The sequence below is a fragment of the Bacillus sp. V33-4 genome (assembly GCF_002860225.1).
GTDB lineage: Bacteria > Bacillota > Bacilli > Bacillales > Cytobacillaceae > Bacillus_BJ > Bacillus_BJ canaveralius.
Map to the genome: position 1 here is coordinate 1 of NZ_PGVC01000038.1, position 57,671 is coordinate 57,671.

At 42.0% G+C, this 57,671-nt stretch carries 58 protein-coding genes, 2 pseudogenes and 3 other annotated features (1 of these 63 running past the window's edge); of the genes and pseudogenes, 14 read left to right on the top strand and 46 right to left on the bottom strand.

Going from position 1 to position 57,671, the window contains the following annotated elements:
- Nucleotides 1-197: 197 nt before the first annotated feature.
- The gene (locus CVD23_RS14250) at nt 198-869 is read right to left on the bottom strand and encodes an HAD family hydrolase (protein ID WP_374702644.1); all 672 of its coding nucleotides are present in this window, start codon (nt 867-869) and stop codon (nt 198-200) included.
- 137 nt (nt 870-1,006) lie between these two features.
- Nucleotides 1,007-1,285 (bottom strand): hypothetical protein, encoded by a 279-nt coding sequence (locus CVD23_RS14255; RefSeq protein ID WP_101578525.1) that lies wholly within the window; start codon nt 1,283-1,285, stop codon nt 1,007-1,009.
- Between the two features lie 190 nt (nt 1,286-1,475).
- Between CVD23_RS14255 and CVD23_RS22005 the strand changes: the two genes are divergently transcribed.
- Nucleotides 1,476-1,613 carry a hypothetical protein gene (locus CVD23_RS22005; RefSeq protein ID WP_180955668.1) on the top strand — a complete coding sequence of 46 codons (138 nt, stop codon included), beginning with the start codon at nt 1,476-1,478 and terminating at the stop codon, nt 1,611-1,613.
- A 21-nt stretch (nt 1,614-1,634) separates the two neighbouring features.
- Here CVD23_RS22005 and tyrS read toward each other — a convergent pair whose 3' ends face one another.
- From tyrS to CVD23_RS14310, 12 genes are all read right to left on the bottom strand, one after another.
- The gene (gene tyrS / locus CVD23_RS14260; RefSeq protein ID WP_101666391.1) at nt 1,635-2,897 is read right to left on the bottom strand and encodes a tyrosine--tRNA ligase; all 1,263 of its coding nucleotides are present in this window, start codon (nt 2,895-2,897) and stop codon (nt 1,635-1,637) included.
- 43 nt (nt 2,898-2,940) lie between these two features.
- Nucleotides 2,941-3,153 (bottom strand) — a binding site (T-box leader).
- A gap of 78 nt (nt 3,154-3,231) precedes the next feature.
- The gene (locus CVD23_RS14265; protein ID WP_101666392.1) at nt 3,232-3,903 is read right to left on the bottom strand and encodes a GNAT family acetyltransferase; all 672 of its coding nucleotides are present in this window, start codon (nt 3,901-3,903) and stop codon (nt 3,232-3,234) included.
- A 21-nt stretch (nt 3,904-3,924) separates the two neighbouring features.
- Entirely contained in the window at nt 3,925-4,590 is a 666-nt protein-coding gene (locus CVD23_RS14270) for a GNAT family N-acetyltransferase (RefSeq protein WP_101578523.1), read from the bottom strand.
- 12 nt (nt 4,591-4,602) lie between these two features.
- Nucleotides 4,603-5,472, bottom strand: a complete 870-nt coding sequence (locus CVD23_RS14275; RefSeq protein WP_101666393.1) for a carbon-nitrogen hydrolase family protein — start codon at nt 5,470-5,472, stop codon at nt 4,603-4,605.
- 134 nt (nt 5,473-5,606) lie between these two features.
- Nucleotides 5,607-5,975 carry a winged helix-turn-helix transcriptional regulator gene (locus CVD23_RS14280; RefSeq protein ID WP_101578521.1) on the bottom strand — a complete coding sequence of 123 codons (369 nt, stop codon included), beginning with the start codon at nt 5,973-5,975 and terminating at the stop codon, nt 5,607-5,609.
- A gap of 103 nt (nt 5,976-6,078) precedes the next feature.
- Nucleotides 6,079-7,293, bottom strand: coding sequence for an MFS transporter (locus CVD23_RS14285; protein WP_101666394.1), 1,215 nt, complete (start codon nt 7,291-7,293; stop codon nt 6,079-6,081).
- Nucleotides 7,287-8,069 (bottom strand): winged helix-turn-helix domain-containing protein, encoded by a 783-nt coding sequence (locus tag CVD23_RS14290; protein WP_101666395.1) that lies wholly within the window; start codon nt 8,067-8,069, stop codon nt 7,287-7,289. Before CVD23_RS14290 ends, CVD23_RS14285 begins: the two co-directional genes overlap by 7 nt.
- Nucleotides 8,070-8,126: 57 nt before the next feature.
- Nucleotides 8,127-8,327, bottom strand: coding sequence for a hypothetical protein (locus CVD23_RS21670; RefSeq protein WP_142382904.1), 201 nt, complete (start codon nt 8,325-8,327; stop codon nt 8,127-8,129).
- A 184-nt stretch (nt 8,328-8,511) separates the two neighbouring features.
- Nucleotides 8,512-8,778 (bottom strand): phage holin, encoded by a 267-nt coding sequence (locus CVD23_RS14295; protein WP_101578519.1) that lies wholly within the window; start codon nt 8,776-8,778, stop codon nt 8,512-8,514.
- A 176-nt stretch (nt 8,779-8,954) separates the two neighbouring features.
- A complete protein-coding gene (locus CVD23_RS14300; RefSeq protein WP_101666396.1) occupies nt 8,955-9,575 on the bottom strand; it encodes an NUDIX hydrolase in 621 nt (206 codons plus the stop codon).
- 87 nt (nt 9,576-9,662) lie between these two features.
- Nucleotides 9,663-10,115 (bottom strand): threonine/serine exporter family protein, encoded by a 453-nt coding sequence (locus CVD23_RS14305; RefSeq protein WP_101666397.1) that lies wholly within the window; start codon nt 10,113-10,115, stop codon nt 9,663-9,665.
- A gap of 20 nt (nt 10,116-10,135) precedes the next feature.
- Nucleotides 10,136-10,891, bottom strand: coding sequence for a threonine/serine exporter family protein (locus CVD23_RS14310; RefSeq protein ID WP_101666398.1), 756 nt, complete (start codon nt 10,889-10,891; stop codon nt 10,136-10,138).
- A gap of 234 nt (nt 10,892-11,125) precedes the next feature.
- Here CVD23_RS14310 and CVD23_RS14315 point away from each other — a divergent pair, with 234 nt between their 5' ends.
- A complete protein-coding gene (locus tag CVD23_RS14315; protein WP_101666399.1) occupies nt 11,126-11,548 on the top strand; it encodes a DUF4395 domain-containing protein in 423 nt (140 codons plus the stop codon).
- 39 nt (nt 11,549-11,587) lie between these two features.
- On the opposite strand, the gene nagE is transcribed toward CVD23_RS14315, so the two are convergent.
- The 7 genes from nagE to CVD23_RS14350 form a co-directional block, all read right to left on the bottom strand.
- A complete protein-coding gene (gene nagE / locus CVD23_RS14320; RefSeq protein ID WP_101666400.1) occupies nt 11,588-12,964 on the bottom strand; it encodes an N-acetylglucosamine-specific PTS transporter subunit IIBC in 1,377 nt (458 codons plus the stop codon).
- A 202-nt stretch (nt 12,965-13,166) separates the two neighbouring features.
- A complete protein-coding gene (locus CVD23_RS14325; RefSeq protein WP_101666401.1) occupies nt 13,167-14,435 on the bottom strand; it encodes an exo-beta-N-acetylmuramidase NamZ family protein in 1,269 nt (422 codons plus the stop codon).
- 86 nt (nt 14,436-14,521) lie between these two features.
- Nucleotides 14,522-16,591: a glycoside hydrolase family 3 protein gene (locus CVD23_RS14330; RefSeq protein WP_101666432.1), complete on the bottom strand. Its 2,070-nt coding sequence runs from the start codon at nt 16,589-16,591 to the stop codon at nt 14,522-14,524.
- A gap of 116 nt (nt 16,592-16,707) precedes the next feature.
- Nucleotides 16,708-18,423: a serine hydrolase gene (locus CVD23_RS14335; protein WP_257988506.1), complete on the bottom strand. Its 1,716-nt coding sequence runs from the start codon at nt 18,421-18,423 to the stop codon at nt 16,708-16,710.
- 297 nt (nt 18,424-18,720) lie between these two features.
- Entirely contained in the window at nt 18,721-20,448 is a 1,728-nt protein-coding gene (locus CVD23_RS14340; protein WP_101666402.1) for an ABC transporter ATP-binding protein, read from the bottom strand.
- A 183-nt stretch (nt 20,449-20,631) separates the two neighbouring features.
- On the bottom strand, nt 20,632-20,817 hold the full coding sequence (locus CVD23_RS14345) for a hypothetical protein (RefSeq protein WP_257988507.1): 186 nt from the start codon (nt 20,815-20,817) through the stop codon (nt 20,632-20,634).
- A gap of 176 nt (nt 20,818-20,993) precedes the next feature.
- Nucleotides 20,994-21,314 (bottom strand): MerR family transcriptional regulator, encoded by a 321-nt coding sequence (locus tag CVD23_RS14350; RefSeq protein ID WP_101578511.1) that lies wholly within the window; start codon nt 21,312-21,314, stop codon nt 20,994-20,996.
- A 187-nt stretch (nt 21,315-21,501) separates the two neighbouring features.
- Here CVD23_RS14350 and CVD23_RS14355 point away from each other — a divergent pair, with 187 nt between their 5' ends.
- Nucleotides 21,502-21,669 carry a Fur-regulated basic protein FbpA gene (locus CVD23_RS14355; protein ID WP_101666403.1) on the top strand — a complete coding sequence of 56 codons (168 nt, stop codon included), beginning with the start codon at nt 21,502-21,504 and terminating at the stop codon, nt 21,667-21,669.
- A gap of 39 nt (nt 21,670-21,708) precedes the next feature.
- Nucleotides 21,709-21,846, top strand: coding sequence for a hypothetical protein (locus CVD23_RS22010; protein WP_180955669.1), 138 nt, complete (start codon nt 21,709-21,711; stop codon nt 21,844-21,846).
- A gap of 615 nt (nt 21,847-22,461) precedes the next feature.
- Here the strand turns inward: CVD23_RS22010 and cdaS are convergent.
- Entirely contained in the window at nt 22,462-23,058 is a 597-nt protein-coding gene (gene cdaS / locus CVD23_RS14360; RefSeq protein ID WP_101578509.1) for a sporulation-specific diadenylate cyclase CdaS, read from the bottom strand.
- A 304-nt stretch (nt 23,059-23,362) separates the two neighbouring features.
- Here cdaS and CVD23_RS14365 point away from each other — a divergent pair, with 304 nt between their 5' ends.
- Entirely contained in the window at nt 23,363-24,331 is a 969-nt protein-coding gene (locus tag CVD23_RS14365; protein ID WP_101666404.1) for a nuclease-related domain-containing protein, read from the top strand.
- 9 nt (nt 24,332-24,340) lie between these two features.
- Here CVD23_RS14365 and CVD23_RS14370 read toward each other — a convergent pair whose 3' ends face one another.
- Nucleotides 24,341-24,967: a LysE family transporter gene (locus CVD23_RS14370; RefSeq protein ID WP_101666405.1), complete on the bottom strand. Its 627-nt coding sequence runs from the start codon at nt 24,965-24,967 to the stop codon at nt 24,341-24,343.
- A gap of 164 nt (nt 24,968-25,131) precedes the next feature.
- On the opposite strand from CVD23_RS14370, the gene CVD23_RS14375 reads away from it, so the two are divergent.
- Nucleotides 25,132-25,734: a class I SAM-dependent methyltransferase gene (locus tag CVD23_RS14375; protein ID WP_101666406.1), complete on the top strand. Its 603-nt coding sequence runs from the start codon at nt 25,132-25,134 to the stop codon at nt 25,732-25,734.
- On the opposite strand, the gene trpA is transcribed toward CVD23_RS14375, so the two are convergent.
- The 8 genes from trpA to CVD23_RS14415 all read right to left on the bottom strand — a co-directional run bounded on the left by trpA (nt 25,735) and on the right by CVD23_RS14415 (nt 33,522).
- The gene (trpA, locus tag CVD23_RS14380) at nt 25,735-26,520 is read right to left on the bottom strand and encodes a tryptophan synthase subunit alpha (protein ID WP_101666407.1); all 786 of its coding nucleotides are present in this window, start codon (nt 26,518-26,520) and stop codon (nt 25,735-25,737) included.
- Complete coding sequence (gene trpB, locus CVD23_RS14385) at nt 26,517-27,716, bottom strand: tryptophan synthase subunit beta (RefSeq protein WP_101666434.1); 1,200 nt, start codon at nt 27,714-27,716, stop codon at nt 26,517-26,519. The genes trpA and trpB overlap by 4 nt, the downstream gene beginning before the upstream one ends.
- A 5-nt stretch (nt 27,717-27,721) precedes the next feature.
- Nucleotides 27,722-28,336 carry a phosphoribosylanthranilate isomerase gene (locus tag CVD23_RS14390; RefSeq protein WP_101578503.1) on the bottom strand — a complete coding sequence of 205 codons (615 nt, stop codon included), beginning with the start codon at nt 28,334-28,336 and terminating at the stop codon, nt 27,722-27,724.
- Nucleotides 28,333-29,127 (bottom strand): indole-3-glycerol phosphate synthase TrpC, encoded by a 795-nt coding sequence (trpC, locus tag CVD23_RS14395; RefSeq protein ID WP_101666408.1) that lies wholly within the window; start codon nt 29,125-29,127, stop codon nt 28,333-28,335. The genes CVD23_RS14390 and trpC overlap by 4 nt, the downstream gene beginning before the upstream one ends.
- A 1-nt stretch (nt 29,128) precedes the next feature.
- On the bottom strand, nt 29,129-30,154 hold the full coding sequence (gene trpD / locus CVD23_RS14400) for an anthranilate phosphoribosyltransferase (RefSeq protein WP_101578501.1): 1,026 nt from the start codon (nt 30,152-30,154) through the stop codon (nt 29,129-29,131).
- Nucleotides 30,126-30,737 (bottom strand): anthranilate synthase component II, encoded by a 612-nt coding sequence (locus CVD23_RS14405; RefSeq protein ID WP_101578500.1) that lies wholly within the window; start codon nt 30,735-30,737, stop codon nt 30,126-30,128. The genes trpD and CVD23_RS14405 overlap by 29 nt, the downstream gene beginning before the upstream one ends.
- Nucleotides 30,721-32,121 carry an anthranilate synthase component I gene (trpE, locus tag CVD23_RS14410; RefSeq protein ID WP_101578499.1) on the bottom strand — a complete coding sequence of 467 codons (1,401 nt, stop codon included), beginning with the start codon at nt 32,119-32,121 and terminating at the stop codon, nt 30,721-30,723. Before trpE ends, CVD23_RS14405 begins: the two co-directional genes overlap by 17 nt.
- Before the next feature lie 71 nt (nt 32,122-32,192).
- Nucleotides 32,193-32,490 (bottom strand) — a binding site (T-box leader).
- A 35-nt stretch (nt 32,491-32,525) separates the two neighbouring features.
- Nucleotides 32,526-32,773, bottom strand: a binding site (T-box leader).
- A gap of 95 nt (nt 32,774-32,868) precedes the next feature.
- On the bottom strand, nt 32,869-33,522 hold the full coding sequence (locus CVD23_RS14415) for an MOSC domain-containing protein (protein WP_180955670.1): 654 nt from the start codon (nt 33,520-33,522) through the stop codon (nt 32,869-32,871).
- Between the two features lie 302 nt (nt 33,523-33,824).
- On the opposite strand from CVD23_RS14415, the pseudogene CVD23_RS14420 reads away from it, so the two are divergent.
- A pseudogene (locus CVD23_RS14420) lies at nt 33,825-35,066 on the top strand (MFS transporter).
- A 274-nt stretch (nt 35,067-35,340) separates the two neighbouring features.
- Here the strand turns inward: CVD23_RS14420 and CVD23_RS22910 are convergent.
- Both CVD23_RS22910 and CVD23_RS14425 read right to left on the bottom strand, forming a co-directional pair.
- Nucleotides 35,341-35,424: a putative holin-like toxin gene (locus CVD23_RS22910; protein WP_219619929.1), complete on the bottom strand. Its 84-nt coding sequence runs from the start codon at nt 35,422-35,424 to the stop codon at nt 35,341-35,343.
- A gap of 232 nt (nt 35,425-35,656) precedes the next feature.
- Nucleotides 35,657-36,457: a DUF2935 domain-containing protein gene (locus CVD23_RS14425; protein ID WP_101666409.1), complete on the bottom strand. Its 801-nt coding sequence runs from the start codon at nt 36,455-36,457 to the stop codon at nt 35,657-35,659.
- Between the two features lie 234 nt (nt 36,458-36,691).
- Between CVD23_RS14425 and cls the strand changes: the two genes are divergently transcribed.
- Complete coding sequence (gene cls, locus CVD23_RS14430; protein ID WP_101578496.1) at nt 36,692-38,170, top strand: cardiolipin synthase; 1,479 nt, start codon at nt 36,692-36,694, stop codon at nt 38,168-38,170.
- 93 nt (nt 38,171-38,263) lie between these two features.
- On the opposite strand, the gene CVD23_RS14435 is transcribed toward cls, so the two are convergent.
- From CVD23_RS14435 to CVD23_RS14465, 7 genes are all read right to left on the bottom strand, one after another.
- Nucleotides 38,264-38,887 carry a flavodoxin family protein gene (locus CVD23_RS14435; protein ID WP_101666410.1) on the bottom strand — a complete coding sequence of 208 codons (624 nt, stop codon included), beginning with the start codon at nt 38,885-38,887 and terminating at the stop codon, nt 38,264-38,266.
- A gap of 166 nt (nt 38,888-39,053) precedes the next feature.
- Nucleotides 39,054-40,313 carry a translocation protein TolB gene (locus CVD23_RS14440; protein WP_101666411.1) on the bottom strand — a complete coding sequence of 420 codons (1,260 nt, stop codon included), beginning with the start codon at nt 40,311-40,313 and terminating at the stop codon, nt 39,054-39,056.
- 168 nt (nt 40,314-40,481) lie between these two features.
- A complete protein-coding gene (locus CVD23_RS14445) occupies nt 40,482-42,350 on the bottom strand; it encodes a PTS fructose transporter subunit IIABC (protein WP_101578493.1) in 1,869 nt (622 codons plus the stop codon).
- A 2-nt stretch (nt 42,351-42,352) separates the two neighbouring features.
- A complete protein-coding gene (pfkB, locus tag CVD23_RS14450) occupies nt 42,353-43,276 on the bottom strand; it encodes a 1-phosphofructokinase (RefSeq protein ID WP_101578492.1) in 924 nt (307 codons plus the stop codon).
- Nucleotides 43,273-44,022 carry a DeoR/GlpR family DNA-binding transcription regulator gene (locus CVD23_RS14455; RefSeq protein WP_101578491.1) on the bottom strand — a complete coding sequence of 250 codons (750 nt, stop codon included), beginning with the start codon at nt 44,020-44,022 and terminating at the stop codon, nt 43,273-43,275. Before CVD23_RS14455 ends, pfkB begins: the two co-directional genes overlap by 4 nt.
- Before the next feature lie 219 nt (nt 44,023-44,241).
- The gene (locus CVD23_RS14460; protein ID WP_101578490.1) at nt 44,242-46,308 is read right to left on the bottom strand and encodes a thioredoxin domain-containing protein; all 2,067 of its coding nucleotides are present in this window, start codon (nt 46,306-46,308) and stop codon (nt 44,242-44,244) included.
- Between the two features lie 599 nt (nt 46,309-46,907).
- A complete protein-coding gene (locus CVD23_RS14465) occupies nt 46,908-47,156 on the bottom strand; it encodes a hypothetical protein (RefSeq protein WP_101666412.1) in 249 nt (82 codons plus the stop codon).
- A gap of 299 nt (nt 47,157-47,455) precedes the next feature.
- Here CVD23_RS14465 and CVD23_RS14470 point away from each other — a divergent pair, with 299 nt between their 5' ends.
- Both CVD23_RS14470 and bioB read left to right on the top strand, forming a co-directional pair.
- Nucleotides 47,456-48,055 carry a biotin transporter BioY gene (locus CVD23_RS14470; protein WP_101578488.1) on the top strand — a complete coding sequence of 200 codons (600 nt, stop codon included), beginning with the start codon at nt 47,456-47,458 and terminating at the stop codon, nt 48,053-48,055.
- A gap of 18 nt (nt 48,056-48,073) precedes the next feature.
- The gene (gene bioB / locus CVD23_RS14475) at nt 48,074-49,075 is read left to right on the top strand and encodes a biotin synthase BioB (RefSeq protein WP_101578487.1); all 1,002 of its coding nucleotides are present in this window, start codon (nt 48,074-48,076) and stop codon (nt 49,073-49,075) included.
- Between the two features lie 487 nt (nt 49,076-49,562).
- On the opposite strand, the pseudogene CVD23_RS14480 reads toward bioB, so the two are convergent.
- Nucleotides 49,563-51,176, bottom strand: a pseudogene (locus tag CVD23_RS14480) (bifunctional metallophosphatase/5'-nucleotidase); the annotation flags it as partial.
- 358 nt (nt 51,177-51,534) lie between these two features.
- Between CVD23_RS14480 and CVD23_RS14485 the strand changes: the two are divergent.
- Nucleotides 51,535-52,467, top strand: coding sequence for an HNH endonuclease signature motif containing protein (locus tag CVD23_RS14485; protein WP_101578485.1), 933 nt, complete (start codon nt 51,535-51,537; stop codon nt 52,465-52,467).
- Between the two features lie 106 nt (nt 52,468-52,573).
- Nucleotides 52,574-52,777: a hypothetical protein gene (locus CVD23_RS14490; protein WP_101578363.1), complete on the top strand. Its 204-nt coding sequence runs from the start codon at nt 52,574-52,576 to the stop codon at nt 52,775-52,777.
- Between the two features lie 153 nt (nt 52,778-52,930).
- Here CVD23_RS14490 and CVD23_RS14495 read toward each other — a convergent pair whose 3' ends face one another.
- Together CVD23_RS14495 and CVD23_RS14500 are read right to left on the bottom strand one after the other, a co-directional pair.
- Nucleotides 52,931-53,374 (bottom strand): DUF6376 family protein, encoded by a 444-nt coding sequence (locus tag CVD23_RS14495; protein ID WP_101666414.1) that lies wholly within the window; start codon nt 53,372-53,374, stop codon nt 52,931-52,933.
- 154 nt (nt 53,375-53,528) lie between these two features.
- A complete protein-coding gene (locus tag CVD23_RS14500) occupies nt 53,529-54,422 on the bottom strand; it encodes a YitT family protein (protein ID WP_101578365.1) in 894 nt (297 codons plus the stop codon).
- Nucleotides 54,423-54,726: 304 nt separating this feature from the next.
- Here CVD23_RS14500 and CVD23_RS14505 point away from each other — a divergent pair, with 304 nt between their 5' ends.
- Nucleotides 54,727-55,791, top strand: a complete 1,065-nt coding sequence (locus CVD23_RS14505; protein WP_101666415.1) for a DUF3900 domain-containing protein — start codon at nt 54,727-54,729, stop codon at nt 55,789-55,791.
- A 41-nt stretch (nt 55,792-55,832) separates the two neighbouring features.
- Nucleotides 55,833-56,123 carry a DUF6509 family protein gene (locus CVD23_RS14510; RefSeq protein ID WP_101666416.1) on the top strand — a complete coding sequence of 97 codons (291 nt, stop codon included), beginning with the start codon at nt 55,833-55,835 and terminating at the stop codon, nt 56,121-56,123.
- 119 nt (nt 56,124-56,242) lie between these two features.
- Here the strand turns inward: CVD23_RS14510 and CVD23_RS14515 are convergent, their stop codons facing one another.
- The 3 genes from CVD23_RS14515 to CVD23_RS14525 form a co-directional block, all read right to left on the bottom strand.
- Complete coding sequence (locus CVD23_RS14515; protein ID WP_101666417.1) at nt 56,243-56,452, bottom strand: cold-shock protein; 210 nt, start codon at nt 56,450-56,452, stop codon at nt 56,243-56,245.
- 340 nt (nt 56,453-56,792) lie between these two features.
- Complete coding sequence (locus tag CVD23_RS14520; protein ID WP_101578369.1) at nt 56,793-56,993, bottom strand: cold-shock protein; 201 nt, start codon at nt 56,991-56,993, stop codon at nt 56,793-56,795.
- A gap of 99 nt (nt 56,994-57,092) precedes the next feature.
- Nucleotides 57,093-57,671: the final stretch of a DEAD/DEAH box helicase gene (locus CVD23_RS14525; protein ID WP_425427544.1), read on the bottom strand. 852 nt of this gene lie beyond the right edge of the window; the window shows 579 of its 1,431 coding nt (coding positions 853-1,431); its start codon lies beyond the right edge, outside the window; the stop codon is at nt 57,093-57,095.

Consider the following 57,671-nt stretch of genomic DNA (forward strand, 5'->3'; position numbering starts at 1 on the left):
CATCTGTTTTGTGGCAGAACGGAACCCTCAAAGCCGAGTTTTCATAGAACTTTTTACACTACCGTTTCTTCCTCTATAATATTCTGATGCATTCGGGTAATGCCGATTAATTTAAATTTACCAGTTGCATAAATACTTCATCCGATAATTTTTCATTTGACACCTTTATTTCCATATTTATATGCAGTCTTTTTCTCTCACTTAGCATCCATTTCTTCATAAATCGAACAAAGCTCAAGCAAGTCATCTATGATAAAATCGGCTTTCGTTTCGTCCATGCTCCAACCTTCATCTTTTTTCCAAATCGCAGTCATTCCCGCGCTTTTCGCCGCAGCTATATCGTTTTCAGGATGATCGCCGACAAAAATGCTCTCCTCTGTGGAAACTCCAAGCTGGTCGATAGCCCTTTTGAATATTTCCGGGTTCGGTTTTTTAATCCCTTCTGTTTCGGAAACCAGGATAACGTCAAAATAATGTTTAATTTCCAATGCCTTAATATTTTTTAATTGAAAATCATGATATCCATTGGTAATGACTCCAAGTATCAGCGAGTTTCTTTTTAAATTTTCGAGCATCCTGATTAGATTAGGAAAAGGGACACAATGAACATGAAAATTTGTAAAATAATCATCGTATAAACTTTCCCAATTGCACCCTGGAATGTTGAACTCTTTTACCAGCTTTGAATAAACCATGTCTTTTCCTGTATAACCACGACAATCAAGTTCGACAAAACGGGTTAAGTAAGTATCTACAGGAATATGGTCGAGGTAATTGGAAAAGCGATCATATTGGGAAACTATGAACCTATGTACAGATTGATCGCGATCAAGCAATGTACCATCCAAATCAAATAATACAGCTTTCATCAGCTGCTCCCTTCTTTATATTTTGTGTTTAAAACGCTTTCAGACTCCTTTATTTTACCACATTCCAAATTTTTGGTTATCATACCTAATTAAAAAAACATCACCGTTAACCAGTGATGTATAGTGAAAAAAATTTATCATAATCTGTTCCTAAAATATTTTATCGCTCCAATAATAAACACGAAACCAGTTACCAACCATGTTAAAAGAAAGCCAGTCCTAACTCCCATTCCGGCATCCAAATTACCTCCGATGTAGTCCCCATACACAAGATACATTAACGGAATCGAGCTTAATAGAAACAGCAAGTTGAAGATGGCTTTACCATATGGCTTTCGCTGGCGGGACTGAGCGGATAAAAAACGAAACGCCGCGAATAAAAGCAGAATTGATAAACCGGCCTGAACCATTAGCATGAGAGCGATCATCCTCCTTCTCAAAATATATGAATCTTGTCCAAAAATATTGCTGTAAATTAAAATCTTTTTTTAATACGAAAATTTTACAAATAATTGAAACTTTACAACCTCCTGTCCCTTATAGAAATGATGTCGCATGTTGTCAGAATCATTACGATAACAGCTGAAAATCGGGGACTATACAACAATGGAAGCACTGATCCAGGCTCAACAGGCTGCCATGTATGCAGCGATTGTCGGCGCGTCAGTAGCCATCGATACTGGATCGGCAATCCGAAAAGGTTGCTCCCAGCCGGAGCAACCTTTTGTGGGTGGATGTGTTTAAATTAATCCTTTAAAAAGTGAATCAATTAACCGCCGGATTGCTCCTAAGCAACTTTATAAATTTTCGTTTGCCAACCTGGATGATTGTTTCATCTTGAACCACTACCAGGAAATTATTATCGATAATTTTTTCGCCATTCACTCTAATTCCACCGTTTTGAATCATTTTGCGCGCTTCTCCCTTTGAAGGAAGCAATTTCAGTTTTACAATGGCATCAATGACTGACACAGGCTCAGCAGTATCCCAGACGATCATTGGAATATCATCTGGAATAAGCCCTTTTTGAAATACTTCTTTAAAGTTCTGCTCTGTTTGATTCGCTGCCTCTGTTCCATGAAACATTGAAACAATTGTTCTTGCGAGCAGCATTTTCGCATCTCGGGGATGAACGCGTCTATTTTCGAGATCTGCAACGATTTTTAATTTGTCGTCTATAGGCAGATTGCTAGCAAGATTAAAGTATTTTACCATAAGCTCATCGGGAATCGACATCGTTTTTCCGTACATATCCTGAGGATTTTCGTCTATGCCGATGTAATTGCCTTTCGACTTTGACATCTTTTCAACACCATCAAGTCCTTCCAGGAGTGGCAGCAGCATGACGACCTGCTTCTCTTTATTGTAGTATTCCTGCAAATGCCTGCCCATCAATACATTAAAATGCTGATCATTGCCGCCAAGCTCGATATCGCTTTCAAGCATCACTGAATCGTAGCCTTGCATCAGCGGATAAAAAAATTCATGAAGCGAAATCGGTTTTCCCGCCGCAAGCCGTATGGAAAAATCGTTTCTCTCTAGCAGTCTTGCAACAGTAATACTCCCAGCAAGGTTGATAACTGCTTCAAGATCGAGCTTCGACAGCCACTTTGAATTATAATGCAATTCAACTTTTTCCATATCGAGTATTTTTCCAAACTGCTCAAAGTAAGTTTTTGCATTATGTTTTACTTCTTCAACAGAAAGCTGTTTTCTGCTCGTTGATTTCCCGGTCGGATCACCGATTTTCCCGGTGAAATCACCAATGATCAACTGGATCGTATGGCCGTTTTCTTGAAACTGCTTAAGCTTGTTCAAGACGACAGTATGGCCTAAATGCACATCTGGTGCAGAGGGATCCAGGCCAAGCTTGACTCTTAATGGCTTATTTGTCAGCAAGGATTTCGACAGCTTGTTTTTTAGCTCTTGTTCAGGAATAATCTCCTGAACCCCAGTTGCATATAACGAAAACTGCCTTTCCAGTTCCACTACTTGCTGTTTAGATAATTTCTCTGCGAAGTTATCCATCTCGATTTTCCTCCTTTTTTAGCATAAAAAAACACGTCCCTATAAAAGGGACGTGGTTTATTGCACGCGGTACCACCCTTGTTGAAGAAAAAATTCTTCCACTCAATCGAATAACGGTTCGTCCGTCCTTTGTTACTCGTTTTCACAAAGAAAGTTCGAGGAGGTAATTCACCTTTATCTATGCTCCGATTTTCACCAGCCATCGGCTCTCTGCTCCATGGAGATAAATGCTACTCGTTCCTGTCATCACTTAGGCATATTGTAAAGTTAGCAATATTTTAACTGAATTGATAGTTGATGGCAAGAACAACCACCCTACTAAGAGCGTTACTACTTACAACGGCAGAAGTGGTACAGATTCCTGTCTTTCAAGCTGCTCCACCATGTTCAACCATTCGGATGGCTTGTTTGGCAAAACGGTATAGTAATTTTTCAGGAAATCGACAACGAGTTGTGCGGGAATCTCATTAACATTTTCATCGCCAGGCATAAAGCATAAGTCAAGGCCGGTAACTGCCTCGCCGTCGTTTTTCCATGAAGGATGCACATACGTGAAATCGAGACGCTTATAGCCTAAATGGGACAGAACTTCACGCCGTACGAACGGATTCATTGCTTTTACTCCGCCAAACTCGTGATCTCCCGCCTTGTATGGGTCGTAAATTTCCGCAAACATTCCAAACAGTTTTTTCCCATTGCTTTTAGCCAGTTCGTTCAAGTCATTCTGGCGATTTTGCGCCAGAAAACGGCCAAGGCTTAAGCCGGGCCGGCCAATGATCGTAAAATCGGTCATCGCGATATTCCAGTCGGGATAGTAACGATATTCGGTCGCACCTGCGACATCATCGCCATGAACCGCGACAAATACACGAATACCTGGATCTTCAAGCGGTTCCTTCCATAGTTCATATTCAAGCACTTCTTCAGGCGGAAAAACTTCCTGCATTAAGTTGTGCATTTTCCGAAATAACGGGTCTTCAATGCTGGTAATTCTCAAGTACTTCATCTACGTAAGCGCTCCTTCAGATTATTTAAACGGATTTTTCCATTCCATTAACGTCCCGTAATTGCACGATTCCTCGTCATCCAAATATTGTTCAACAACGGCAACTGGCACCCTGCCGCACCTGAGCAGGAATGAAATGACCGGATCCTTTATGTCACCCGCAGTAACAGCCTCGATATATTGCTCAGCGCTCATTTCAGCTGATTTTTGCTTAAAGCCCGGCATCCTGCCGCCGCCGAGCAGACGTTCCAGGCCAAGTTCGATGACAACATGGTACATTGCCTGCATCATCAGCTTGCCAAGGCCAAGCTTGCGATATTTAGGGCGTACGCTTATATCGACAATATAAAGAGTGCTGCCCTGCGGGTTATGGCTGCGGATATAGCCATTATCCGTTACCTCTTCCCATGTATGAACAGGATGATCCGGGTCAAAATCAACACATAAGCCCGTCAGAGAGCCGGCCAATTCACCATTTACTTCTACACAAAGCGCCCCCTCGGGAAACAGTGTAATATGGTTATTGAGCTGATCTTTATTCCACCACAGCTCAGCTGGAAACGGCGGCGGAAAACATTCGGATTGGATTTGGATAAGCTCATCAAAATCGTTTTTGTTATAGTTGCGAATTACGACTGGAACAGGCTTCTCCTGATCATACACATAAAACTCGCTTCGGTATCGCAATTCAGTCACCCTTCAAATATTTGATTTTTCCCAATCCGGATATAAATCAACACGGCGGTCCCGCCATGTCGTCACGGAACCTTTTTCGCGAACCTCATAAAGAAGGCTTAAATCAAGGTCAGCAGTCACGATCATATCGTTATTCAATTCACCTTCGGAGAGAAGGCCTTGCGGAGGAAATGGAATGTCATTGGGCGTAATCACTGCTGCCTGGCCGAAGTTTGCGCGCATAAAGTCAACAGTCGGTAAAGCTCCGACTGTGCCGGTCAAAACGACATAGACCTGGTTTTCGATCGCTCTAGCATGGCTTGTATAGCGGACGCGGTGAAAGCCATGGCGGTCATCAGTGCATGACGGACAGAAAATCACATCGGCTCCTTTTGCCTTCGCCATTCTGACGATCTCCGGAAACTCAATGTCATAACATGTCAGAATCGCAATTTTCCCTTTTTCGGTATCGAACACAGCCAGTCCATCGCCAGCAGTCATGTTCCATTCATGTACCTCGGTTGGCGTAATGTGGAGCTTTGCCTGCTCTTCAATTCTTCCATCCGGATAAAAAAGATGTGCGACATTGTACAATTTGCCATCCCTGTTTATGACATGGGTTCCCCCGATAATATGCATACCGGTGTCTTTTGCAAAACCTGTAAAAAGCTCACGGTATTGCTCCGTAAATCCGGGCAGTTCATTGATTGTCAGATTCGCTCCATGATCACTGCCGATTGACAGCAGCTGGGTCGTAAAAAATTCTGGAAACAGCACAAATTCGGAACCGTACTCCTGGGCTGTTTTTATATAATGCTCACATTGCTTCGTGAATTGTTCAAATGATTGGATCGTGTGCAAATGGTACTGCACTGCAGAAACACGAATTTTCATCAAACCACTCCTTACAAAACGTTATCTTTCTTGTTTGATTATCATTGATAATCATGAACATGACAAGAACGTACTTTTTTGTAAGTAGGTTACTTTTGGGGTACTATTGGGGTACTATTGGATCGCTGCTAGTTTCAAAGACTTTGTTGAATATCTTCTATCCGCTTTTTTCCCCATTCATACATCATTTCAATAATTGGCATCAGCGTTTGACCGAGTTCCGTTAACGAATACTCAACTCGAGGAGGAACCTCCGGGTAGGCTGTTCTCAGTACGACACCATCCTCAATCAATTCCTTCAGCTGGCTTGACAGCATTTTTTGCGTAATTTTTGGGAAAAGCTTTTGCAGTTCACTAAAACGGTGTGGACCTGCCTTCCCTAAGTACCAGAGAATCACAATCTTCCATTTCCCGCTGATTACAGACAGCGTTAATTCCTTCTCACAATTAAACTGTCCGTTTTCAATTTTCTCTTTAATTTCTTTTCGCAACGTATCCGCCATTCGCGTACCTCTTCTTTGTATTGGTATTTTCATTATACCCGATCTGATAGAGACGTTTAATTGATAACTTTCGAGATATGACTCTGGCAATTTATTTATAATTTTATTGTTTAACACTAAGGACTGTTTTATAGTTCGCTTTCGAAGCACGGTAGATCAGAAAGAATCCCATACCTGTGACCGCGCAGAGGATGATCCCGACAGACAGAAATAAAAATGGCAAGCTGAACACGGTTGCACAAAAGGTTCCGTACAGTATTCCAATTGGCGTTGCCGCTTTCGACAGCAAAAAACGGACAGAAAATACTTGACCCAATATCTCATCAGGTACGAGGCGCTGATAGATTGTCGTGCTATAAACATTCCAGAATGGCATTACGATTCCGGCCACCATCTCGAACAAGAGCGCCAGCCAAAAAGATTCGGTTAATCCTAGAAATATGTGCGTGCTCCCGCCGACAAACAGTGCACTTATCATAACAAGATACAAATACTTTCCGGGCGCCTTTAGCTTTCCTACCAGGTATGAACCGAGTATATAACCGAGTGGAAAAGACGCGGCAAAAAAACCATATTCAAAAGATGTTCCTCCCAATATGTCCGTAACATATGGAATATACATCGCTTGCGTCGCAAAGACACCAAAGCTTGTTGTGGCAATGAACATTCCGAGAATAAGCAGGATTTTATGTTGTGTATATATATCCAGTCCTGCCTTGAATTGTCCCATCCATGATGCTTTACTTAGCGGGCTTTTGTTCTTCTCTTTTAACAAAGGAAGAAGCATGATCGAAAAAAGATAAAACGACAGCACGATCGCGACAGCGATTATTTGTCCGAAATTGGCGACCAAAAATCCGCCGACAGGTAAAGCAATTAGTCTAATCAACTGGGTAAGCCCGGAAATTTTCGCATTCGCTTTTACCAGCTCGTTTTGATGTACCAGTTTTGGAATAATAGCGTCTGCTGCTGCATCGTATATCACAATTGAAGTTAAAAAAGCCGCGATATACAAAATGATCGGGTCCATCGATGCGAGCAACAAACAGATCAATAACATTATAAATGTAACGATTCGGATGATTTCTGACAGCTTCATTACCAACGTGCGCGACCAGCGGTCAATGTACGGACCAACGATAAATTGGACTGCTATTTGTGCCAATACACTGAGTAAAAACAAGCTCCCCATTGCAGTCTTTGATCCTGTTAAATCATATAAAATCCACGAGATAAGAAACGTCCCAAAAGTACTTGCAAAAGTGGAGGACGCTCTTCCAACCAAGTACGCACGAAATACTGATTGACTGCCTACCATTGCAAATATTCTTTCAGAAGCTCTTCTTTCATATTCAGCGGAAACTGGCTCAAAGCGTAGGTCCCATTATTGTTCACTTTTACAATATGCTCAGAACGCAGCAGAACCAAATGATGGTGTATTGTCGTCTTTCCAAGCTCCAGCAATTCGGTTAACTCTTTTAATGTCCGTTCTTTTTCGTATAAAAGTTTTAAGATTCGCATTCGCTTCTCATCTCCAAGCGCCTTATAAAAGTTTACTAACGCTGCTGGAGGTATATTTTTGTGGGTGCCGTCCGACAAACTCTCGTCGCTGACAGGATAATAGAATACTTTTGTATCTACTAGGTTCGCTTCAATTGTCCATGGACGATAAATATAATGTGGGATCAGTAATACCTTCGCTATATTTGGTTCCGCCTCATAGTCCACCCCTGTCGCCCGTTGTACCAGCTGGGAGCTTGATAGTTTTCCCACCATGCGCAACTTGGCTTCTGCATCCCTTTTTAATATTTTAATATTATCCTCATCCTTGACGGCAACTTCAGTATGCCATTTTTCCATGATGGTGATCAGATGTTCCGTTAATGCAGCGGGATTCTCCTTAAACACAAACTCTATTAAACCCGGGAAAAATGCATGGCCCTGGCAGGCAGCTATCATTTCCCTGACTGCCCTTTCATCCCCTTTTGCGGCGAGCTCGCGGTTTTGTTGTTGTGATAAGTCCAAATATGGAAAAGCGATGTATCTTAACTGCTCATCCGGTAGTTCTTTGATATATTGAAGAAATTCTTTCAATGATTGAAAATCTCTTTCATGGAGCAATTGAAGCAGGATTTTCCACGTATTATTTTTTTAGCAGTGAAGGAGCTCTTGCTGAAGTTTTTCCGAAAGTGATTGCTGAAGACTGTCCCAGTGTTTTTTTGGCCTTTCTAAATGGTCGTGAAGCTTTGGATACGTAGCCGCTGCAATTGCTAATGCAGATTCAAACAATAGTGAGTACTTGCATTCAACTTCAAAACGGGCTGGTTTAAAGGACATGTCAATTAGGTTCATATGTATCGCCTCCTTTCTTCATTCTATTACTTTCGGATTTAATGTTCAATATTTTTAGGATTTTTCATTCTATAAAAACCAAATAACAATCACTTGCCCTTCTTTTTTATTTAAAGTTAGCTTTACATACTCTAAAAACAAAAAACCTCCGATACAGCTGAAGGTTTTCCGTTAAGTCTATTTGTTAGTTCGGTTCGATATATTTTTTTGCCCGTTCACTGTCCCTGTAGCCTTTTGTCGTCGGATCCTGGACAATTCCAAGCATCGAGAGAAGGATAAATATTGCATTAGCGAATGTTAATACCCCCTCGGCAATTTCTTCGGTGAGCTGGAAATCAGTCAGCCCCACTGAATTTAAACCAACTAGCAACATTTGCAGGACGATCAGCAGTTGGGATAAAAATGCTGCAACCCAACGCCAGTTCCTGAATCGGACTCTCCAGTTAATCATTATTAAACCCTCCTTATTAACTCCTTTCTTTAAAATATGCTCGTCTATCGGAAGGGTTGTCTTAAAATGTTCGCTATTTCGATAATCATGCACCCAATGTTTTGTTGGAAAAAGACTATTTAAATGTATTAAAAAACCGTCCGGAACTTGGACGGTTTGTACTTGTTTATTTAAAATTATTTTTCACTGATGATCTCCAAAAAGTGTGATAGCACCCTTGCGGTAAGTCCCCAAATGACCTTGCCTTCATAACGGTAAAAATACTCTTCCAGCTGCCTGGTTTGCCAATTATATTTTTCACCGCCCTGGATCGAATCGAATGGAAAATTTTCTTCCGGCTGAATTTGAAAATTGATTTTATACTTTTCCGGGTTTGTCCTTTTAAAAAAGCTTAAAGGTACGGTGAATATTTCTGCCACTTCAGCGGGGTTTGGCTTGATTGCCTGATAATCTTCAATCACACCAACGTATGGATAAATGATCGTCCCAAAAGCGGACACCATATAATCGAGCGGAAATACATTTGCGATGGTGCTTTCCGAAATCCCGAGCTCTTCTGAAGTTTCCCTGATCGCAGAATGCTGTTCATCCCGATCCTCTTGATCTATTTTGCCGCCAGGAAAACAAATCTCGCCTGGCTGTCTCCTTAATGTATGGGCCCGAACCTCGAATAAGACGCGGAGCTCTCCATCATGATGGATCAAGGGTAACAGAATCGAATATTTTATAAATTGATCACTGCCCAAAATGACAGGAGTCCGGTCTTTCAACATTCCTATTAACCTTTCAAGCTCCATTCTTCCACCTCCGCTAATTTAAGGCCGTCTTCTTTCGATAATAAAAAATATCTCTGTCCCAACACGAAGCACTCCAACGACTGCCTCCTATTGCTTCCTTGCTTTAACTGTTGGTTGAGGTGTGCTTTTTCGGATCATCTGGTTGATTACTTCCGAGATGACGAGGCCAATTGCAATCGCTCCTGAAAACAAGAATGCTTTGGCTGCAAGCTGTAATGCGCTGTTGTAGTCATTTTCAACGAAATTGCGCATCGCGTCGTAAGCAAGCCCGCCAGGCACTAACGGAATGATTCCGGCAACACTAAAAACGATAATTGGTGTTTTATATATTCTTGCAAAAATTTGGCTGATAATCCCGATGACAACTGAAGCGATAACCGTTGCGAGGGCAATATCAAAATAGTCTTCGGAAAGCCATATGTAGACAATCCAGCCTAGCATACCAACAAACCCGCATTGCAGTAATGATCTTCCCGGAATATTAAAAATAATCCCAAAAGCGGCCGATGCAATAAAACTCGTTATCAATTGTACAATCATAAACGTTACCTCTTAGCTTTTTAATAAAATGAAAAAACGACCGCAATCCCGGTACCGATCGCAAAAGCAGTCAGGAAAGCTTCAGCGCCTTTCGACAGGCCGGAAACAAGATGGCCGGCCATTAAATCCCTGACTGCATTTGTTATTAATAGCCCCGGCACCAATGGCATAACCGAACCAATAATGATTTTATCCAATTCCTGCCCTGCTCCTGCGTTCACTAACAACAATGCGGTCGAACCGATCACAAGGCTAGCGAGAAACTCGGCAAAGAATTTTATTTCAACCAGCTTATGTACGTATATTAAAGCGATAAAGCCGAGTCCACCCGTAAGCATAGCTGGAATAAAATCGCTTGCGAAACCGCTGAACATCATTAAAAAACAGCCGCTCGAAATCGAGGCAGCGACAATTTGCAGCCATAAAGGGAAAGCAAGATTGGCTAGATCTATTTTTCTTAATTCGCGAAATGCCTCCTCCAGCGTCAACTCGCCACCGCTGATCCTTCGTGAAATCCCATTCACTAGTGTAACTTTTCTTAAATCCGTCGTCCGATCAGAAATCCTGATCAGCTTAGTCGGTACCGTTCCGTCAACTGAAAAAATAATCACAGTTGGTGTCACATAACTGTGGGATCCATGGACAGAGAAAGAGGTGGCAATGCGTGACATCGTATCTTCGACCCGGTATGTTTCAGCACCGGACTGAAGCATAATTTTACCTGCCAGCAGGCATAACTCAATAATTTCAATCGTTCGTTCCTCGTTATTTTTCATGATTTTCTCCAATATTTTATCAGTGCATGTTTATCATAATTTTTTTTATCGCAAAAATGCTGTTATTGCCAGTATAACGCAATTATATTCAGATTCTACTACATTTCATTCTTTTAGAAAAACAACTTGCAACCACTATCAATTGAATTATTGCTTATTTCGGACTTTTTTCTTCACAAATTAACTAAAAAGGGATAAACTTCTTATAATCATATCGGAAAGGTAGGAATAATGATGACACAAGAAGTTCGGACTATTCCCCGTCCGCTCGTCAGAATAAATCAATCATTTATTGCAGGTAGCGTCCTGTTAACCTGGCTAACCGGAGAAATCTGGATACTTGCCGTCCCGCTTATCGCCGGTTTATTCGGCCTTTTATTTGGTGTAAATCCAATTATGAAAATCGGGAGCGCTTTTTTAAAGAAACCATACTCCCAGTACATCCCTGAAGAGTATGATCAGCAGCAATTCAACCAAATCATCGCCGTTGTTTGTCTAACTGGCGCACTTATCGGTTATGCTGCCGGCTGGAACGTGATCGGTCATATTTTTTCCGCGATGGTCGCACTCGCTTCCATTTTTGCACTGCTTGGCTTTTGTATCGGCTGTTTTATCCGCTACCAATGGATTCAATACCGGCACAGAACCGCAAAATAAACATGAAAACACGGAACCTTCACAGGTCCCGTGTTTTCGTTATATTCTCTTCATTTCATTGGCCACAAATTCAACATCTGTCCCGACGACAACCTGGAGATCTGTTTTCCCCATTTTGATAACCCCTTTTGCACCTGCTCGTTTCAGCTGGGCTTCATCGATCAGGCTCATATCCTTGATTTTCAGGCGCAGGCGGGTGACACAATTGTCAATTTCCACAAGGTTTTCTTTTCCGCCAAGAGCTGAAAGATAACCAGCAGCTACTTCAGAATAGTTGCCTGTGGCAATTCCGCTTTCTTCAAATTCACCTTCGACATCATCTTCCCGTCCCGGTGTTTTCAAATCCAGTTTCTTGATCAACAAGTAAAAAACAACAAAATACAGGAGGGCATACACTAATCCTATACCTGCCAGCACGAGTGGTTTCTGGGCGATACCAAAGTTTAAAATAAAATCAATCGCTCCTGCCGAGAACCCAAAACCATGATGGATATCAAGAAGATAGGCAATTGACAGGGATAGGCCAGTCAATATCGCGTGAATAAAATATAGTGCCGGTGATAAAAACATAAATAAAAATTCAATTGGTTCTGTAATTCCCGTTAAGAAAGAAGTAAATGCAAGGCCAAGCAATACCCCCGTCAGAGCTTTTCTCCTTTCCGGCTTTGCTGCTGCAATTATTGCCAGTGCTGCACCCGGAAGTCCGAACATCATGACCGGGAAAAATCCAGCCATAAAGACCCCTGCTGTCGGATCCTTGGCAAGGAAACGGTATAAGTCGCCTTTTACAATCTCTCCGGCGGCATTGGTAAACTCTCCAAATTCAAACCAAACAAGTGTATTCAGGATGTGATGGAGACCGACAGGAATTAACAGTCGATTTAAGAACCCATAAATTCCAACCCCGGTTGCTCCTGCACCAATAATCCATTCCCCGACACTATTGATTACTTCCTGAATCGGTGGCCAAATAAATCCAAAAATAAACGCAAGGATCAGCATTGCCAGTGACGTGATAATCGGTACAAACCTGCGTCCGCCAAAAAAGCCAAGCCAATCAGGCAGTTTTATATCATGATATTTGTTATAAAGCAGCCCGGCCACAATACCTGATATAATCCCTCCCAATACGCCCATATTGATCGTTTTATCCAATGCTTGGGCACCATTCGTCAATACAAAGTAGCCGACCGCGCCGGCCAACGCTGCCGCACCGTTTCCATCCTTCGAGAATCCAATGGCAACCCCGATTGCAAACAATATCGCCAGATTGGCAAATACGGCATCCCCTGCTGCGGAAATAAACTTAATATCCAATAAGTCCGGCTGTCCTAAACGTAAAAGCAATGCAGCAGCAGGCATGACGGCAATCGGAAGCATCAATGATTTTCCAATGCGCTGTAGAAACCCTAACATTTGTAAACACCCCTTTTTTATTTTTTATGATAATACTCCAAAAAGGCAGCTTTACTTATTTAATAGATATGAATGTACTGTCCGACATATTATTTAGACGGCCTGAAAATTTTTCAACATTGCTTTCATAAAAAGTGGCATAGATTAATAGGCTAATCTTATAGCCTTATTCGATGTTTTTAGCTTTCATATTAGAGTAATCTTAATACAACAAGTACTGCTCGCGAACTTCGATAAATTGTTCCAGTCCTTCTTGCCATTGCTTTTTCATGTCCTGGACTGGCCTTCCTTCTTCAATCCCGTCGCGAATCCAGCCGTTTCCGACCAATTGGTCGAAGAAGGAAATGCCAGCGCTGTTCTCGGCCCGGAATTGAAACTTGCCTGGATATAGGTCGTGAATCGTTTTGACAATATGGAGGCCTGTCTCGACCGGTTTAAATTCCTCCCGATCCGTTACATGGATTTGGATGCCGTGCGAAAGGACTCCAGCATGCTTTGAGAAACTCGGGTTGAAGGATGCCGGCCTGAATGTAACTCCATTAAGCTTTAGAGAATTCAGTTCATGTGCCAAAACCTCTGCATTAATAAACGGGGCACCGATTAATTCAAATGGCTTCGTTGTTCCTCTTCCCTCTGATACATTTGTTCCTTCAATTAAAGCACCACCCGGATAGGCAAGCGTTGTCTCAACAGTCGGCATGTTCGGCGATGGAAGAACAAACGGCAAACCAGTATCATCAAAATACGCCGATCGTTTCCAGCCGTTCATTTCAACAACAGTTAAATCAGCCCCGATACCGTACTCTTCATTGAACAATTTTGCCAGTTCCCCCACTGTCATTCCGTGTCGGAGCGGAATCGGGTAATTGCCAACGAAGGATGCATATTTCGGGTCAAGGACCGGTCCTTCAACCTTTAGTCCGCCGAGCGGGTTAGGACGGTCAAGCACGATAAATGGAATATCGTTTTCTTTTGCGGCTTCCATCGCATAAGCCATCGTATAAATATAAGTGTAGAAGCGGGTTCCTACATCTTGAATATCAAATAGCAGCACATCAACGTTTTCGAGCATTGCCGGTGTTGGCTTTCTCGTTTTTCCGTACAGGCTGTATACAGGCAGCCCTGTTTTTTCATCGGTGTAAAATTCTACATATTCACCTGCCTGGGCGCTGCCGCGGACGCCATGCTCCGGTCCATACAGGGCGGTCAGTTCAACATCGGGATCGCTGTGGAGCAAATCGACAACACTGGTCAGATCGGGATCGACTCCGGTTGGATTCGTAATAAGACCGACTCTTTTTCCTTCAATCAAGTCTTTGTCGTCCTCTAACAGCACTTCAATGCCGATTTCCAGCTTCTTGCTCTTTTTGCTTTTACCATATCGTTTCCCTTTACCATCGTCTGCCAATACTCCTGTCAACGACGACAGGACGAGGATTGCCGTCAAAATCGTTACAAGCCATTTTTTCAACTTCGTCACCCCATTTCGATTTATGAAACGATAGTGAGAGGCAGCAGGAAAAAGATTCACTTATCCCTGCCTCACTACCAGGTAAACTAATACGTTAAACCGTGTCCATACCCGTAAAGGACTCCACCATCTACTCCCGGGATCGTAACAGGAAGCTTTCCTGACGGGCTGAATTCTCCAAAAATAGCGCCTGCTGCTGCTTTGAAGCTGGCCGATCGAAAGCCATACTGGGCTAAATAGGCATCTGTGTTTGGATAGGCCATTACATCATAAGGATTGCGGATTCCGAGACCGATGACAGGGCCCGCTGCTGTTTCAATTACTTGATTGACCATCTTCATTTGTGCACTGCCCGGAGATCTTCCAGACACGTTGCTTGTATGGGTTCCGACAATAACGGCTTTTGCATTTTTCACAAGCTCCAGCTGCTCTGGAGTAAGCTTGTAGGCGGAAGATAAGGCAAGTACTGTTGTATTGTCATGATAGGCTTTTATCGCATTGCCAAGGTCGGTGATGTAGGTGCTTCCAACGACGACAATGTGTTCACCGCTATTTGTGTTCAAAGGTAAAATTTGATCATTTTTCAAAAGTGTAATCGAACGTTCAGTTGCTTCTTTTTCGACCTGTTTATGTTCGGCTGATCCAACAACTTCAAGGGCTTCGGCAACCTTTTCTTCGATCGGGACAGGGATCTCTGCCTTAATGATGCCCCGCTTGACTTTTAACGTTAAGATTCGCTCAACCGATTCTTCAATTCTTTTTTCAGATATTTCCCCGTTTCTTACAGCGCCTAACAGGCCGTTTGCAACCTCTGCCAAGCCGACGGGCATCAAGACGATATCCGTCCCGGCTTTGACAGCACGAATGGCCGCATCAACTGGTCCAAAATGGTCTGCGATCGCTTTCATGTTCATCGCATCGGTTGTGATGACACCTTCATAGTCCATTTCTTCCCTCATCAATTCTGTCAGTACCTTATAAGACAGTGTTGCCGGCAAAGCGATCTGTTCTCCCGTCAATTTAGACGTTACTTTTGTATCGTCAATCTTCGGGAACGTCACATGCGCGGTCATGACAGAGTCGATTCCCGCTTCCATTGCCTTTTGGAATGGATAGAGCTCTACCTCCATAAGGCGGGCTTTATCATGCGGGACCTCCGGCAGTCCGAGATGGGAGTCTACAGCGGTGTCGCCATGGCCAGGAAAGTGCTTGGCTGTTGCTGCAACACCTGCTGCCTGAAGTCCTTTCGTATACGCTACCCCCAATTCGGCAACAAGCTCAGGGTGTTCACCAAACGAGCGAACACCAATTACCGGGTTATCCGGATTGTTATTAATGTCCAAAACCGGTGCAAAATTCATGTTAATTCCAAGAGCTGCTAATTCTTCCCCGATTGCCTTGCCGACTTTCCCGGCAATTTCAGGTGATCCCGTCGCGCCGATTGCCATATTGCCAGGCATATCAGTCCCTGATTGAAGCCTTGTTACAATTCCGCCTTCCTGGTCAATCGTCATCAACAGACCGTATTTCTCAGAAGCTTCCGCATATTGGGAAACAAGTTTCGCGGTTTGTTCGGTTGTGACGACATTTTCCCTGAATAAGATCACACCGCCTAAATGATATTGCTTAACGAGCTGCTCAATTTCAGGAAGCATTTCGGTTACATTTGCGCCCTTCCAGGTTCTGAAATCTGGCATAAGCATTTGCCCGACTTTTTCTTCTAGTGTCATTTTCTTAATTGCACGCGAGATCACGTCATACTTCTTCCCTTTTTGTTTTATGAGTAATGGCTGCCAATCGTCTTTTCCACCTTCCCGAGCGCGTCCGTTTCGATTGGTTTTATAGTCGATGGCAATGCTGTCCACTTGTTTTCCGTCACTGGCAATGATAAAGGTCCGCCCCTTTTTGCCTGTTAATGTGACGAGTCCCTTTTCATCGATGGTCGCGACATGTTTGTTCGAAGATCTCCATTTTAATCCTTCTGACACAGTCATGAAATGACCGTCTTCATACACATGAAGTGCCTCGAGCTGAAAACTGTTGCCAACGATTTCAGCATCTGCTTCCGGTACATTTTCAAAAATAATCAGATCCGTTTCTTGCTCCTTTGCTGCCGCTGATTGCGCAGGAATGCCTACCCATAGCTGTGAAAGCATTAACGTTAAAACGATAAAGGTGATGATTCGATTTTTCCGCGTTTGTACCAAGTCAGGTCCCCTCCGTTTTTTTAACTAATCAAGAAACGGCTTTAGATTTACTGTTAAGCCGGGCTTTAATAATCTCTCTCCTGCCATCCTGCACCAGTTAATGCAGGCTTAATTGTTTTACTGCGAGCTTCCTTAATTTTGACGTTATTAATATACCAGCCTCTTCCATTCGTTGACGCGTCTGTTTTGTAACGGAACCTGATAAAATTTGTATTTCCCGGAACATCAAGGTTAACTTTCTGCCAGTCAACACTGCTTCCTGTGGTAGGTTCGCCCAGTTGTGTCCACACTTCCCCGTCTTCAGAAACTTCAACATAACCGAAGTCAAACCCGGTTTCAATCCGGTACCATGTGTTAAAAGACAGAGTTGCAGCTTTTTCAATATTAACCCGTGCTGTTAAAGTCCGATCCAAACGATCCCCATATCCGGAAAACCAAGCTCCATTTCCCCCACGAATATCTACTGGAATTGCATCGGCTACTTGTCTCGCAAACTCTCGTCTAGTGCCATTAGTAGAAACTGTATTTCTTGTCGGATGAACCCGGTTGGTAAGGAGGATCGCAATTGTGTCATTATTCTGGTTAATCACGATTGATGTCCCCGTATAGCCCGTATGTCCAAGCGTAGTTCCTTCCGATAACGCGTCCATAAACCATCCCTGGCCGATCTCCCAGCCAAGCCCATGGTCATTTCCCGGAAATTGCGGGATTTGGTTTTCGGCAAGCAAGCGCACGGTTTCCGCCTTTAAAATTCTTTTATTGCCATAGCTGCCTTCATTCACAAACATATGCGCGAATTTACCAAGGTCACGAGCGGTTGAGAACACTCCGGCATGCCCGGCAACCCCGCCCAATGACCAGGCATTCTCATCATGAACCTCTCCCCAAACAATGCCGCGCGCCGGTGTAGCCTGATATTCAGTTGCAGCAATTCTGTCTTTAAGCGCGGCTGGCGGATTGTACATCGTATCCCTCATTCCAAGCGGTCCGGTAATATGCTCTGCAACGAAAGCATCCAACCGCTGTCCGGATAAACGTTCAATAAGGGCACCAAGTGTGATCATGTTCAAGTCGCTGTATGTATAGGTGCTCCCCGGTGCGTTTTTTAATGGGTGTTTTAAGACGGTTTGAATTCGGTCTTCCCGGCTGTTCCCCTCGGTATAAAGCGGAATCCACGCCGTGAATCCGGAGGTGTGGGTCATCAGCTGTCTGATCGTAACAGATTCCTTCCCATTTTGCGCGAACTCGGGAAGATAGTCTGCAACAGGATCGTCCAATCCGAAAAGGCCTTGTTCATACAGTTTCATAGCGGCGGTTGTCGTAAAAATTTTGCTGATTGAGGCGAGATCAAAAATCGTATCCGTCTTCATTTGAATTGGTTCGTCCACTTCCGTGAATTTATCATCTTCATAACGGAGCGCGTGTCCATATGCCTCATGCTTAACGATATGTCCTCTTCTGGCAACAAAAGCTACGGCACCAGGCATTGCCCGCTCAGAAATCTTTTTGTTGATGATAGCGTCTATTTGGTCAAGAGGTTCCTGGACCATTCCGGCTGCTCTTGGAGAGCCGGGCAACAATACAGGATATGACTTTCCCGGATGATCCCATGCGAACTTTGAATGCTTCTTTTGCTTAAATGGCTTTTTCTCGATTTCATTTTCGTACGTCTTAAAAAAATGACCTGTTATTTCGTCTGCTAAAGCGGGACTGCTGGCAGGAATTAGCATAGCAGTGCACATCACAGCTGCTATCGCAAACATGAAATCTTTGTTTTTCATACTTCCTCCTTTTGAGCTTCAGCTCTTTAATATTGTTAACCAAATTTCCGAAGTGAAAAGGCTTGCAAATCTAATTTCAGATTAATTGTTTTTCTGTATAGATGTCTATACCGCATTAGACCCGGAATGTCTGAAAAATCAGTTTTTTATATATCCAATTACTTAGGATTTTTTACCTGTTTTTGAAAAGTTAGTTTAATAAATTTCACAGAACACTTCTTTAATTGAAAAACGAACAATTAGACAATTGAAAAAGCCGGAAAACTACTCCGGCTTTTTCATCACGTATTTGCATATTTAACTTGTTGAAGTTTTTGCGTACTGGACACGGTGCAAATTCGCAAAAATTCCGTTTTGCTCAATCAGTTGTTGATGGCTCCCCTCTTCGGCAATCCCATCTTCTGTTACGACGACAATTTTGTCGGCATTCTTGATTGTAGCGAGCCGGTGTGCGATCACAAGTGTAGTCCGATTTACGGCAAGCTCTGTTAGAGCCGTTTGGATGATCTGTTCTGTTTCAGTGTCAAGGGCAGAGGTTGCTTCATCCAAAATCAGAATTGGCGGGTTTTTTAAAAACATCCTGGCAATCGCAATCCGCTGCTTTTGTCCGCCGGAAAGCTTCAGGCCGCGTTCGCCAATTTGGGTTTCATAACCATCAGGCAATGATTGAATAAAGCTTTCGAGGTGGGCGCGTTTTGCTGCTTCGATTATCTCCTCTTCGCTGGCATCCAACATCCCATAGGCGATATTCTCTCTTAATGTTCCTGTAAAAAGGAAGACATCCTGCTGGACAATCCCGATTTGTGATCTGAGTGATCGTTTTATCATATCACGAATATCGATTCCATCGATCGAAATATACCCTTCATCAACGTCATAAAATCTCGGAATCAGAGAACAGATCGTTGTTTTTCCCGCGCCTGACGGACCGACAAATGCAATCGTCTCCCCTGCCACGATATGAAGATCAATTTGCTTAAGTACAGGTTTATTTTCATCATAGCTGAAAGATACGTTTTTAAAATCAATATGGCCATGCAAAGAAGAAACTTCAATTGCATCCTCCGTATCTTTAACATCAGGTTCCATGTCGAGCAACTCGGTAAATCGTTTAAAACCAGCCATCCCTTTTGGATATAGCTCCATTAAAGCACTTATTTTATCAATCGGCTTAAGTAACACGTTCACATATAGAACAAACCCGACGAGCTGACCATAAGAAAGATCTCCGCTGAAACTTAACCAGGAACCGTATACGAGAACAACCAGGGTGATGAAACGCGTCATCATATAGATTCCGGAAGAACTGAAAGACATAATTTTATATGCACCAAGCTTTGCCTTGCGGAATTTTTTGTTGTTTTTTGCAAAACGGTTGATTTCAAATTTTTCATTCGTAAACGATTGCACAACCCGGACGCCTGAGACACTGTCCTCCACTCGTGCATTAACGTCCGCAATATCACCGAACATTCGCTTCCATGCTTTGTTCATGCTCAGATTGCTGACAACAATCAGCAAAATCAGGAATGGGACGATGACTATTGTTGCGAGAGCGAGCTTCACATTAATGGTAAGCATGATCCAGAAAGCGCCGAAAAATGTCATCACGGCAATAAACAAATCCTCCGGTCCATGGTGGGCAAGCTCACCGATATCAAATAGGTCGTTTGTAATCCTGCTCATAATATGGCCAGTTTTGGTATTATCGAAAAACTTGAATGATTGGCGCTGGACATGCTGAAACAGCTGCTGCCGCATATCGGTTTCAATATTAATGCCGAGCTTATGGCCCCAATAGTTGACGATAAATTGCAAGCCCGTGCTCACAATATAAAGTGCCAGCAATCCAGCACTGACAGAAACAATCGCTGACCAATTTCCAGTCGGAAGCAGCGAGTCTACAAACCATTGCACAGCAAGTGGAAATGCAAGCTCTAGCACGGCCACGACCACAGCACTGCTAAAATCAATCACGAAAAGTTTTCGGTGCGGGATATAATATGTAAAAAACCGCTTAATCATTTTGGTTATTCTCCTTTTCACAGTTGCAAATATACTAGGATTATAGGGCTGTCAGGAATTTTTTTCAAGGATTCTACCCATATGTTAATCTATTAATTCAGCAAAAAGCAGCCAACACGGATTGGCTGCTTTTAATGATGAGAATCCTAACAATAATAATCATCGATTTTCGCCCACACAGCATTAAAAAGCAAAGTTTTTTCCCTCTTCCAATATGAAGGCGTTTTTCCTGGCGATAACATTGCCGATTGGATCAATGAAAACTTCGTCTGTTTTATCTTTTAAGTAATCTTGTAGAAAATAAGAAACAGAATGTTCATATCCGCAGGGCCCGGATAATGATGTTAATGTTTTTAAAAGCTTAAGCATTCAATCTTCCCCCAAAGAAAATTATTTCTATACTCGAAATGTTGTTACGTAAAGTATTATAGGTTATGAATTTTCAGAAATCAACTCAAAAAGACTGGAATTGTTGTAATGCTTCTTTGGGTAATTCGCTATTGAATTTTTTTCTTGGTTCAAGATTATTTTTGATATGATTGTCATTAATCCTTTTGAACTCCGAATCTCGCATTGATTTGGCCGCGGAGCATTTGCTTTCTAATTTTTCGATCCTCTTTTCTGCTTTTGCTTTCCATTTCCTGCTTGATCTCCTTCGTGGTAACTCCATCTTCTCGTTTATTGGCGATATCAATTAATCGTTCCACGTCAGCGAATGAATATTTTCGGTTCCCGCGCGCCGATCTTTCTGGAAAGATGAGCTTGCGGTCTTCATAATAGCGGATTTGTCGTTCAGTAAGTCCCGTCAGCTCACTGACAACACCAATCGTGATCACTTTTCTTTCTTTATAAGATTCATCCTCCATTCGCTTTTCACATCCTCTTCTATAACATTTATAATAATTTTACATTTTTCCTATAAGAAAATTTACCTTTATGTAAGATAATCTAACATAGATTTAAAATTAGTGTTAGATTATCTTACGCAAATGATGTTGAACAAAACATTTTTTATTAAAATAAGAAAAACGTAAGTAAAGGGGGTATGGTCAAATGCCATTTTTACGTGAGGCGGTTGAAAAGAAACGGAGAGAATTTATTAGCATCCTAATGAACGCGGGTGTGTTGAGGAACTCCGATAAGGAATATCAAAAATGGACATTTACTGAGCTGAAAACGGAATGCAAAAGGCTCCAAATAAACAATAAAAAAAATGACTAATCGGGGCAGCATCATAAATAAAGAAGAGGATGATCGGAGATGAACCAGAAGGAAACGCTCGAGATTGTGAAGAAAATTATTGAACTTGACTTGCTTCGGGATGAATATTGGGAAAGCTTATCGGAAAAAGCCGGGGAACATGCATTTGAGCTTTTACGAATAGCACAAAATAGCTGATAATTTTATAATGAATGGCTTACTAAAGAACGGACAGTGCGTCCGTTCTTTTTTCTCATTATTAAAATTTTGACATTAATGCGAATACCGTGCTGATCGCACGGTCCTATCTTTCTATTTTTTGTTAACCAATTTAACAAATTCTTTTTGAATAGGGTATGGCAAATGTCACTGCATCAAGAAACGATTTATGGCATTCTATTTTTGCCAGTCCCTTTAAGAGAGGTTGATCGTGATGGACGCTCATAAACAGCGGTTGTTTCGCAAACTATTTAAACTCAGGGTTAGACAAACCCGAATGATGGAAATAGAAGGTCCGGTCAGTCCAAAATTTATTCAGCTTTCGAAACAGATTGATCATCTACTTGATAAATATTTAAAAAACTACAGGTGAATGAATGAATTTCATAAAGCAATTTTTAAATTGAAAGTAGAACAATTATTTAAAATTAAGACAGCATGATTCGTTTTCCACGGGATACTCTTGTTTATTGCAGACAACTTCATTTGTTTTTCGGTTTAGCTTATTACTTTGTGAATTTACTCGAAGGATGAATTCCTTTTCCACAATCTAAAACGGGGAAAGTCCAATTTTTATACGAGATTGGCGGCTCCTCAAGTTTTGACGACATATAGATCGCCCCCGTAAGCAAACGAAATCCGTCCCGTTTCCTCTGAAACAATGAGGGCAAGCGCGTCTGTGTGCTCAGTAATCCCGATAGCAGCGCGATGCCTCGTCCCGATTTTTCTCTTTGCAGGCTTATTTGATATTGGGAGAATGTTCCCCGCTGAAAGAATACGGTCTTGAAGTATTACCGTTCCCCCGTCATGAAGTGGATTGCCCGGATAAAAGATTGCTTCAAGCAGCTGCTGGCTGACCTTTGCGTTTATTTGGATTCCGTTATTTATTAACGCTTCAATCGGGTTGCTCCGCTCAACGATAATAAGCGCTCCATGCCTTTTAGCAGAAAGCGTGTCCACCGCCTGTGCAATATCAGAGAATTCATGCGTATATGGTTCTAAATATGACTTTAAGTAATACGAAGATGAAATTGTTTGTACATCCGCCACAAGCGAGGCTAATTTTTCAAAATTAGAGAGAATGCAACAATCCAATTCATCAATCGAATTTTCAATTTCCGACACACTGCTGTGAATTTCACTCAAATACCGTGCGACATTTACCCTGAATTTCAGCGCTTCTGCATCCATTTACCGTCATCCTTTCATTGCCTAATACCCATTATATTTTCCTCCCTGTTTAGAATTAAACTCGCTATTAATACGATCGCATTTCAAAAGTTTGCTGTGAAGTTGACGATATATTTGAAATGTTGACGATAAAGGGGGTGAAGTCGATGATATATTTCTAAAGTTGAGGATTAATCAGACAAAGTTGATGATATACTTGAAAGTTGATGATAAAGGGGTCAAGTTGATGATATATTTCTAAAGTTGACGATTAAGTAGACAAAGTTGATGATAATTCAAAGCCACTAACAGGAGGATTGATGAAATGATCATAAGAAAACGTGAAATTCCACTGATTGTTCAAAAGTTGGAAGCCTTACAGCGGCGGACGCCACCTGATCACACTAAAATTCCAATTATTAAAGAAAATTTGTCTAAAAGTCTTGCTGGATTTAAAGGCGAGACTTCAATTGATTTCCCACTGAGTTTCCTTCCAGAAGAGAACTACTTCATTTTGCATGATCTTCGACTTCATGACCAGCAGCATTACTTCCAAATCGACACATTAGTTTTAACTCATACCTTTTTGTTGATCCTGGAGGTAAAAAATATAACTGGTACACTAGTTTTTGATCAGGTGTTCCATCAGCTTATCCGAAAAGTGGATGAAAAAGAAGAAGTTTTCCCGGATCCATTAATCCAAATCTTCCGGCAGGAGTCTCAGCTCAAAAAATGGCTGGAAAATCACCGTTTACCAGACATTCCGATTGCTTCTTTAGTCGTTGTTAGTAACCCATACAGCTTTATTCGCACCACACCAGAAAATATAAATCCTCAACAAAAAATTGTACACCGTGATTTTCTCCCTCAGAAAATTAAGCAACTTGAAAATCTTTATCACGAATCAAAAATTTCGGAAAAAGAGCTTAAAAAAATAATTCGTCAGCTCGAAAAGCAGCATACTCCCCTTGATCAATCCATCTTGAACCGCTACCAAATGACAAAAGATGAATTAATCAAAGGCGTTCATTGCACAAATTGTTACTATCTTCCAATATTTCGATTCTACGGAACCTGGTATTGCCCTGCATGTAGCCTCAAAGATAGAAACGCTCACCTTTCATCCCTAAAGGATTACTGCCTCTTAATAGGGTCTACAATTACAAATAGCGAATTGCGAGATTTTTTGCAAATTTCCAGCCCTTCTCTTACAAACCGGTTACTCAAGTCTTTGAACGGAACATATGGAGGAATGAATAAAGCGAGGGTTTACTGTTTACCTTTTAAAGATTAATAATAATCCCTACCCTGTCAGCACCTTATACGCCTGCCAGCCAAAATAAATCCCGAAGCCGATCATCGATAAGCCGGATAAGACCGAGATCGCCATTAGAATGCGGTGATCCAGGTATCTTTTCATGCTGCTTGCGACGGCCGCCATCGTTACATCCCATATCAACAGGCCGATGAAGATCGCAGAACTATACATAATCAGCTGGCTGTGGCCGTAGGAGGCTGCGGTTTTAGCGAGTACGGATCCGTAAATGCCAAGCCAAAATAAAATCGTCAATGGATTTGAGATCGACATTAAAAAACCGGATAGGAACGATTTCGAGTACGATTCGTTGGATCTTGTCCGGTTTGCGATTGGTTTTCGGGAATTGATGAGGCTCTCGATACCGGTATATGTGAGGACGAAGCAGCCAAACAGCCAGAGAAACGTTTTCATAAAAGGTGTCTCCAGGAAATGGACTACGCCGATATAGACAGCAAGCATGTATATTCCATCTGCAACAACCGCTCCGACCCCGACAAGCCATGCATGCAGAAATCCACTTTTTATTCCTCTATCTAATTGGGCTGCGTTGACCGGTCCGATTGGTGCCGCAAGCGATAGCCCTAAAAGTATATAACTGAAGAAAACAGTCATCAAGCCATCCTCCTTTTTTTCTTGTCTTTCATTTTTATTCGGAGGCACAGGCTCGTACAACAAATTTACGTAAAAAGTTTAAATAATCCATTCAACATTTTTTGTAAAAACAGGTTTAAAAATCAACTAAAAAAGGAGTAATAATATCGTATTGAGGTGGTAAAATGTCGGGATTTGTTAATCAATTTGAAAAGCCAAAAGGGTTGTTAGGAAAAATAGCCGGGAAAATCATGTTTTTTGAAAATCGAAAAATCAACAAATGGACAATCAACCATTTGGACATTAAGCGAGGCGATCGCATTCTCGAAATCGGCTATGGTCCTGGCTATGCAATAAAACATATCATTGAAAAGTATGAGCAGGTCACAATCGATGGAGTCGACGTATCAAACAAGATGAAAACGGAAGCGGAAAAAGTGAATGAAGAAGGGATCAAGTCTGGCAAAGTCCAGCTCTACACTGGCGATATTGCTGAATTCGAGGCGCCCGCAGATTATTATGATAAGATCTTTTCTGTTAATAACTATCCGCTCTGGGAAAAACCGTCCCAATCTCTTAAAAATGTACTCGCGATGCTTGCCCCCGGCGGAAAAATTGCTTTTACCGTCCAGCCCCGTGAAGAAGACGCTAACAACGGGACAGCAGCCGAATTAGGTAAAAAAATTAAAGCCGACCTTGAAAAAGCCGGCTTTCAACAAATCACTGCCTTTTATAAACATTTTCGCCCGGTCCGGACTGTCTGTGTGACAGCATTAAAAAAACCGTAATTATGCAGTGCCGACCGTCCTCGCTGCTCGTATTAACTGTTCAATGCTCTTTAAATCATCAGCCTCAAACAAATCAATGATTCGGCTGCCGACAATGACACCATCGCAATATTGAGAGAACTCTCTGACATGGTCAGGTGTTGAGATTCCAAATCCCGCCAGCACAGCCTTGTTGCTCGCTTCTTTTACTTTCTGGAGATAGGCTCCGATTTCTGTTTGGAATCCACTTCGAGCTCCTGTAATGCCTGTTACGGTGACGGCGTAAAGAAAGCCATTTCCTTTCTCGGAAATCTCTTTTATCCGTTCAGGCGGACTTGTCAAAGTGACAAGGCGGATCAGTTCGATTCCCGCTTCCTCTAATTTTGGTGCAATCAAATCTTCCTCTTCAACAGGCAAATCGGGGATAATACAGCCATCAATACCTGCCCTGGTTGCTGATTCAATAAATGAATCCAGCCCATAAGCGAGAATCGGGTTCATATAGGTCATAATTAAATACGGGATTGAGACCTCATCTCGAATTGTTTCTAAAGCCTCTAAAACACCTTGCAGCGTTGTACCCTTTTTCAAAGCGCGCAGTCCCGCCCGCTGAATCGTCGGACCGTCTGCGACAGGATCGGAGAATGGGATGCCAAGTTCGACGGCGGTTGCGCCGCATTTTTCAAGAAATAGCAGTTTTTCTTTTAACGATTCGAGTCCCCCGTCACCAGCCATGATATACGGGACAAAAGCTTTCTCATTTCGGTCGTTTACTGCTGCAAATGCTTTTTCCAATCTGTTGCTCATGATTGTTTCCCTCCCAGCACAGCTCTTACTGTTTGTACATCTTTGTCTCCCCGGCCTGATAAACAAATGACGATCGCTTCGTCAGCGGCCATCGTTGGCGCGAGCTTTAAAGCGTATGCTACAGCATGAGCGCTTTCGAGTGCCGGAATAATACCTTCCAGCTGCGACAACAGCTGCAGCGCATCAAGTGCCTCGTCGTCGGTAATTGATTCATATGTGACCCTTCCTGAATCACGCAAAAAGCTATGCTCAGGGCCTACTCCCGGATAATCCAATCCCGCCGAAATCGAATGAGCTTCCTGAATTTGCCCGGCATCATCCTGGAGCAGATACATCATCGCCCCGTGCAAAACACCCGGCTTTCCCTTTGTGAGTGAGGCTGCATGGCGTCCGGAATCGAGCCCGGCACCTGCAGCTTCGATGCCGTAAAGACGGACATTTTCGTCCTTTATAAACGGATAAAACATCCCCATTGAATTGCTGCCGCCGCCAATACAGGCGACAACGGCTTCTGGTAGTTTGCCTTCTTTTTCAACATATTGGGCTTTTGTCTCATTCCCGATCACGCTTTGAAAATCACGAACGATCATCGGAAATGGATGCGGACCCATCACCGAGCCTAAAATATAATGCGTGTCATTTACATTGGCTACCCAGTACCGGAGGGCTTCATTTACAGCGTCCTTCAATGTTCCGCTCCCCGATGCGACGCTGATAACCTTTGCCCCAAGCAGTTCCATCCGGAAAACGTTAAGCTCCTGGCGGCGAATATCTTCTTCGCCCATGAAAATGACGCACTCAAGATTTAGGAGGGCACAGACCGTTGCCGTTGCAACCCCATGCTGGCCAGCCCCCGTTTCTGCAACAATTTTCTTTTTGCCCATTCGGACAGCGAGCAGCGCCTGGCCGATTGTATTGTTGATCTTATGGGCCCCAGTATGGTTCAAATCTTCACGTTTCAAATAAATTTTTGCACCGTTTGCGTGTTTCGTTAAATTTTTCGCTAAATATAAAGGCGTTTCCCGTCCGACATAATCCGTAAGCAAATCACGAAGCTCGTTCTGAAAAAATTCATCGGCAATCGCTTTGTGATATGCTTGTTCAAGCTCCAAGACAGCTTGCATTAGCGTTTCTGGAACAAATCTTCCGCCGTATTTTCCAAAATGACCCTTCTCATCCGGTAATGTGTATGTCATTATGATCATTCCTCTCCTGCTTGTTTTGCAATCGCAATAAATCTGTTGATTTTACTTATATCTTTCTTTCCGTCTGTTTCAACGCCACTGCTGACATCAACCATATAGGGATCAACTTTTCCAATTGCCTCGGCAACATTGTTTGCATTCAGTCCCCCGGCAAGTATAACCTTTGTTTCACTTTTTGACGCCTCGGCGGCAAGCTCCCAATTAAATTTCGTGCCGTTTCCGCCACGGTACTTCCCTTTCGGACTATCAAGAAGCACGTATTCAGTTTCATACCTCACCAGTTCTTTCATATCTTCAGAGGTGCTGATACTTATTGCTTTTACCACCGGAAGGCTTATCGCCTTGCAGAATTCCGGTGATTCGTCTCCGTGAAGCTGAATCAGGTCGAGCTTGGCCGTATTCGCAATTCTTTCAATCTGTTCAATCGTTTCATTAACGAACACGCCAACCTTCTGGACATGACCAGGCAGGATTGCGGCGATTGCGCCTGCTTGCTCGGGCGTCACCCTTCTGCTGCTTTCCGCAAAAACAAATCCGATCGCATCGGCACCAGCCTTTACTGCGGCTTGAGCCGTTATACTATCCGTTATTCCGCATATTTTTACCTTCATCGCTGCTCCGCCTTGATCATCGGTACTTTCATGCCTTTTAATTGTGCTTCCAGCCCACCGGCAGCCATCAGCGCTTCTCCAACTAATATTGCATTTGCACCAGCCCGGACTGCTCTTTCCGCATCAGCCTTTGTTTTCAATCCGCTCTCGCTGACTAAAAAGGCACCAGCGTTTAAAATTTGTGGAGCGAGCGTTTCGGTTACTCCGAGATCAACCTTGAACGTCTTTAAGTCCCGGTTGTTTACGCCAATCAGCTTTGTTCCGGTTTCCAACGCAGTATCGAGTTCTTTGTCATTATGCACTTCTATTAACACTTCAAGGCCGTTTGCAATACTATAATTATATAATTCTTTTAACTGGTCTTTTTCCAGGGCAGCCGCGATTAACAAAATGATGTTGGCCCCGGACCGTTTTGCGAGCTCTATCTGTGAGCTGTCGATCATAAAATCCTTGCACAAAATTGGGCTATCCACCGCTGCCCTCACCGCCTCAAGGTCAGCAAATGAGCCTTTAAAAAAGCTCTTATCCGTTAAAACAGAAATTGCGTCTGCCCCGAATTCTACATACGCGCGGGCTTGTGCCTGCGGGTCCGCCTTGATATTAATATCGCCTTTCGACGGTGAAGCGCGTTTAAATTCGGCAATAATCCTTAGTTCATCTGCCAGCTTCAGCTTTTCGAGGAACGATCTTTTATGATAGCTGTCTTGTCCGCGTTTTTCCTCAAGGGCATGCTTGATTTCGCCGAGTTCCCGATGTTTTTGTGCGATTATTTCGTCTAAAATCGTCGCCATCTTAAATCACCTCTTGTTGATAAAAACGTGTTTTTTCAATTAATTGTTCAAGCTTATCAAGGGCAGCGCCAGAGTCTATACTCTCTGTAGCAAGCTCAATCCCTTTTTTGATTGATGCTGCTTTTCCGCCGGCATAGATGCCAATCCCGGCATTTAAAAGAACCGTATCGCGGTAAGCTCCTGTTTTCCCTTTGAGAACAGCTTGTAAAATTTCAGCATTTTCCCTGGAGTCCCCGCCCTTGATTTCCTGATTATCATATTGCGACAGCCCTGCTTCTTCAGGAAGAAGAACCTGCTTTTTTATTTCACCGGCATCAAGAATAACTAAATGGTTCTCTCCTTGCAGCGATGCTTCATCCATATGGCCGGCCCCGCTCACGACAACGGCGCGCTTTCTGCCCAATTTTTTTAACACATTTGCAAACATTTCCGAAAAATCACGGCGGTATGTTCCAAGCAATTGATAATCCAAATTAACCGGGTTAGTGAGCGGACCGATTAAATTGAAAACGGTCGGGATCCGCAGGTCTTTGCGGACTTTCATAATTTGCTTGATTCTCGGGTGGACATTAGGCGCGAACAAAAAGGCAATCCCGATTTTTTCAAGCATCTCTTCGGTTGCTTCTACCGACGAAGCAAGATTTACACCAAGCTGTTCAAGGACATCGGCACTTCCCGTTTTACTGGAGACACTCCGGTTGCCGTGCTTGGCAACCGTAATTCCGGCACCAGCAATCACAAATGCTGAAGTTGTGCTGATGTTGAAGCTTTTCGAGCCATCGCCACCTGTACCGCAGTTATCCAGGACATCGTTAAACTTCTTTTGAAAGGGCAAGGAAGCGTCCCTCAATGCCTGGACGAGTCCCACGATCTCATCGACGGTTTCGCCCTTCGTCTTTAAGCTGATTAAAAATGCCGCAATCTCGCTGTCTGTAATATCATCCGAAAGCAGCTGGAGAGCTGCTTCCTTCATTTCTGCTTCAGTTAATGAATCCCGTTCAGATAGCCTTTGAAGATACGTTCTCATCTTCAAACTCCCTCCCTATTTCGCTCAAAAAGTTTTTTAGTATCTGCTTTCCAAGTCCTGTGCCAATTGACTCAGGATGGAATTGCATCCCAAATAACGGGTACCCTTCGTGTTTGACCGCCATGATTTCCTGATCATCCATGGAGCGGGCCAGGATTTGAAATTCTTCTGGCAAGGTGCCGCGGCTGATTACGAGTGAATGATATCTCATCGCTTCGATCGGCTGTGACAAATATTGAAATATATAAGTGCCCGAATGGGTCAACTGTGAAATCTTTCCATGCATAATCTTTTTAGCGACGTCAATTTTTGCCCCGAATGCATAACCGATCGCTTGATGCCCTAAACAAATGCCGAGAATCGGAATCTGTTTATAAAAAGTTGTGATCGTTTCGATGCAAATGCCGGCTGCCTCGGGACGGCCCGGACCTGGTGACAGGACGATCGCTTCCGGCTTTAGTTGTTGAATTTGCTCAATGCTGATTTCATCATTGCGGACAACCGTAACCGTTTCACCGAGTTCACCGAAATACTGATAAAGGTTATAAGTAAATGAATCGTAATTATCAATTAGCAATATCATCTTGATCCTCCAAAAAGGCCTTTAGTTTGTGAAGCGTTTCTTCGTACTCTTTTTCCGGGGAAGAATCATATACAATTCCCGCTCCTGCCTGGATATATGCTTTGTCGTTTTTAATAAGCATCGTCCGGATCGCAAGCGCAAAGTCGAGGTTGCCGCTGGCGGAGACATAGCCGACCGCCCCTGAGTAGACGCCTCTCTTCACTTCTTCAAGCTCATTAATGATTTCCATCGCCCTGATTTTCGGAGCTCCCGAGACAGTGCCGGCTGGCAGGCATGATATTAATGCGTCGATCGGTTTATAATTTTCGTTAAGCGTTCCTGTCACCTCGGAAACTAAGTGCATCACATGCTTGAATTTTTCAAGCGCCATATATTTATCAACATGGACCGTGCCAAATTCGCAGATCCTGCCCAAGTCGTTTCGGCCCAGATCGACAAGCATGCGATGCTCCGCCAGTTCTTTCTCATCCACAAGTAAACTATTTTCGTGCATCCTGTCCTCCTGCTCCGTTTTACCACGCGGCCTTGTACCGGCGATAGGGTTTGTAGTTACTTTTTTGCCGTTAGCTTTAATCAAGCTTTCAGGCGAAGATCCCGCCACTACATAATCTCCAAAATCAAGATAGTACATATAGGGGGAAGGATTGCCGACTCTGAGCTTTCGATAGAATGAGAAAGGATCTCCCGTGAATGTTGCCTGCAGCCGCTGTGAAAGAACGACTTGAAAAATATCGCCTTCTGAAATGTACTTTTTTGCTTTTGCAACCTTTTCGATAAAATCGTTTTTGCTGATCGAGGCTTTGAATGCTGAAAGGTTTGCGTCGTTTGTAAGCTTTGTTTCCCCACCCGCCAATAACTCGGTTTTCCTTTTCGCTATCCGATCCTTTAACTCGTCAATGGTCGTTTCTTTTCGTAGCGGGGATGCGACAATTGAGATTTTTTGTTCAAGGTGGTCAAAGACGATCACATCTTCATAAAACATAAAATGAACCTCGGGAATACTCAGCTCATCAGGCAAGTTTTCGCCGATGTTCTCGTATTGTCGAATGACATCATAGCCGGCATAACCAACAGCCCCGCCCGCCAGTGGGAAATCGGCTGCTCCATTTTCCGGCAACAGTGATTTTAATACTTCAAGCGGCTTTTCATGTCTTAGCTCCTGCCCGGTCTCAGTCTTAATGGTTGTTCTATCTCCATTGCCGGTAAGTTCGAAGACCGGATCTGTTCCGATGAAAGAATATCTTCCTGAAGCCTCATATTTAAGCGAACTCTCCAATAAAAATTTTTTTCGTCCTGATAACCGTTGAAAAATTAAAATCGGTGTGAAGGTATCCCCCTCTAGTTGTTCAACGATTAGATTCTTATTCTCCAATAAACTTTTCATCCACCCAAGCTCCTTTCAACGCTGTTTCTGAAAATAAAAAAGTCCCCTATACACACGCGAAGGACGTGTATATAGAGGACGATTATGCTGGACCGTGGTGCCACCTCAAGTTCGGAGCCGTAATGGCTCCCTCGTTCAGATACAAGCTAAACTCGGAAACAACTTTAGAAACGAATACGCTTCTAAAGAGGAATACTCCAGCTCAGCCGATATCCTATCCTTTTAACGGTGGAAGTCCGTGTACCCCTACTTGGCGTTCAAGGCACCTCTCGTAAGGCCATTCAGCTGACTTCTTGTACCGGGTTCCACCAATCCCGGCTCTCTGGAACGAAGATCGATCAGCTTACTCTTCTTACTCAGCGATTTATTATCAAATTTTCAACACAAAAAGGGCCTCCCGTCAACAAAAGGACGAGAGACCCGTGGTGCCACCTTGATTAGCTAAAATTCAGCTCACTTTGCGACATCAAAGCATTTGCTTTAATATCTGTCTCTTGTAACGATGAGACTGTTCGCCAAAGCCTACTTTTCGTAAAGAAGTTCGGTTCGGAGGCTCTGAAGTCCATTCACTCTTACATCGACACTGATTTGCACCAACCATCAGCTCTCTGCAGTTTCCGTAAAAGTTACTAATCTTCGTCATCGCCGTACGTTTGATTTGTTGTTTTCAATAATAATTACAATCATAAAAAATGTCAAGAAGCAAATTCTATTTTTTAAAAATATTTACGCTTCTTAAAACACAACTTACAACTGCTCCTTTTGCAGTTCTCTTTTAAGCTTTTCATGCCAAACAGATGCCAGCTCTTCAACCTCAAGGATTTTTTCAATCGCCTCTTTGTTTTTCCTGTCATGAAAAAGAGTCTGATTGGCAAATAAAATCGATACCTTTTTTTCGTTTTCTTCTACCAATTGCATATGTGAATTCTCAAAAACCATTCCTTCTTCCAGGACCCGGAAAAAATATCCTGTATATCCTGTGTCAACTATTCTTTTTAACAACTCGTCGATGGCATTATGCTTCGAAATTGTTGAACATGGAACCCGCCCCTGAGAAATTTGGACAACTGCAGTTCCCAGTTTGTAAATATTTCCTATGTATACATCCGCTTCTGTCATTCCCGCAATCGTGATATTCTCCCCAAACGCAGGCAGCTGGAGCGGGATCTTGAACTCTTTTTCCCATAGAGAATAATGTTCGAAAGGATAAAGACAAACTGCGCGCTCGGGGCCGCCGTGGAACTCATGATTCGCGACTCCATCGCCAATAAACCCTTCTTTCGTTAACAGCACCTCTTGAATCGGTTTCTTGCAGATTGCCGATTTTTCCTCTCGTCCCTGCCATCGGAAGTCTTTTGGTTCTCCGACTGACAGCGATATGATTGGTGCAGCGTTATGCATCTTTATCACCCCCATGTTCTTTTTCGCCGCTTAAGCCGGTTTTTCCTTCTTTTTTTCATTGGGCTTATTTATAATCGCACCTGTTCCACAAATTTTTTATTACAAAAATGCAAATAGTAAACTTATGTAAATGAGTAAATTTCTCAATGTATTAAGCTACACCGAAAAACGAATTTAATTGTCTAAATAAACGAGAAGAATTTAGTATCAAGCGAATAATACTGTATTAATTTTAAATAATTGTTCGTTTTTCAACTAAAGAAATGCTTTTGAAATTTATTCAAATATAAAGGCGGAATATCATGAAAAAATCTCGTAACCAGCTTTCATCCCCACTGCAAAGCATCGATTTACATAAACAAAGATGGGCGATATTATCCATTTCTTCGATCCCATTGGTGATGACTCTCGGCAACTCAATGCTGATTCCCGTATTGCCCGAAATGGAAAAAATAATGAATATTTCCCCTTTTCAATAAAGCATGATTATAACGGTCTATTCAGTTGTTGCCATTTTTCTTATTCCGCTCGCAGGTTACCTTTCCGACCATATTGGCAGAAAAAAAGTGATTATACCGAGCCTGATTATTGCAGCAATTGGCGGGCTAATTTCCGGCTGGGCTGCCTGGAAGATGAATGACGGCTATTGGCTGATATTAATTGGCAGATCGCTGCAAGGAGTAGGGGCTGCCGGAGCTGCACCAATTGTCCTCCCTCTCGTGGGTGACATGTTTAAAACAGATGACGAAGTCAGCAGTACTCTTGGCGTCATCGAAACTTCCAATACGCTCGGCAAGGTGTTAAGCCCGATTTTGGGAGCATTTCTTGCCGGATTTTTTTGGTTCGCACCATTCTTTGCAATCCCGGTCTTTTGTACAATATCAATTATCTTAATGTTTTTGCTTGTTAAAACGCCGAACAAAAATGAAAAGGGAGTTCCAGTTAAACAATTTTTCTTTAACGTAAAAAAAATATTCACGGATAATGGAAGATGGCTTTACGCTATCTTTGCAATTGGAATGATCTTAATGTTTGTCCTCTTCGCGGTACTGTTTTTCCTTTCCGATATTCTCGAAAAAAAATACGGGATTACAAATTTAAAAAAAGGCCTGCTTCTGGCAGCGCCATTAGGTACGCTTTGTCTGTCATCTTATCTGACCGGGAAAAGAATTAAAGAAAACAAGGTGTTGATGAAATGGATTACATTTGGGGGAATCCTTTTGCTTTCCGTATCAATTGGCATGTTGAGTTTTTCAAAGCAGCTTGTATTTTTGATCGGAATGTTTTCCCTAAGTGGCATTGGAATAGGAGTCGCCCTTCCCTGTATGGACGCTCTGATCACCGAAGGAATCGAAAAAGAAGAACGGGGCACAATTACTTCCATTTATAGCTCGATGCGTTTTATCGGGGTGGCTGCCGGTCCGCCTGTCATGGCGATATTGATGGAACATGCACATAATTGGATCTTTTACCTACTGGGTGGGGTTAGTTTTGTTGCAGCTCTAATCGCTTTCAAGGAAATAAAGCCTGATAAAGAACAGTGAACAAGCAAGGTCTAGATCTCGACGCGCCCGGCCGTGATCAAAACGGATATAAAATATAACAACTGTGACCTCTGCAAAACGTTCAGCTTCCTGCAATCCGGATTAATCGTGACATTCTCGGCGTTCTATGTTATTATTTTAGTTGAAGATTGCATAAAATATAAACGACCGCAAGTGTTGCTGCACCTGCGGCGTACCATAGTCGTTCCCATAGGGGATCGGCCTATCTCATATTTAAATAGACCTCTCCCTCAATTTGCCGGTCAAGGGAGGTCTATTTTTTTTGGTTGAAGGTAATCACTGCGACGATTAAACTGGCAAAAGACAACATCATCATCATCGCTTCAAAAACCGACATAGCATCACCCCCTTTCGTACGGGGCTAGCCGACCACCCTTGAGAAACAAACTATCGCCTCTATAGTATAACACAGATTCGTCCTATGTATAGAACAGATGTTCTGTTTTTCTGCAAATTGAGACTATGCTCCTATCCCGGAAACTTAAAAATTACCCATTCAACAAAGCTTGACCGTTAGCACATTTATTTTTTTGAAAGTGAAAAGTCTTGCTTACCTGCGGGATGCTGGTTCATTCAGCTTCAATTCTTGGCTTTCCCGGATCACACCCTGGCCTTTCTAATGAAGCCGATTCGGCTACCTTAGTTAAATAATAGCATTCTTCCCGATACATATGGTCTGCCATCAATGGAGCAAAAGTTCCCAGCGCCTGTGCTGACAGCTCTAGCTCTTCAAGCTCGTTGAGAAAATTCATAAACAGCTGTATTTCCAACGATACTTCCTTGTTCATACGAGTCAATGCCGGAAACGATTCAAGGTTCGTTCGCAAATAGCCGGTCATTTCAACGGCCTTCAGATAAAATGCTTCAAAATCTTTAACATACATCATGCTTTTTGCCTTTAGCTGTTTTTCAATCTGGTCCAGATTGTCATTAATGGCACCTGCGTGTCCGGCAGCATCCAGCAACCAAACGAGATGATGATGCAGTTCATGGAATATTGGCGGTGTCTGCCCATTTTTTAAATAATCGAGAACTCGTATATATTCTTCTACTTCATTAACCATATGGTTAATAAATGTTGGGGATAGGCTCATCTTTATGTGGCCTTGCAAATGTCTGGCAAGTAACGAAAGCTTGAATTCCCGAATTTGTTTCGCTTCGCGATCCGCTACGTTACTTAGCTCGATTAAATCGCCTGCATTAACCCTCTCTAGCAGTTGGTCAAATCGATAGATAAAAGAATCCGCCTCCTCGACATCCTTTGTTTCACTTGGTGCGAGCGAATCGTGAATAAACCGGCTGTGATCCCCAAGTACTTGCAGCCAAAACCTGTGTTCAAACCGAGCTGAACTCTGAAAAGTGGAAGCCACGCTATCTCTCCTTTCTCACTGCCTACATTGATACTTATCTTTTTACTTATGTATTTATGACAATGAAAATTTTATAAATCGATCCGAGTCCAGCCCCGGCTCCAACTCTTTAAAATGCCAACTGACAATCATCAAGTTTTAGATTTTGAACAATAACGTGTTATTCTTTTGTTAGGATGTTTTTTATAATTGAACTACAGAAGGTATTTTTTGCTGTGATTGTGGGGAAATGATATGGTCTTGAATCTTAATCCAAACATTGGTTTTAATTTAACATCGATTTTACTGGTTCTTGTTCTAATTCTGAATTTCCTTTTTGCTATTTTCGTCATTTTTCGGGAACGCCGTGATGCCAGCTCCACATGGGCCTGGCTGCTCGTTCTTTTCTTCATTCCCGTGCTTGGATTTATCCTATACCTGCTCTTCGGCCAAAACTTAAGCCGCTACCATCTCTTTCAATGGGATGACAGAAAAAAGATCGGCATTGAAAAAATGCTCTGGAATCAATTGCATGAGTTAAGAACGGAACAATTCCACTTTCGTAATAAAGCTACAGAAACAAGCAAGGACTTAATTCATATGCATTTATTAAATAATGATGCTGTTTTAACAGAAGATAATAGCGTAGAAGTTTTTACCGACGGGCAGGAAAAGTTTGCGCGCCTTTTTAAGGATATTGCAGCTGCGAAAAATCATATCCACTTACAATATTACATTATCAAAAGGGATGAACTCGGAAAAAAGTTGATCGATGCACTGACTGTCAAAGCTAAAGATGGTGTAAAGGTCCGGGTTTTATATGATGATCTCGGATCAAGGACGATCACAAAATCGTTTTTGAAAGAATTGCGCCAGGCCGGCGGAGAAGTCGAAGTATTTTTCCCTTCAAAACTGCGCTTGATTAATTTGCGTCTCAATTACCGTAACCACCGCAAACTGGTCATCATTGACGGGAAAATTGGCTATGTTGGCGGTTTTAATGTCGGCGATGAATATTTAGGCCTGAATCCGAAGTTTGGCTATTGGCGTGACACTCACTTGCGCATTGAAGGCACAGCTGTTCACGCTGTCCAAACTCGTTTTATTCTTGACTGGAACCAGGCTTCTCATAACCGGGATATCGCTTACGCGCCAGAGTATTTCCCCGAGGAAATTGGCAGGGGCTATGTTGGGATGCAGATTGTGACGAGCGGTCCTGATTCTGAATGGCAGCAAATTAAAAACGGCTATATTAAAATGATTTCTTCCGCCAGGAAATCGATTCTTATTCAAACACCTTATTTTATCCCGGATGCAAGCCTGTTGGATGCACTACAGATTGCCTGCTTATCGGGAATCGATGTCAAAATCATGATCCCTAATAAGCCTGACCATATGTTCGTTTATTGGGCGACCCTGTCATATATTGGGGAACTTTTAAAAGCAGGGGCAACCGTTTTTATTTATGAAAAAGGTTTCATCCATGCAAAAATGCTTGTCGTTGATGAGCAAATTTCTTCTGTTGGTACAGCAAATATTGATGTTCGCAGCTTTAAGCTGAATTTTGAGGTCAACGCATTTCTTTACGATGAAACAATCTCCAGAAAGCTTAGCAGTATTTTTCAAGAAGACTTACTCGTTTCGAACGAATTGACGCTGGCCAGCTATCAAAGCCGCTCTGCACGGGTCCGCTTCAAAGAATCCGTGTCAAGGCTGCTGTCACCGATTTTATAAAGGAGCAGATCCGAGATTAAAATGGTCTCAGGTCGCCATCATCTGTCGGGATTATCCGAGCAAAAAAGGCATATCCCAACGGATGTGCCTTTTTCACTCCAGTAAATTTCCTTCTGCAGGAATCGGATTTTCTTTTAACAGACGGGCAAAATGAACAAGATTATATCCAGTTGTACTTACCGACTTCATCGTATAGTCATTTTCCCAGCCATTTGCTTCAATATATGAAGGGCCTGGACCCGCTTCCCCGACCCAGTAAGTGTCAACATTAGGGGGTAGCGTAAATCCAATATACGACAATCCATAAAGGATCGACCCCGCAGCATGCTTGGCGCCGTCTTCATTCCCGGTAACGACAACGCCGCCGACTTTATTGTAGTAGAGGGATTGGCCCTTTTCATTTGTCATACTGCTTGCCCCAAATAATCTTTCGATTGCAAGCGTCGCAATACTGCTTTTTTCTCCAAGCCAGATCGGTGTTCCAATTATCAGTATATCCGCCTCTTTTACTTTTTCAAAAATATCAGGCCACTCATCATCAATACCTTCATTAGCTGAAATCCCGTATGCGATATTATAATCGGCCAGTCTGATCATTTCAGATTGAACCTGTTCCTTTGTAAAGATTTTTTCGACCTCGCACATTAAGCTTTCCGTATTGGATTCTTCAGGGCTTTTCTTTAATGTACAGTTCAGAAAAATTGCTTTTAATGGCATAAACATCCTCCTTCACGATACTCTGTATCATTTTAACCTTTTTCTTAAAAACAAAACAAAATAAGCGGGGATTTAAGGAAGATGCCGCTGAAGTTTGTAAGTCAGCCTTCTGCTGGTTGTCCCTAACTGAAACTAACTGTGTTGGCTGTTTTTCGAGATGAATTGTTCAGTTCTCTTTAAAATCATTAATCTTATATAAGCAAAAAACTTCATCCCAATTCCACTTTTCATAATACCAGCTGCCTAATTTGATATTTTCTATCCACTTGATCTGATTTAAGCCATCGCGGTTTGACGTTAACACATCTCCCCTTTTTCTATTCGTCCTAATCCAGACTAATTGATCACTGTCCCTGTTATATTGAGGACGAAAGTCTCCTTCTTTTTCCAAAGGGGTCGTAACCTTTTTTTGTTCATCGGTGTCAATATTTACTCTGTATAGACTCGGCATTGGCCGTTGTTCAATATCAACAAGATCACTTTCATATGAACGTGTAGCGATAAGCAAATCCCCATTTACCCATGTGAAGTCACGATCAGCAAATTTCCCCGGCGTATAATTAATGGTTTTCTTTTTGTCGATGGCTGTGACATTTAAATGTTTATTAAGTGTCGCTGTCCGGCCAACCCCTTCTATATAAGCTAACGTATTGTGATTTGGCGCCCATTGAAACCATCCTTCGTCAGATAACATTTCACCAATCTTTTGAAAATGCTGTCCATCACGTGAAATTATACAAAGAGTATTGCTATCAGCTGACATTGATGCAGTGGGGACTAGCTGAAAAGCGATCCAGGCGCCATCAAATGACCATTTAAATTCGCTCGTGCTGATAAAATAATCATCTTGTCCCACCTTTACTGTATAAAAATCGTGCGATTCAGGTTGATTTATCTTTTTGTTGAACAGTATTCTAGTCAGTCTGATATCCGAAAAAATATTTTTATTGGCTTTAGAAGAGGTTAACAACCCACTTCCGTCCGGAAGCCATGAAAAATTTTCGATTCGGGAAGCAATCTGGTGGATTTTATCTATTTTAGCTGCATCGGCGATATGTAAGCTTGTCGCGGTTTGATATGCTAACGTGTTCTTGTTTGGTGCCCATTGAAAATTATTGCTAACATTCGAGTCTATTTTATAGTGCTGATTCAGTTTAAGATCATAAATCCAGAGTGAGCCTTCATAGAGCGGTTCATTTTGTTTCTGGTCCTTTAAATAAGCAACATAGCTGCCATCATAAGACCATTTAGGATATCTGACAAATTCGCCGTTTGTAATTTTGGTTTCCTGTTCGGTTATTTTAATCCAGAGGTCATTATCTCTGATAAACGCAGCTTTTAGCTCATTCGTTGACTCTGCCCTGACAAAAGAAAGAGGGTGAATAATCCATGCAAAAACAGTCAGTGAAAGAATAAATGTTTTCATATTCGTCTCCTTCCATTATGACTCAGTTTCGCTGTTAGTCTTCGCATTTATCTTTTTCCTAACCGTGTCCCCTTAAAATGAAATACCTCTATCCTTAAAGCATCGGGCGATTAATTTATGTAGAAAAAGGGCTCACCCAAAGTTGGGAAGCCCTTTTCGTGTTTCCTATTAAGCCTTTACAGGTTTCTTTAAGAACCCGAGCAGTAATGCAGATACAACCGCACCTGCGATGATTGCAACGAAGTAAAGGAAACCGTTGCCTTCAACCAGCGGAATAACGAAGACTCCTCCGTGAGGTGCTCTCAGTCCTATTGAGAACATCATCGATAGGGCTCCTGCGATCGCAGACCCAGCCATAAGTGAAGGAATAACGCGAATCGGATCTGCAGCTGCAAATGGAATCGCACCTTCTGTAATGAATGATAAGCCCATGACATAGTTGACTTTCCCTGCTTCTCTTTCCTGCTTGGTAAACTTATTTTTGAAGAAAGTCGTCGCCAGCGCAATCGCTAGAGGCGGTACCATACCTGCGGCCATAACTGCAGCCATTGGTTCATAGACACCGCTTGTGAGCAAGCCTGTTCCAAACACGTAGGCTGATTTATTGATTGGACCGCCCATATCAACAGCCATCATTAAGCCGAGCAAGATACCAAGCAAAACTGCGTTTCCAGTTCCAAGTCCTGTTAACCATTCTGTAATTGCTCTATTCATCGCTCCAACTGGCTCGTTGACAAGATAAAGCATAATAAATCCAGTTATACCAATTCCGAGCAACGGATATAAAAGAATCGTCTTGATTCCTTCAAGAGACGCTGGCAGTCCCTCCAGTAGTTTCTTTAAACCCACAACCAAATATCCAGCCAGAAAGCCGGCGATCAGTCCACCCAAGAACCCGGCGCCACTTGTAGCAGCCATCAAACCGCCGACCATTCCAGGTGCAAATCCAGGCCTGTCGGCAATGCTTAATGCAATAAACCCTGCAAGTACCGGTATCATCAAGCCAAAAGCATTTCCTCCGCCAATAATGCTTAATGCTTCAGCAATAGGATTGTAGGAAGGATCTTCGGGATTGGCAGCATTATAGCCAAATACAAACGATAGCGCGATTAAAATTCCGCCCCCAACGACAAATGGAAGCATATTTGACACACCGTTCATTAAGTGTTTATAAATACCCGTTTTTGCGCCGCGCTTCTCTTCATTGTCCTCCGATTTTCCAGCACCGCCCTTGAAAATAGGTGCATCCTGGTTAACAGCGCGGGTGATTAGCTCTTGAGGCTTGCGAATACCGTCGGCTACAGGCGTTTCGACCACATGCTTTCCGCGAAAGCGCTCCATTTCAACAGAAGTATCTGCAGCGACGATGACCGCGGCTGCGTTTGCGATTTCTTCCGGAGTCAGAACATTTTTTGCCCCGCCAGATCCTCGAGTTTCCACCTTAATGTCAATACCCATTTCAGCTGCTTTTGCTTTTAAGGAATCAGCGGCCATGTAAGTATGAGCAATACCTGTCGGACAAGCTGTAACAGCGACGACATATTTTTTTGTAGTCGAAATCGTTTGTTCTTCTTGTTCATCTTCGCGATCATAGCTGTCTATCAGATTGATCACATCATCTTTTGTTCTGGCCTCCATCAGCTTTGCGCGGACTTCTTCCTTCATTAAAAGAGTTGAAAGCCGCGATAAAGCTTCCAGATGGGTATTGTTGGCTCCCTCAGGAGCAGCGATCATGAAGAACAGATGGGCCGGCTGGCCATCCAAAGACTCATAATCCACACCCTCAACCGATTTGCCGAAAACGATTGCCGGCTCGATAACAGCTTCCGTTTTGGCATGGGGAATCGCAATTCCATCGCCGATTCCAGTCGTGCTCTGCTCTTCCCGTTTTAAAATTGCCTCAGTAAATTGAACTCGGTCCGAGATCTTTCCGGCTTTCGCGAGGACTTCCACTAATTCATCCACAGCCCCCGATTTTTGGCGGCTGTCCATTGATAGCAAAATTGTTTCTTTCGTTAGCAGCTCTGTAATTCTCATTTTTATCTCTCCTTTAAGAACTCCTTAATCACTACTTGTGGCAATAATTCAGCAACCTTTTCCGGGGTGCATAAACCGATCGAAAATGCGGTAGCGCTGCCGGATGCGACACTATATTGAAATGCTTCTTTAAAATTGTTGGTCGTTTCATATTTTGCAAGAAAACCTGCCACCATTGAATCTCCTGCGCCAACCGAGCTTTTTACGTCTCCTTTAGGCACTTCGGCAATGTACGCAACATTTTCATTGATAAACACGGCTCCTTTTGCAGCAAGTGACACAATGACATTTTCCGCGCCCATTTCGACGAGTTTTTGCCCGTAGTGGATTGCCTGTTCACAAGTTTCGATAGTTGCTTCAAACAGGTCGCCAAGCTCGTGATGATTGGGCTTAATTATGAATGGCCGGAATTTCAATACATTCTTTAGTAAGTTTCCCTCTGCATCGACTACAAACCGCGCTCCATTCGCACTGCATATGTCAACAAGGTCTTCATATGTCGATTCCGGCATAGTTGCTGGGATGCTTCCTGCCAACACAAGCAAGTCTTGTGACGACAACTGACGCACTTTATTTTTAAGTGCCTGATAATCCTCGTTTGTAATCAGCGGGCCTTTCGCATTAATCTCTGTCTCTCTATCTGTTTTCAGCTTGATGTTGATTCTAGTATCTTCGTTTACGCGAACAAACTGTGAAGCAATGTTTTCATTTTGCAAGTAATCTTCAATAAATTGTCCGGTAAACCCGCCGATAAAACCTAATGCCTGGCTGTTTATGCCCATTCCCTTTAAAACTCTTGAAACATTAATCCCTTTTCCGCCGGGGAATTTTGTATCGTTTATCGTGCGGTTTAAAGCTCCAACGTTTATTTGTTCAAGTTCGACAATATAATCAACGGATGGATTTAATGTCAGTGTATAAATCATGCTGTCACGACCTTTATCGTTGTTTTACTTAAAAATTGCTCTTCATTTTCCTTGTTTAATTGATTCGTAATGATAGCCGCCTCGTGCAAGTCGGCAATTTTCGCAAAAGAGATTTCCGAAAACTTTGATTCATCTGCAAGCACAAACGACTCACGCGACAAAGAGATCGCTGTTTTTTTTATGAGTGCTTCTTCCTGATCAGGAGTAGTATACCCAAATTGCGGATGAATCCCATTCACCCCCATAAAGCATTTATCAAAGCGGTAATTCTCCATGCTGGCAAGAGCTCCCCTGCCGATGATTGCCTTAGTTTTATGTTTAGCAAAGCCGCCGATTAAAAACGTGTTGATTTCTTTATCAAGCAATAAATGAATGTGCATCAGCCCATTTGTGACGACAACGATATCGTTCGGTAAATATTCGATCATCGCCATTACGGTAGAACCGGCATCAAGATATATGCAATCACCTTCTTCGACCAGGCTTGCAGCATATTGAGCGATCTGTCTTTTTTCATGAAGGTTTTTGAAGTTTTTTTCCGACATGCTTGCCTCTTGCAGTTTTCCTTGTAGTCTGGCAGCACCGCCGTGAACCCTTTTTAAGAACTTCTCTTGCTCCAATTGGATCAAATCCCGCCGAATCGTCGATTCCGAAGTATTAGTTAACTCAACTATCTCCTGAATCTTGACTACATTCCTCTCCTTTAACAATTGAAGGATCAAGCGATGACGCTCTGGTGTCAGCAAGTAAACCACCCCCTTAACTCGTTTCTCTTTATGGTTCCATCTTACTGTAACCGATTTCAAAAATCAATCATTATCATTCATTTCCTTTCATATTTTTATAGTTTTTGAATGATTATGATTGATTTTATAATTTTCTGGTTATTGATTTAAAAAATAAAACACACCATCGTTTACAGATAGCGTGTTTGGTTGATAATTTCTTTTTGTTCCGATTCCCTTTTACGACTCATTTTCATTAATTTTTAGTTCCGACAATACTTCGTGCTTCGATGTTAATGGCTGCTTACAGGCGAAGTTCTCACATATATAGACGGTTAATGAACGATCGGCGAGTGGCCGGTATCCTCTCTCATAGATTGTATGTAAACCTTCATCACTCGCTGAAGTGACCACAGCCAATTCCGGAGTATATTTTGATCGCAGCTCTTCGAAAAGTTCAAGCCGCTGTCTTGCTTCTCCCACAATCACGACTTCTTTCATCGGGAATTCCTTCAGCAACAAAGATTGCAATAAAAATGTATGCCCTGATCCGTACGCTTGGATATCCGGCTTAAACACCTTCAATATTTCATCAGCCATATCAAGCCATTCAGTGTCACCTGTAAAATGGCCAAGCCTCAAAAGATTAACGGCTGCCACACTGTTACCCGAAGGAATCGCCCCATCATAAGCTTGCTTTTCCCTGACGATGAGTGACTCACTGTCCGCTCTTGTAAAAAAGAAGCCCCCGTCTTGTTCATCCCAGAAAAACGACCGCAGCTTTCTGGCCGTTTCAACGGCCTTGCTCAAGTACTCCATATTCGCTGTACCTTCATACATTTCAAGATAGCTCCAAAGCAGAAAAGCCCAGTCATCCAAATAGGCCAGGTATTTTGCTTCCCCATCCCTGTATCGGGCAAGCAATTCACCGTCAACGACAAGCTGCTTTTCAATAAATTGCAGAGCTTTTTCAGCTTTTTCAAAATACGCTTCGTTTTGCAGCGCCTGTCCGGCCTTCGCGAGCCCAGCAATCATCAGTGCATTCCAGGCTGTTAAAATTTTATCATCTAAATGCGGATAGACGCGCTGCGTACGTTTTTCAAGTAGCACTTTCCGAAGTTCCTCAAGCTTTTGTTTTCCATCTTCGGTGCTCAAGCCAGCTTCTGAGAATGTTTTGGCCATATTGCTTTGAAGCAAATTCGGGATATTTTCACCTTCAAAATTTCCATTTGACGTTATATCGTAGATTCTTGAGTAAAACTCCCCATTCTTTTCTCCAAGCAAATCTATGATCTCTTGTTTTGACCAAACATAGTACTTGCCTTCAACCCCCTCACTATCCGCATCGATCGCAGAGTAAAAAGCTCCTTGCTGATCGGTCATTTCCCGGTCAACAAAAGTGACAATTTGCTCGACAATTTCCTTATAGCGGCTGTCATTGGTCACCTGGTAAGTCTCGGCATATGCGTAAAGAAGCAAGGCATTGTCATACAGCATTTTTTCAAAATGCGGAACGAGCCATTGTTCATCAACAGAGTAGCGGGCAAACCCAAATCCGACGTGATCATAGATTCCCCCATCCGCCATCGCATTTAAAGTTCTTTCAACCATTTTCAAAGCTATTTCTGCATCTGTCCATTTGTAGTATTTGAGCAAAAATATCAGCGTGTGCGGCATCGGAAACTTCGGGGCATCGCCAAAACCCCCATAGATGCTGTTAAACCGGTTCGATAATTCCTGATAAGTTTTGTGAAGGACATCTGCAGAAAGCAGTTCTGCCCCGCTTCGCTCTGCAGACAGCCGCAGCGCTTCGGTAGCCTCGGCTGCAATTGTATCAATTTTATCCCGGTTATTTTGGTACTGATCATAAAGCTGGGTGATGACTTCTTTGAAACCGGGTACCCCATACTTACTCTCAGGAGGAAAATAAGTCCCGGCATAAAACGGCTTTTGGTCCGGTGTAATAAACACATTAAGCGGCCAACCGCCATGACCCGTCATCAGCTGGCAAATATTCATATAGATCGAATCAATATCAGGGCGTTCCTCGCGATCGACCTTGATTGAAACAAACCTCTCGTTTAAAAGCTTGGCCACTTCTTCATCCTCGAATGATTCTCGTTCCATAACGTGGCACCAATGACACGTTGAATAACCAATGCTTACAAAAACGGGTTTATTTTCTATTTTCGCTTTTTCAAATGCTTCTTCTCCCCAAGGGTACCAGTCGACTGGGTTGTAGGCATGTTGAAGTAAGTACGGCGACTTTTCCTTGGCTAATCTATTAGGTTTATTGTTCGTTGTCATATGGGCACCACCTCCTTTTGTTCTTCTGGAATATTTTTGGTGTTGACATTCAAAGCTTAGCATACACACAATAAAAAGAAAAAACCCATGCCTGTAAAAGCAAAAGAGAAGATCGAAATTCAAATCAAATAATTATTCGGATTTAGGGGTCAATATGATAAACATCGAGTATAGAGATGGGCTTTTATTCATTTCTTTCGTGGAAACTCAATTGTGATTGAGAACATTGTCATTGATACGGGAGTCGCGGAAACGATCTTTTCCCCGATGTTGTTGAGGAGATAGGAATTTTTGCTGAACTTACGGTAATATTTAAACCATGTATATTTCCAAAATCAATGTAAACAACGTTAACAATTGTATCTCCGAGTTTAATATAATCAACTTTTTTTCGAGAAACTATATTCCTCTCCACCAATCCCTATACTGCTGACTAATCTATCGTCGGGCTCAAAAAAAATGTCTATTTCATCTACTTCATCTACAACAATGATAGAATGGGCAGCACCTGTATCGATAACAACATTTTCGATAACCTTGTACTTCCTTTTATCCTATTTCAACTGAAGTGGATATCAAACCGTTCTCATAACACAATTTCATCTTCTTAAGCCTCGCAAACCAGATGTCTTCCTAACTTCTATGACAAGTTCTTCATTGTCTGTATGATAGACAATAGTATCTTTTCTAGCATTTATAAGTTCTTTTGTAGCTTCTTGTGAATCCTTAATAGGACGAACTAAAGCAACATCATCGATAATCTTTTTATTACCTACCATACGAGCATTTATAACAGACAACAATACATATTGATTAGGATAAATTTCCCGGACTTCTTGCCACTTCATTAGATTTCACCTCAATTTTCAAAGGTTTTCCTTTATCTAATTTTATTGTAATAGTTGTAAATTTTTAATTCAACGGATTTCCTTTATCTTTTTCCATATGCCTTCTATACTTCCTCATTACAAAATCCCCTTCCACAATTAGCTACCCGTAAAAGGCAGATCTTTGAATCGCTTTACTTTGCTTCTGATAACTCGGATCCGTACAAAGAGAACTTTTTGTCAACTAAAATAACATTTCGGTTGACATATGATAACTAACCGATTTATCTTTAGATTATGACAATTCAAGGAGGGATAAGATGAACAGGAAACTTACTACTTTTGATTTAACCCTTGTACCATTATTTGTTGCGCTAATGTGTATAGGGGCAAACATTACGTCAATCGTGCCATTTATGGTCGTTGGCGGTGTTCCGATTACTTTACAAACGTTCTTTGCTATCTTAGCGGGTATTATTCTGGGAAGCCGTTTAGGAGCCATTGCCATGATCGTTTATGCATTGGTCGGTCTGCTCGGAATACCAGTTTTTGCAAAATTCGGAGGCGGATTTGCACATATTCTAAGTCCTACCTTCGGCTTTATTATTTCATTTATTTTTACAGCTTATTTCGCTGGAAAAATTGTTGAAAAAAGCAAAGCGGTTAGTACTTATATCATTGCATCCTTAGTGGGAATGATGATTAATTACGCATTCGGAACAAATTGGATGTATTTTGCTTATAAGCTATGGGCAGCAGCCCCGGAAGGTTTCACCTATACAATGGCATGGCTCTGGATGGTTGTTCCGCTTCCGAAAGATATCTTCTTAGCTGTCTGTGCTGGATTATTAGCCCACCGTTTAGACAAAACCGTTCTTTCAAAAGGCCTGTTTAAAAGAGCGAATCGTTTAGCATCTTAATCCAAGGAGGACACTATGATGGAAAACTGGAAACAGCTTGCATTTGATGTTTTAAAGGGCAGAGAAATTTCCGATGAGGAAGCATTCAACATTCTAAATTGTCCCGATGAGGAGCTTCTTGACCTGCTGAACAGCGCTTACTTAATCCGTAGATTTTACTATGGAAATAACGTAAAACTGAATATGATCATTAATACTAAATCAGGATTATGTCCGGAAAATTGCGGTTATTGTTCACAATCGAGTGTTTCGACTGCTCCAATTCCGAAGTATAGAATGGTAGATAAGACGACTATTCTGAAGGGAGCCGAACAAGCGTACCAGCTTAATGTTGGCACTTACTGTATTGTCGCAAGCGGACGCGGTCCGAGTGATAAAGAAATCGATACCGTTGTCTCCGCCGTTGAAGAGATCAAAGAGAAATATAATCTTAAAATTTGTGCCTGCCTCGGCCTCATCAAACCAGATCAGGCAAAAAGATTGAAAAATGCCGGAGTCGAAAGGTACAACCATAATATCAACACATCTGAAAATCACCATGAATCCATTACAACCTCACATACATATCAAGATCGGGTAGATACTGTCCAACTTATAAAAGAAGCCGGAATTTCCCCCTGCTCCGGTGTTATTATCGGAATGAAGGAAACTCAGCAGGATGTCATCGATATGGCCAGGAGCTTAAAAATTTTAGATGCTGATTCAATTCCAGTAAATTTTCTGCACGCTATCGCTGGAACACCATTAGAAGGTGTTGATGAACTTAATCCGCGGTATTGCTTAAAGGTATTATGTTTAATGCGGTTTATTAATCCTTCAAAAGAAATTCGCATTTCCGGTGGCAGAGAAGTTAATTTACGCAGCCTGCAACCGCTAGGATTATATCCTGCAAATTCTATTTTTTTAGGAAACTACTTAACAACAGAAGGACAGGAAGGCACAGCAGACCACCAGATGTTAAAGGATTTGGGATTCGAAATTGATTTTATTAAAGAAGAGGCTGAAACTGCAGCATTATAAGCTTTGCGGCTGTATTTTCAAGGTAATCATTTAGCTTTCATTTTTTGCCACTTGGCCTAACCTGAGATATTTTGTCTGAGCGATAGGCCTTTCTTGTTTTCATAATGCTATCAGGAGCTTTGAAAACTACTAATATTCGTGATAATGTGTTTGTATTTAACTTGTTAGAATCTCCTGCGTCCTCACTTCTTTTAGGAGCGTTCCGTCATACGTATGTCTAGCGTAAGAGTACAGAAAACCTTCCCCTTAAAATAGAGGCAAAAAGCTTACTCTCTAATCGAAACTCCCTTTCTTAAATTGAAAAAGACTATTTTTGCAGAAAACAGAGAATATCACAATAGGACCAAAGTAGAGATCGAAGTTTTAATCTGTTTAAAAAGAACAACCCGGTCATCGAACCGGGTTTGTTCCATTTTCCCTTCTACTATGGTTCATTAGAAACCACCGCTCCATACAGATCAACTTTAGGTGCAAGAACGAATTCATTATTTAATTTAGTAACTCGACTGCCAGCTGAAGCTATGATAGGTTTTGGCTGTGCTTCCACATAGCCGGTAAGAGCATCTAAATCCACCGGGCCTTTTACTCGGTTTTTGCCGTTAGTAAATGCTGTGAAGTTGTCTTTCCCCATAGCCAGGAAGGTATTGACGGCCACTGAATATTCAGAGTCAGGATTGATCTTTTCACCAGTCGGTAAGTAAATGTCAACCACTTTTTGTCCGGCTGGTAATTCGTTTGACCAGGTATATTTAAGGCCGGAAATTTGCAGCATACGCTTCTTGGGAGACCACTGCTGATTTAAAGCATCGCGCACTTGAGAGCCAGTCATAGTTAAACTCATTAAGCGGTTGCCGAATGGCAGCGCAGTAAACAATTCACCCCATGTAATCGGTCCTGCATCAAGATCCGCACGAATACCAGCCGATTCAATAAAGGCAAAGTCAGTGTTCATCGTGTGCCGCATGCTGTCTGCAATTAGCGTACCAAAATCAGATTCTCCAGCTGCGTTTTGCCCTCTTGTCAGCTCCACTCCGGTTTCACCAATTTTTTCATGAATCGTCTCGCTAACATCTTCTTGATATGCGGCGACTATTTCAGTCATTTGGCGATCCGCTTCGATTGCATCTTGATAGGTTACGATAATTTCCGCTTTTTTTTCGATTATATCCCCGGTTGCAGCGTCGATAACGAGGTCGACATCGGCAAATGCCGTTCCGGCGGAATAAGCTTGGACAAGCAATTTGCCATCCACTACCGAGTTCAAATAGGTGTGGTTATGCGCACCAAAGATTACATCTACTTCATCATCGACTTGTCTGGCAAAATCAACAATTTCCCCAGTTGGTTTCGACCCATCGATCTCGGATTTTCCTGGATTGTGGGCAAGCACAACAATTGCTTCTATACCCTGATCCTTTAACTCTTTTGAATATTTATTAATGGCTGTCACTTCATCTGTGAACTTAACATCTTTAACCTTGCTCGAATCCAAAATATTAGGAGTATCAGAGTATACGACCCCGATAAACCCTATTTTCTTCCCCTTAACTTCTTTAATAACATAGGGATCGAGTATTGTTTTGTTCGTATCTTTGTCAACTACGTTTGCAACGGCGTATGGAAAATTTGCACCTTGGAATTCACCGTACCTTTTTGCTGTTTTAGGATGTTTGCCTCCATCGATAAGACGCATCATTTCTTGGACACCTTCATCAAATTCGTGATTTCCAACGGTGCCGACATCAAATCCTAGTTCATTTAGCATATGAATGGCCGGTTCATCCTGCAGTAATGCGGATGATGGCGAGCTTCCCCCGACTGCATCGCCTGCATGGACCAGCAGTGTGTTAGGATTTGTTCTTTCTCGTTCCTTTAAGTATGCAGCTAAATAATCCGCCCTCCCGGCAGACCGATTGTTCACTTTTTTGGATGTATCAATCTGCCCATGAAAATCGTTGATCCCCAGAAGCTGCACCTCGATGTTCTGTTCAATTGAATGGGAAGTTGATAGGGAGAATTGGGAGATAAATGTTGTTGCTAACAGACTAACGAATAGTACAGCTGCCCTTTTCACGAAATACCCCTGCTGTGTATTCTTCATTCTGGCGCACCATTCCTTTTCAAGAATTAATGTACATCAAAACAAATGAGAATCCTTTCCCTATAACTGCCCTCCTCTTCATTTTTGGGAACAGATGTTTACTGCTTATTGTCCGAACTCAGGTGACAATAATTCGCACTGATAGTATTGGCAGTGCATCCCTCTATGCTTCAGAGTATAAAATACTATTGTTATGCATGTTCGAACACAGTGTAATTTTATTGAAAAATTTTTGTTAAGCTTTGTTCGTAGTTATCTGCTTACAACGTGATAGAAACCAAGCGTAATTTTACATACTAAAGCTGTGGTTGTTATAACGAAAGAACATTGTCGAGTTTTCTATTGGAGGCGAACGCGCGTGGAACCTACTGGATATTGGACTTTTTTTTCAAACCCGAAAATGTGGGCTATTGATGAGTTTTTATTGTCAGGTGAAGTTTATGATTTATTCTCGGTGGCCCGTTGGCAAAAAGACTGGTTTAAAAAGGGCCAGCTGGGGGTTATTCGAGTGGGGCATGATCAAAGGACAAAGGAACAATTAAACGGAAAAAAGCGCTTAAGGCGAGGGATTTATGCAATCATCGAAATCCTCGGATCCCCGTTCCTTTCAATTTCTGGAGATGAATTATGGTTAGAAAAAGATGAAAAAGAAAAACCAAGATATAGTGTCGAAATTAAGTACTTACAAAACTTGTTAAGAAGGCCAATATCTTTGGACCATTTTAGAGAAGAGGAGTCACCTGAGTACGATAAATACCTTGTCCACGGTTTTCAAACGGCTTCCATCCCCCTTAATCCGCATACTTTTGAAAGTATAATCAGCAGTATAGGTGGTACCGAAAAGCTGGAGTTTGAATTTTTTAATACTCGAATTCGCCAATACGAAGATATACATTTTTTAGAGCGAACTTACATACATGGAGTTCGCGAAGTAACAGAAGCGCTCAGTGTATATATTGAAAAAAGCCATGTTGCCCTGGACTATCAAAGGTCTTCAGGGTTTAAATGTGAAATATGTACTGCACTTGGCATTGAACCGTTCTACTTTGAAACACCTAATGGCGAATATTATGCAGAGACACACCATGTAATGCCTAATCCGCAAACTTATGATAATTCTATTTCCAGCCTGAGTCTCATCACGGTTTGTCCTAACCATCACAGACAATTGCATTATGGCAAAGTGAAATTATTGGAAAACAACCATGAAAAATTTGCGTTTGAAATCGACGATGAAATCGTGGCGGTTCCAAAAGGTTTACAAAGTTTTCAAAAGTTAGTTGAAGAATGAATTATACATAAATGCCATTTGAACGATTTAAACCTTCCGTTTTATGATATGATAAATAACAATAAGGCTATAATAACTCTAAAATAACTCGACAGGAGAATCACATATGTCTGATGCTAATGAAATAAACCAAGCAGAACCACAAAAAAAGAAAGTGAGTTTGCAGGAAGCGATCAAGCAGCAGCTTGAAGCGAAGAAAAATCAAGCTGCTGACAACAAATTAAATGGCAATAACTCTCAATCGACGAAAAGAATGAAAAGCCAGCAAACTAAAAAAGTCAGCAACACAAGACGAAAAATGGGTGTATAACTAACGGCGCACAAAACATAAAGAGTGACTTCTATTTATTGAAACAAAAATAATAGAAATCACTCTTTTCGTTTTATGTTGAAACGCAATCTGATTTCATTGCCTTCCACTTCAAGTTTCGTCAATAATCACGCAGATCATCATACATACTAATTAAGATCCCAACTGTTCCAACTGCTCAACAACACTGGAAATTTCATTTAATGTCGTTAATATTTGCGAATCCTCCAATGTAGTTAAATCAAGATTTCCTAGTTCGATATTTTCCAGATACGTATCTATGGCCACTTTTAATTGTTCACTATAATCAGTTAATTGGGCATGGATATCTTCTGCCATTTGTGGTGGTTCAATGGCGATGAAAATTTCTGCATCTTCTTTCATATTAATCAAGCTGTTCTTAAGCTCCTGAACCGATTCATTGTTAGCTATTGCTTCTTCCGCCAATTTCGGCAATTCTTCTCTAAATTGGTTTGCTTCGTTTATATAAGTTGTTGCATCATTGACATATTCGACCGATTGATTTAAATCCTCCATGAACGAACAGCCGCTTAGCAGGATGGCTATCATTCCGACAATGGTTATATTCTTCTTCATTGTTGACTCCCTTCAATAAATTTTTTTATTAAATATAAATACGGTTGAAAGATATTTAAGTTTCAGATTATCAAAGTCCTTTTATTTACATCGAAGGCCTGTGGATTCAAAGTATATGGACAAAGGCTGGCACGATGCAGCCTTCAGGAATGTATCAATGGATGTCGCGCTTTTTGAATCTTCCGCCACGCACTTCAGATATATTTGCGACGGCGAGAAAAGCGGATGGATCAAGGTCTTCAACGATCATTTTCAGCTTCGCTTCTTCAAGCCGGGTAATCACGCAGAAAATGACCTTTTTGTTATCACCTGTGTAGGCCCCTTCTCCATCTAAATATGTGACTCCCCTGCCAAGCCGGGCAATAATGGCATTGCCAATCTCTTGATGATTGTCAGAGATAATCCAGGCTGATTTTGACTCATCAAGCCCCTGAATGACAATATCAATCGCTTTAAATGCGATAAAATAAGCAATCATCGAATACATCGCACGATCCCAGCCAAATACAAAACCGGCTGTCCCGAAAATAAATAAATTGAAAAACATGATGATTTCACCAACCGAAAAAGGCAACTGCTTATTAGCTAAAATAGCCATTACTTCGGTGCCATCGAGAGAGCCTCCATAGCGGATAACCATTCCGACTCCGACTCCGAGAGTCATTCCGCCAAAAACAGTCGCAAGCAGTAGATCATCGGTAAAGACAGGGACTTCATGCAGCAGAAATGTAGTCACGGAAAGTACCGCGATTCCAAGCAGTGTCGATAGGGCGAAGGTTTTCCCAATTTGCTTATATCCGATGAAAATAAACGGTATATTCAAAAGAAAAATAAAAAGGCCTAATCGCCAGCCTGTCAGATGAGCAAGGATAATCGAAATCCCGACAATTCCCCCGTCCAAAACACGATTTGGAACTAAAAATTCTTCCAGGCCAACCCCCATTAAGATCGCACCAAGAACAATAAAAAATATCCTCTTCGCGAGCTTCGTTTTTGGTAAACCTTTATGTCGAATGCTTTCAAGTGTATGTGGTTCAAATCCGTTCATTATCCACGCCCCTTTCATCATTAAATACCTTGTGCGATTGTATGTTAACTATCGAAATTATTCGAAGAAAACCATCCATACCCTTAGTTTAACATTATGATTAAGGACAGTCCCATAGCACTTAATACTCGTAAGACTATTTTTCCTTATATTCCTTTCTTTGACAAGCAGTATGCTCTCTACTAATTACTTTTCGAATATATATTAGTAAATTCTGTCCGTTTATATTAGACCTTTTCCATTGACGAAAGACAGCCTGCTTTTCTATACTGAGGAGAGCTGAATTGCAGAAACGGGGAACATCATGGATTTTGAAATCATCTATTTATCCTTTTACGTTATTCAAGTAGAAGGGAAAGGCGAGCAAACAGATAGACGCTATAAACATTTTCAAACGCTAAACCATGAAGATTATGAACAAAGCGCGTTAAAAATCTTTTTGGACGGTGAACTGGCGAAAATTTCAAAAAGAAAAGTTGACCGCCATCCAAAAACAGACCAAGTCCCGACCAAGATCGGTCATTTTATTGTCGAAGCTGGGCATGAGCTTAGTTCAAATCCGAACTATAATCTTTTCCAAAGGGTAAAATCAGCCACATCCAGTCCTGAATTTCAGGAAGCAAACGAACAATTGGTGCAGGCTTACTTGGATACAAGCGCTGTCCGTGGCGGCGTTTTTCTGGTTGCCTCAGCAAAGCTGAGAAAATATTTTGACGAACCTTTTGTGTTTATCATGAAGTGTGACTTTGAACCAAAAGTTGCGTCCATTTCTGATGAGTCAACCTTAATTAATCATGTCGAAATGGCAATAACGACGAAAAATATGAAATCGATCCAATATCCATATATGCCTGAAGAGGGGATCATTGAAGAGGCTGAATTAAAGATCCACCAGGCATCGCATGCACGCTATTTTGAGGACTTCTTGAAGTATGTTGATTACGCTGAGTCAATGCCGGAGATTGTTAAGACACAAGTGATCGGCATGGTTCGTGAGCAGCTTGAAGATCGGTTTGAGCCTGACAGCGACGAAAGAGAACAGTTTGAATCAGCGATGGAAATATGGGCATCGAGCCCAAAACGGGAGCTGCAAGAGCAATTTTCCACCGCCCAGATTGTCGAAGCTGCTGCCCAATTAGTCGACCATACACCTGAACTCGAGCTAAAAGTGAAGCTTGACCACATTTCCGTTAATGGAATGCTTGCGGATTTCGGCGATCACATCCATATCGGCAAAATGAACGATAAATATGTAATGCTGATTGAATCCGATTCAATCAACTTTGAAAAAGGTTTTTCACCGATTGAGTTTTTAAAACCAGAGAATCTTGAAGAAATAATGGACAGAATAAAAAAGAAACAAGCATAAAGCCGAATGACCTTGAAAAATGTCCGAAGGGGTGCAATACAATGAATATCACGGAGTATACAGTTGAAAAAATCGGAGATCCATTCGGAATTTTAACCGGAGATCGCTATGATTTTTTTCTAAGAGTAGAGGTTCCTGAAGACGACGAATTGCACATGGAAGCAGGACTATCTCTTAAAGTACTGTTTATCGTGACCGAAGAAAGCGAAAAAATCGCCAACTATCATTTCATCGATGATGCAACTGAAAAAATTCTTGAGTTTGAGCTGGAGGAAGATGAGGAAGAAAAGGTAGCAGCGTTCTGCAAGGAACATTATAAGGAAGCACTCTGAAATATAAAAACGGGCAATCCATTTGCCCGTTTTTCTTCTATTCGGTTACAATAGCGAAAAATAATAATTCTCTTACTATTTATACTAAAAATTATGGACGGATCCTTAAGTCAATCAGTTCAAGAATGCTTATACTTGGGGCTGCTGTTAACAACAACTTGGAGCAGTTTAATACCCTGCCTCATCTCACTACTACAGATAGGACATAAAGGTGTTTCACTGCTTTTGAAATTATCCCTTACCCAGGCGTTGCAGCCATCAGATGTACATTCCCATACCTTCGTTTCTTCCGTTACTACTTCTATATCTTTCTTTCTACCAAACGCCATAATGTTTTTCCTCCCCGTTTCTATTTTTAACGGACTGGCACCAAACACATTTATTATATGCACCGCGCCGGCAAATCTTGTTAATACTTTTAGCCTAAATAAAGAAGTGCGCTGGAACAAGACGTCAAAAGAGTCCAACCGATTTTCATCATGTTATTAAAATATTTAAAAAAAGAATTCACTGCCATGAACGCAATACCTCCAGGCCCCAAGCTTGCATCTAATATGTGTTGCTTGCCTTAAAAGCCGCTCGATCCTTTACATAACAGTGAATTCTACTGGCATTATTCATTTATAAAATAGCTTTCTTTACACCAAAAACCTTTTATAATGCAAAAAATTAAGCTTTTTGGACGTTGACAGCTTGAGGTCCGCGTTGGCCTTCTTCGACACCAAAAGTCACGCTTTGACCTTCTTCTAACGTCTTAAATCCATCTCCCTGAATAGCAGAAAAATGAACAAACACATCTTCTCCACCATCCGTCTCGATAAATCCAAAGCCTTTCTCTGAATTAAACCATTTTACTTTACCTGTTGCCATTTTTTAATTCCTCCTAAATTAATCAAGCATATGAGTGGTATTTTATGGACTGCCACTATACCTAATAATATGGACAATTTATGCCAAATTAAACCTATATTACTGGAATTTATTCTTGCGAGCCGGACGATTTCTTGTTCTGCTTCTATCATTGCGGCGGTTCCAATCCCGATCAGAGCGGTTTCGATCTCTGCCGGCGTTCGGCTTTTTAGAACGGAGCGGCTCCACTGCCGTTAATCTGACAGGTGTTGCATCCGGCTCTTTTGTTAATAGTTTTAATGCGGAAGCAAGCAATGTCACCGAATCTGTATCCTCCAGCAGTGTTTCGGCAATATGCTTATATTCTGAGAAATTACCTTGTTCCATTACATCGCGAAGCCGCTGCATGGTCGCTTCCTGATGGCCTGCCAAAACTTCTCCCATCGTCGGAATCGGTGTTTTGGACATTTTTTTCTTAGTCATATTTTCAATTGACCGCAAATGGTCTGTTTCCCGCGGCGTTACGAAAGTTATGGCAATACCTTTTTTGCCTGCACGTCCTGTTCGGCCGATCCGGTGTACATAGCTTTCGGGATCCTGTGGAATATCAAAGTTATATACATGGGAAACGCCGCTAATATCAAGGCCACGGGCGGCTACGTCTGTGGCAACCATGATATCAATTGACTGTTCTTTAAA

Coding starts and splice junctions, on each gene's coding strand:
- CVD23_RS14315 (WP_101666399.1), top strand. CDS start 11,126: ATGACACAAGAAGTTCGGACTATTCCCCGTCCGCTCGTCAGAATAAAT.
- CVD23_RS14340 (WP_101666402.1), bottom strand. CDS start 20,448: ATGATTAAGCGGTTTTTTACATATTATATCCCGCACCGAAAACTTTTC.
- CVD23_RS14365 (WP_101666404.1), top strand. CDS start 23,363: ATGATCATAAGAAAACGTGAAATTCCACTGATTGTTCAAAAGTTGGAA.
- CVD23_RS14355 (WP_101666403.1), top strand. CDS start 21,502: ATGCCATTTTTACGTGAGGCGGTTGAAAAGAAACGGAGAGAATTTATT.
- trpB (WP_101666434.1), bottom strand. CDS start 27,716: ATGACATACACATTACCGGATGAGAAGGGTCATTTTGGAAAATACGGC.
- trpE (WP_101578499.1), bottom strand. CDS start 32,121: ATGAAAAGTTTATTGGAGAATAAGAATCTAATCGTTGAACAACTAGAG.
- CVD23_RS14470 (WP_101578488.1), top strand. CDS start 47,456: ATGAACAGGAAACTTACTACTTTTGATTTAACCCTTGTACCATTATTT.
- CVD23_RS14295 (WP_101578519.1), bottom strand. CDS start 8,778: ATGATTAACTGGAGAGTCCGATTCAGGAACTGGCGTTGGGTTGCAGCA.
- CVD23_RS14490 (WP_101578363.1), top strand. CDS start 52,574: ATGTCTGATGCTAATGAAATAAACCAAGCAGAACCACAAAAAAAGAAA.
- CVD23_RS14445 (WP_101578493.1), bottom strand. CDS start 42,350: ATGAGAATTACAGAGCTGCTAACGAAAGAAACAATTTTGCTATCAATG.
- CVD23_RS22005 (WP_180955668.1), top strand. CDS start 1,476: ATGGAAGCACTGATCCAGGCTCAACAGGCTGCCATGTATGCAGCGATT.
- CVD23_RS14255 (WP_101578525.1), bottom strand. CDS start 1,285: ATGCTAATGGTTCAGGCCGGTTTATCAATTCTGCTTTTATTCGCGGCG.
- tyrS (WP_101666391.1), bottom strand. CDS start 2,897: ATGGATAACTTCGCAGAGAAATTATCTAAACAGCAAGTAGTGGAACTG.
- CVD23_RS14335 (WP_257988506.1), bottom strand. CDS start 18,423: ATGAAAAACAAAGATTTCATGTTTGCGATAGCAGCTGTGATGTGCACT.
- CVD23_RS14285 (WP_101666394.1), bottom strand. CDS start 7,293: ATGGTAGGCAGTCAATCAGTATTTCGTGCGTACTTGGTTGGAAGAGCG.
- CVD23_RS14305 (WP_101666397.1), bottom strand. CDS start 10,115: ATGATTGTACAATTGATAACGAGTTTTATTGCATCGGCCGCTTTTGGG.
- CVD23_RS14250 (WP_374702644.1), bottom strand. CDS start 869: ATGAAAGCTGTATTATTTGATTTGGATGGTACATTGCTTGATCGCGAT.
- trpA (WP_101666407.1), bottom strand. CDS start 26,520: ATGAGCAACAGATTGGAAAAAGCATTTGCAGCAGTAAACGACCGAAAT.
- CVD23_RS22010 (WP_180955669.1), top strand. CDS start 21,709: ATGAACCAGAAGGAAACGCTCGAGATTGTGAAGAAAATTATTGAACTT.
- bioB (WP_101578487.1), top strand. CDS start 48,074: ATGGAAAACTGGAAACAGCTTGCATTTGATGTTTTAAAGGGCAGAGAA.
- CVD23_RS14265 (WP_101666392.1), bottom strand. CDS start 3,903: ATGAAGTACTTGAGAATTACCAGCATTGAAGACCCGTTATTTCGGAAA.
- CVD23_RS14435 (WP_101666410.1), bottom strand. CDS start 38,887: ATGCCATTAAAAGCAATTTTTCTGAACTGTACATTAAAGAAAAGCCCT.
- CVD23_RS14330 (WP_101666432.1), bottom strand. CDS start 16,591: ATGCTTTCACAGCTATGGGTAGGCATTCCTGCGCAATCAGCGGCAGCA.
- CVD23_RS14350 (WP_101578511.1), bottom strand. CDS start 21,314: ATGGAGGATGAATCTTATAAAGAAAGAAAAGTGATCACGATTGGTGTT.
- CVD23_RS14375 (WP_101666406.1), top strand. CDS start 25,132: ATGTCGGGATTTGTTAATCAATTTGAAAAGCCAAAAGGGTTGTTAGGA.
- CVD23_RS14515 (WP_101666417.1), bottom strand. CDS start 56,452: ATGGCGTTTGGTAGAAAGAAAGATATAGAAGTAGTAACGGAAGAAACG.
- CVD23_RS21670 (WP_142382904.1), bottom strand. CDS start 8,327: ATGAACCTAATTGACATGTCCTTTAAACCAGCCCGTTTTGAAGTTGAA.
- CVD23_RS14345 (WP_257988507.1), bottom strand. CDS start 20,817: ATGCTTAAGCTTTTAAAAACATTAACATCATTATCCGGGCCCTGCGGA.
- CVD23_RS14405 (WP_101578500.1), bottom strand. CDS start 30,737: ATGATATTGCTAATTGATAATTACGATTCATTTACTTATAACCTTTAT.
- CVD23_RS14415 (WP_180955670.1), bottom strand. CDS start 33,522: ATGCATAACGCTGCACCAATCATATCGCTGTCAGTCGGAGAACCAAAA.
- trpD (WP_101578501.1), bottom strand. CDS start 30,154: ATGAGAACGTATCTTCAAAGGCTATCTGAACGGGATTCATTAACTGAA.
- CVD23_RS14495 (WP_101666414.1), bottom strand. CDS start 53,374: ATGAAGAAGAATATAACCATTGTCGGAATGATAGCCATCCTGCTAAGC.
- CVD23_RS14310 (WP_101666398.1), bottom strand. CDS start 10,891: ATGAAAAATAACGAGGAACGAACGATTGAAATTATTGAGTTATGCCTG.
- CVD23_RS14440 (WP_101666411.1), bottom strand. CDS start 40,313: ATGAAAACATTTATTCTTTCACTGACTGTTTTTGCATGGATTATTCAC.
- CVD23_RS14460 (WP_101578490.1), bottom strand. CDS start 46,308: ATGACAACGAACAATAAACCTAATAGATTAGCCAAGGAAAAGTCGCCG.
- CVD23_RS14510 (WP_101666416.1), top strand. CDS start 55,833: ATGAATATCACGGAGTATACAGTTGAAAAAATCGGAGATCCATTCGGA.
- CVD23_RS14280 (WP_101578521.1), bottom strand. CDS start 5,975: ATGGCGGATACGTTGCGAAAAGAAATTAAAGAGAAAATTGAAAACGGA.
- CVD23_RS14390 (WP_101578503.1), bottom strand. CDS start 28,336: ATGAAGGTAAAAATATGCGGAATAACGGATAGTATAACGGCTCAAGCC.
- CVD23_RS22910 (WP_219619929.1), bottom strand. CDS start 35,424: ATGTCGGTTTTTGAAGCGATGATGATGATGTTGTCTTTTGCCAGTTTA.
- CVD23_RS14520 (WP_101578369.1), bottom strand. CDS start 56,993: ATGGCAACAGGTAAAGTAAAATGGTTTAATTCAGAGAAAGGCTTTGGA.
- CVD23_RS14500 (WP_101578365.1), bottom strand. CDS start 54,422: ATGAACGGATTTGAACCACATACACTTGAAAGCATTCGACATAAAGGT.
- cdaS (WP_101578509.1), bottom strand. CDS start 23,058: ATGGATGCAGAAGCGCTGAAATTCAGGGTAAATGTCGCACGGTATTTG.
- nagE (WP_101666400.1), bottom strand. CDS start 12,964: ATGTTAGGGTTTCTACAGCGCATTGGAAAATCATTGATGCTTCCGATT.
- CVD23_RS14275 (WP_101666393.1), bottom strand. CDS start 5,472: ATGAAAATTCGTGTTTCTGCAGTGCAGTACCATTTGCACACGATCCAA.
- CVD23_RS14465 (WP_101666412.1), bottom strand. CDS start 47,156: ATGAAGTGGCAAGAAGTCCGGGAAATTTATCCTAATCAATATGTATTG.
- pfkB (WP_101578492.1), bottom strand. CDS start 43,276: ATGATTTATACACTGACATTAAATCCATCCGTTGATTATATTGTCGAA.
- CVD23_RS14300 (WP_101666396.1), bottom strand. CDS start 9,575: ATGGAGCTTGAAAGGTTAATAGGAATGTTGAAAGACCGGACTCCTGTC.
- CVD23_RS14505 (WP_101666415.1), top strand. CDS start 54,727: ATGGATTTTGAAATCATCTATTTATCCTTTTACGTTATTCAAGTAGAA.
- CVD23_RS14370 (WP_101666405.1), bottom strand. CDS start 24,967: ATGACTGTTTTCTTCAGTTATATACTTTTAGGGCTATCGCTTGCGGCA.
- trpC (WP_101666408.1), bottom strand. CDS start 29,127: ATGGCGACGATTTTAGACGAAATAATCGCACAAAAACATCGGGAACTC.
- cls (WP_101578496.1), top strand. CDS start 36,692: ATGGTCTTGAATCTTAATCCAAACATTGGTTTTAATTTAACATCGATT.